Origin of the sequence: Streptomyces sp. NPDC001027 (genome assembly GCF_040299045.1) — a bacterium.
Lineage (GTDB): Bacteria > Actinomycetota > Actinomycetes > Streptomycetales > Streptomycetaceae > Streptomyces.
In genome coordinates, this window is the sequence record NZ_JBEPBI010000003.1 from 115,343 (window position 1) to 157,487 (window position 42,145).

Annotated in this window: 40 protein-coding genes (1 of these 40 only partly in view); 24 read left to right on the top strand and 16 right to left on the bottom strand. The window is 73.4% G+C overall.

Translation table 11 applies throughout. From position 1 onward, the window contains the following. On the bottom strand, nt 1-619 hold the 5' portion of the coding sequence (locus ABT300_RS02340; protein WP_351670894.1) for a GlxA family transcriptional regulator. The gene continues 398 nt to the left of window position 1, outside the view; 619 of the gene's 1,017 nt are visible here — the first part of the coding sequence; it begins with the start codon at nt 617-619; its stop codon lies off the left edge, out of view. A gap of 167 nt (nt 620-786) precedes the next feature. Here ABT300_RS02340 and ABT300_RS02345 point away from each other — a divergent pair, with 167 nt between their 5' ends. Then, a complete protein-coding gene (locus ABT300_RS02345) occupies nt 787-2,073 on the top strand; it encodes an MFS transporter (protein ID WP_351671007.1) in 1,287 nt (428 codons plus the stop codon). Nucleotides 2,074-2,274: 201 nt separating this feature from the next. Further along, a complete protein-coding gene (locus tag ABT300_RS02350) occupies nt 2,275-3,840 on the top strand; it encodes a multicopper oxidase family protein (RefSeq protein ID WP_351670897.1) in 1,566 nt (521 codons plus the stop codon). A gap of 79 nt (nt 3,841-3,919) precedes the next feature. Here ABT300_RS02350 and ABT300_RS02355 read toward each other — a convergent pair whose 3' ends face one another. From ABT300_RS02355 to ABT300_RS02375, 5 genes are all read right to left on the bottom strand, one after another. Further along, nucleotides 3,920-4,513, bottom strand: coding sequence for a flavin reductase family protein (locus ABT300_RS02355; protein ID WP_351670900.1), 594 nt, complete (start codon nt 4,511-4,513; stop codon nt 3,920-3,922). A 92-nt stretch (nt 4,514-4,605) separates the two neighbouring features. Continuing rightward, the gene (locus ABT300_RS02360) at nt 4,606-5,397 is read right to left on the bottom strand and encodes an enoyl-CoA hydratase/isomerase family protein (RefSeq protein WP_351670903.1); all 792 of its coding nucleotides are present in this window, start codon (nt 5,395-5,397) and stop codon (nt 4,606-4,608) included. A gap of 103 nt (nt 5,398-5,500) precedes the next feature. Continuing rightward, entirely contained in the window at nt 5,501-7,726 is a 2,226-nt protein-coding gene (locus ABT300_RS02365; protein ID WP_351670906.1) for an acetate--CoA ligase family protein, read from the bottom strand. A 184-nt stretch (nt 7,727-7,910) separates the two neighbouring features. Continuing rightward, a complete protein-coding gene (locus tag ABT300_RS02370) occupies nt 7,911-9,383 on the bottom strand; it encodes a flavin monoamine oxidase family protein (protein ID WP_351671010.1) in 1,473 nt (490 codons plus the stop codon). Nucleotides 9,384-9,628: 245 nt separating this feature from the next. Then, nucleotides 9,629-10,819 carry a flavin-containing monooxygenase gene (locus ABT300_RS02375; protein WP_351670909.1) on the bottom strand — a complete coding sequence of 397 codons (1,191 nt, stop codon included), beginning with the start codon at nt 10,817-10,819 and terminating at the stop codon, nt 9,629-9,631. Nucleotides 10,820-11,034: 215 nt separating this feature from the next. Here ABT300_RS02375 and ABT300_RS02380 point away from each other — a divergent pair, with 215 nt between their 5' ends. From ABT300_RS02380 to ABT300_RS02405, 6 genes are all read left to right on the top strand, one after another. Continuing rightward, the gene (locus ABT300_RS02380) at nt 11,035-11,484 is read left to right on the top strand and encodes a DoxX family membrane protein (protein ID WP_351670912.1); all 450 of its coding nucleotides are present in this window, start codon (nt 11,035-11,037) and stop codon (nt 11,482-11,484) included. Beyond that, a complete protein-coding gene (locus ABT300_RS02385) occupies nt 11,484-11,912 on the top strand; it encodes a Zn-ribbon domain-containing OB-fold protein (RefSeq protein WP_351670915.1) in 429 nt (142 codons plus the stop codon). Before ABT300_RS02380 ends, ABT300_RS02385 begins: the two co-directional genes overlap by 1 nt. Before the next feature lie 4 nt (nt 11,913-11,916). Next, nucleotides 11,917-12,573 carry a GNAT family N-acetyltransferase gene (locus tag ABT300_RS02390; RefSeq protein ID WP_351670918.1) on the top strand — a complete coding sequence of 219 codons (657 nt, stop codon included), beginning with the start codon at nt 11,917-11,919 and terminating at the stop codon, nt 12,571-12,573. 51 nt (nt 12,574-12,624) lie between these two features. After that, a complete protein-coding gene (locus ABT300_RS02395) occupies nt 12,625-13,482 on the top strand; it encodes a GNAT family N-acetyltransferase (RefSeq protein WP_351670921.1) in 858 nt (285 codons plus the stop codon). Nucleotides 13,483-13,623: 141 nt separating this feature from the next. Then, nucleotides 13,624-13,998: a type II toxin-antitoxin system RelE/ParE family toxin gene (locus ABT300_RS02400; protein WP_351670924.1), complete on the top strand. Its 375-nt coding sequence runs from the start codon at nt 13,624-13,626 to the stop codon at nt 13,996-13,998. Continuing rightward, nucleotides 13,995-14,333, top strand: a complete 339-nt coding sequence (locus tag ABT300_RS02405; protein ID WP_351670926.1) for a helix-turn-helix domain-containing protein — start codon at nt 13,995-13,997, stop codon at nt 14,331-14,333. The genes ABT300_RS02400 and ABT300_RS02405 overlap by 4 nt, the downstream gene beginning before the upstream one ends. Nucleotides 14,334-14,386: 53 nt before the next feature. Here the strand turns inward: ABT300_RS02405 and ABT300_RS02410 are convergent, their stop codons facing one another. The 3 genes from ABT300_RS02410 to ABT300_RS02420 form a co-directional block, all read right to left on the bottom strand. Next, nucleotides 14,387-15,052 (bottom strand): pyridoxine/pyridoxamine 5'-phosphate oxidase, encoded by a 666-nt coding sequence (locus tag ABT300_RS02410; protein WP_351670928.1) that lies wholly within the window; start codon nt 15,050-15,052, stop codon nt 14,387-14,389. A gap of 15 nt (nt 15,053-15,067) precedes the next feature. Further along, nucleotides 15,068-16,060, bottom strand: a complete 993-nt coding sequence (locus tag ABT300_RS02415; protein WP_351670930.1) for an expansin EXLX1 family cellulose-binding protein — start codon at nt 16,058-16,060, stop codon at nt 15,068-15,070. Between the two features lie 180 nt (nt 16,061-16,240). After that, a complete protein-coding gene (locus tag ABT300_RS02420; protein WP_351670933.1) occupies nt 16,241-17,413 on the bottom strand; it encodes a thiolase C-terminal domain-containing protein in 1,173 nt (390 codons plus the stop codon). A gap of 79 nt (nt 17,414-17,492) precedes the next feature. On the opposite strand from ABT300_RS02420, the gene ABT300_RS02425 reads away from it, so the two are divergent. Both ABT300_RS02425 and ABT300_RS02430 read left to right on the top strand, forming a co-directional pair. Continuing rightward, a complete protein-coding gene (locus ABT300_RS02425) occupies nt 17,493-18,710 on the top strand; it encodes an acyl-CoA dehydrogenase family protein (RefSeq protein ID WP_351670936.1) in 1,218 nt (405 codons plus the stop codon). Further along, nucleotides 18,707-19,186: a nitroreductase/quinone reductase family protein gene (locus tag ABT300_RS02430; RefSeq protein WP_351670939.1), complete on the top strand. Its 480-nt coding sequence runs from the start codon at nt 18,707-18,709 to the stop codon at nt 19,184-19,186. Before ABT300_RS02425 ends, ABT300_RS02430 begins: the two co-directional genes overlap by 4 nt. A 49-nt stretch (nt 19,187-19,235) precedes the next feature. On the opposite strand, the gene ABT300_RS02435 is transcribed toward ABT300_RS02430, so the two are convergent. Further along, the gene (locus ABT300_RS02435; RefSeq protein ID WP_351670942.1) at nt 19,236-19,856 is read right to left on the bottom strand and encodes a LysE family translocator; all 621 of its coding nucleotides are present in this window, start codon (nt 19,854-19,856) and stop codon (nt 19,236-19,238) included. Between the two features lie 82 nt (nt 19,857-19,938). Here ABT300_RS02435 and ABT300_RS02440 point away from each other — a divergent pair, with 82 nt between their 5' ends. Further along, the gene (locus ABT300_RS02440; RefSeq protein ID WP_351670945.1) at nt 19,939-20,391 is read left to right on the top strand and encodes an Lrp/AsnC family transcriptional regulator; all 453 of its coding nucleotides are present in this window, start codon (nt 19,939-19,941) and stop codon (nt 20,389-20,391) included. Between the two features lie 128 nt (nt 20,392-20,519). On the opposite strand, the gene ABT300_RS02445 is transcribed toward ABT300_RS02440, so the two are convergent. After that, nucleotides 20,520-21,155: a TetR family transcriptional regulator gene (locus ABT300_RS02445; protein ID WP_319276355.1), complete on the bottom strand. Its 636-nt coding sequence runs from the start codon at nt 21,153-21,155 to the stop codon at nt 20,520-20,522. Nucleotides 21,156-21,289: 134 nt separating this feature from the next. Between ABT300_RS02445 and kbpA the strand changes: the two genes are divergently transcribed. From kbpA to ABT300_RS02460, 3 genes are all read left to right on the top strand, one after another. Then, a complete protein-coding gene (gene kbpA, locus ABT300_RS02450) occupies nt 21,290-22,012 on the top strand; it encodes an AfsK-binding protein KbpA (RefSeq protein WP_351670948.1) in 723 nt (240 codons plus the stop codon). 177 nt (nt 22,013-22,189) lie between these two features. Further along, complete coding sequence (gene afsK / locus ABT300_RS02455) at nt 22,190-24,562, top strand: protein serine/threonine kinase AfsK (RefSeq protein WP_351670951.1); 2,373 nt, start codon at nt 22,190-22,192, stop codon at nt 24,560-24,562. Nucleotides 24,563-24,842: 280 nt separating this feature from the next. Then, complete coding sequence (locus ABT300_RS02460) at nt 24,843-25,376, top strand: hypothetical protein (RefSeq protein ID WP_351670954.1); 534 nt, start codon at nt 24,843-24,845, stop codon at nt 25,374-25,376. A gap of 164 nt (nt 25,377-25,540) precedes the next feature. On the opposite strand, the gene ABT300_RS02465 is transcribed toward ABT300_RS02460, so the two are convergent. Genes ABT300_RS02465 through ABT300_RS02475 form a run of 3 tightly spaced genes read right to left on the bottom strand, consistent with a single transcriptional unit; the run spans nt 25,541 to nt 27,896 of the window. Beyond that, nucleotides 25,541-26,314 carry an enoyl-CoA hydratase/isomerase family protein gene (locus ABT300_RS02465; RefSeq protein ID WP_351670957.1) on the bottom strand — a complete coding sequence of 258 codons (774 nt, stop codon included), beginning with the start codon at nt 26,312-26,314 and terminating at the stop codon, nt 25,541-25,543. Then, on the bottom strand, nt 26,311-26,727 hold the full coding sequence (locus tag ABT300_RS02470) for a Zn-ribbon domain-containing OB-fold protein (protein WP_351670960.1): 417 nt from the start codon (nt 26,725-26,727) through the stop codon (nt 26,311-26,313). Before ABT300_RS02470 ends, ABT300_RS02465 begins: the two co-directional genes overlap by 4 nt. Nucleotides 26,728-26,750: 23 nt before the next feature. Further along, on the bottom strand, nt 26,751-27,896 hold the full coding sequence (locus ABT300_RS02475; RefSeq protein WP_351670963.1) for a lipid-transfer protein: 1,146 nt from the start codon (nt 27,894-27,896) through the stop codon (nt 26,751-26,753). A 115-nt stretch (nt 27,897-28,011) separates the two neighbouring features. Between ABT300_RS02475 and ABT300_RS02480 the strand changes: the two genes are divergently transcribed. The 3 genes from ABT300_RS02480 (at nt 28,012) to ABT300_RS02490 (ending at nt 30,143) form a co-directional block, all read left to right on the top strand. Then, nucleotides 28,012-29,619: a FadD3 family acyl-CoA ligase gene (locus ABT300_RS02480; protein ID WP_351671014.1), complete on the top strand. Its 1,608-nt coding sequence runs from the start codon at nt 28,012-28,014 to the stop codon at nt 29,617-29,619. A gap of 66 nt (nt 29,620-29,685) precedes the next feature. Then, complete coding sequence (locus ABT300_RS02485; RefSeq protein WP_351670970.1) at nt 29,686-29,808, top strand: hypothetical protein; 123 nt, start codon at nt 29,686-29,688, stop codon at nt 29,806-29,808. Continuing rightward, complete coding sequence (locus tag ABT300_RS02490) at nt 29,805-30,143, top strand: XRE family transcriptional regulator (RefSeq protein WP_057578944.1); 339 nt, start codon at nt 29,805-29,807, stop codon at nt 30,141-30,143. The genes ABT300_RS02485 and ABT300_RS02490 overlap by 4 nt, the downstream gene beginning before the upstream one ends. A 95-nt stretch (nt 30,144-30,238) precedes the next feature. Here ABT300_RS02490 and ABT300_RS02495 read toward each other — a convergent pair whose 3' ends face one another. Both ABT300_RS02495 and afsR read right to left on the bottom strand, forming a co-directional pair. Then, a complete protein-coding gene (locus ABT300_RS02495; RefSeq protein WP_107443453.1) occupies nt 30,239-30,433 on the bottom strand; it encodes a hypothetical protein in 195 nt (64 codons plus the stop codon). A 396-nt stretch (nt 30,434-30,829) separates the two neighbouring features. Beyond that, nucleotides 30,830-33,814 (bottom strand): SARP-family global regulator AfsR, encoded by a 2,985-nt coding sequence (gene afsR / locus ABT300_RS02500; protein ID WP_351670975.1) that lies wholly within the window; start codon nt 33,812-33,814, stop codon nt 30,830-30,832. A 210-nt stretch (nt 33,815-34,024) separates the two neighbouring features. Between afsR and ABT300_RS02505 the strand changes: the two genes are divergently transcribed. The 7 genes from ABT300_RS02505 to ABT300_RS02535 all read left to right on the top strand — a co-directional run. Then, a complete protein-coding gene (locus ABT300_RS02505) occupies nt 34,025-35,287 on the top strand; it encodes an amidohydrolase family protein (RefSeq protein WP_351670978.1) in 1,263 nt (420 codons plus the stop codon). Nucleotides 35,288-35,331: 44 nt separating this feature from the next. Beyond that, nucleotides 35,332-36,204 (top strand): LLM class F420-dependent oxidoreductase, encoded by an 873-nt coding sequence (locus ABT300_RS02510; protein WP_351671017.1) that lies wholly within the window; start codon nt 35,332-35,334, stop codon nt 36,202-36,204. A gap of 23 nt (nt 36,205-36,227) precedes the next feature. Further along, nucleotides 36,228-36,998 carry an SDR family NAD(P)-dependent oxidoreductase gene (locus tag ABT300_RS02515; RefSeq protein WP_351670981.1) on the top strand — a complete coding sequence of 257 codons (771 nt, stop codon included), beginning with the start codon at nt 36,228-36,230 and terminating at the stop codon, nt 36,996-36,998. 113 nt (nt 36,999-37,111) lie between these two features. Continuing rightward, nucleotides 37,112-38,230, top strand: a complete 1,119-nt coding sequence (locus ABT300_RS02520; protein ID WP_351670984.1) for an LLM class flavin-dependent oxidoreductase — start codon at nt 37,112-37,114, stop codon at nt 38,228-38,230. Nucleotides 38,231-38,368: 138 nt separating this feature from the next. Beyond that, entirely contained in the window at nt 38,369-40,099 is a 1,731-nt protein-coding gene (locus tag ABT300_RS02525; RefSeq protein WP_351670987.1) for an N-acyl-D-amino-acid deacylase family protein, read from the top strand. Next, nucleotides 40,096-41,601, top strand: a complete 1,506-nt coding sequence (locus ABT300_RS02530) for an aldehyde dehydrogenase family protein (RefSeq protein WP_351670990.1) — start codon at nt 40,096-40,098, stop codon at nt 41,599-41,601. Before ABT300_RS02525 ends, ABT300_RS02530 begins: the two co-directional genes overlap by 4 nt. Nucleotides 41,602-41,816: 215 nt before the next feature. Continuing rightward, nucleotides 41,817-42,145: ALF repeat-containing protein (locus ABT300_RS02535; protein ID WP_351670993.1), on the top strand; the 329-nt coding region annotated here is incomplete at its 3' end.

The following is a 42,145-nucleotide window of genomic DNA, read 5'->3' on the forward strand; positions in this document are numbered from 1 at the left end:
CGCGGTGCGGCGGCACGACGGTGCGGCGGGCCACGTCGTTGGCGACGGCGGTGCCGTGGTCGCGGCGGACCATGTGCAGGCACAGGTCGACGCCGGCGGCGACGCCGGCCGAGGTGAGCACGTCGCCGTCGTCGACGAACAGCACGTCCGGATCGACCCTGATCTGCGGGAAGAGCCGCTGGAGGTGTTCGGCGTCGGCCCAGTGCGTGGTCGCGGGGCGCCCGTCGAGGTAGCCGGCCGCGGCCAGCACGTACACGCCCGTGCAGATGGAGGCGAGCCGGGCGCCGGGCCTGATGTGGGCGAGGGCGGCGGCGAGTTCGGGGGTGAGGACGCCCTCCTCGAAGACCGGGCCGAGCTCGTAGCTGGCCGGGACGATCACGGTGTCGGCGGTGGCCAGCGCCTCGGGACCGTGCTCGACCATGATCGCGAAGTCGGCGTCCGTCTCGACGGGGCCGGGCGGGCGCACGGAGCAGGTGACGACCTCGTACAGCAGCCGTCCGAGGGCGTCCCTGGGGCGGCCGAAGATGCGGTGCGGGATGCCCAGTTCGAAGGGCAGCAGTCCGTCCAGGGCGAGGACGACGACGCGATGGGGACGGGGGGCGTGCTCGAGGGGACCCATGGCCCGATCCTAACGAACGCTGTCCTTCGGGCCACTCGTCCGTCCCGCCCGGATGCCCGAGGCTCGGTGGCGTGCCTCAGTCGACCGAGACCCGGGAATCCGCCGGGGAACAGCAGCCCGTGTCCGACCGCGCCCCCGGCCGCAGGTCCGGCCCCGTGTTCGGCCGCATGTCCGGTCGCGTGTCCGGCCGTCGCCGCGGCCGGATCCACCGCGCCTGGTTCGTCGCCGCCGTCACCTTCGTCACGATCATCGGCGCGGCGGCCTTCCGCTCGCTGCCCGGGCTGCTCATCGACCCGCTGCACGCCGAGTTCGGCTGGTCGCGCGGCACGATCGGCGCGGCGGTCTCGATCAACCTGGCGCTGTACGGCCTCACCGCCCCGTTCGCGGCCGCCCTGATGGACCGGTTCGGCATCCGCCGGGTCGTCGCCGCGGCGCTGACCCTGATCTCGGCCGGCTCGCTGCTGACGGTGTGGATGACGGCGGCCTGGCAGCTGCTGCTGTACTGGGGCCTGCTGGTCGGGCTCGGCTCGGGGTCGATGGCGCTGGCCTTCGCCGCGACCGTCACCAACCGCTGGTTCACCGAACGCCGGGGACTGGTCACCGGCATCCTGACCGCCGCCTCCGCCTCCGGACAGCTGATCTTCCTGCCGGCGCTGTCCTGGACCGTCACCCGCTACGAGTGGCGCCCGGCGGCCGTCACGGTCGCGCTGGCCGCGCTCACCGTCGTCCCCTTCGTGTGGCTGCTGCTGCGCGACCACCCGGCCGACGTGGGCCAGAAGCCTTACGGCGCGCAGGAGTTCACGCCGAAGCCGCCGCCGGTGCGGGGCGCGGCCCGGCGCACGCTGCGGGTGCTGGCCTCGGCGGTGCGCACCGGCCCGTTCTGGCTGCTGGCCGGCACCTTCGCGATCTGCGGCGCCTCGACGAACGGCCTGGTGCAGACCCACTTCGTGCCTGCCGCGCACGACCACGGCATGCCGGTGACGGCGGCCGCCTCGCTGCTGGCCGTGATCGGCGTCTTCGACGTGGTCGGCACGATCGCCTCCGGCTGGTTCACGGACCGCTTCGAGCCGCGCCGGCTGCTGGCGGTCTACTACGCGCTGCGCGGCTTGTCGCTGCTGTTCCTCCCGATGCTGCTGGCCCCGTCCGTGCATCCGCCGATGGTGTTCTTCATCGTCTTCTACGGCCTCGACTGGGTCGCCACCGTGCCGCCCACCCTCGCCCTGTGCCGCGAGCACTACGGCGAGGACAGCGCCATCGTCTTCGGCTGGGTGCTGGCCTCCCACCAGCTGGGCGCGGCCCTGGTGGCCTTCCTGGGCGGTGCGGCGCGGGACGCCTTCGGCTCGTACGACGTCGTCTGGTACGGGTCGGGCGCGCTGTGCGCGGCGGCGGCGCTGATGGCCCTCGTGATCCGTCGCCGACCGGCCCCGGCGGCCCTCGCGCCCGCGACGGCCTGAGCGCACGGGTGACGGCCCGGGCGCACGGACGACGGCCCGGGCGTATGGGCCCCGGCCCGGGCGTACGGGCGTCCGCGTCGGGTCGCCCGCGCTGCGCAACCGCTCCCGGACGGACACTCCGCGTACTGTGTGACTACATTCAGTGATGGGTGGCGGGGCTGCTGAGCTCGTCCCGCCGTCCGCTGTCCGTGGAGGCGATTGATGACGTCGTTGGCCCGTCGTGACGTGCTGAAGTGCCTGCCGGTCGTGGCCGGCGCGGCCGTGACCGGGACGGCCCTGACCGGGACGGCGGCGGCCCGCGCGGTCCCGTCGCGCGCGGACGCGCGGCCGGCGGCCGACGCCGGGTTCCCGCAGCCGGAGTCGCGCCGGGCGGACCCGGACACGGGACGGCTGGTCACCGGGCTGACCGTCGCGTTCACCGAGCTGGCGGTCCCCGGCGCGGGCAGTGTGCTCACCCGCACCTACGAGGGGTCGGTCCCGGGGCCGACGCTGCGGGTGCGGCCCGGCGAGACCCTGGACATCACGCAGGTCAACGCGCTGCCGCCGAACGCCGAGGCGAGGCTGGCGGGGCATGAGGACATGAACGTCCCGCATCGCTTCAACACCTTCAACCTGCACACCCACGGCATGCACGTGGACCCTTCGGGCGAGGCGGACAACGTCTTCCGCGCCTTCGAACCGGCGGACGCTCCGGGGATGACGACCGCGTACCGCAGCGTCGTCGACGTCCCGCAGGACCATCCGGCGGGGACCTTCTGGTACCACCCCCACCTGCACGGATCCACCGCGAGCCAGCTGCTGAGCGGGATGGCGGGCGTGCTCGTCGTCGAGGGGGACGTGGACGAGGTCCCCGAGATCGCCGCGGCCAAGGAGGTCGTCGTCTGCGTCAGCGAGCTCAAGCTGTCCGGCGGACGGGTGCCGGATCTGACCTCGCACGGCGTCTGGGACGACATCACCTCGACGTTCCTGGTCAACGGGGCGAAGAACCCGGTCCTGACCATCGCCCCGGGCGAGATCCAGCGCTGGCGGATCGTCAACGCGGGAGCTCTCACCGCCCACTTCCTCAGCGTGGCCGGCCAGGAGGTGCACCAGATCGCCTGTGACGGCGTCACCTTCATGAAACCGGTCGCCGCCACCGGGGTGACGCTGCCCATGGGCGGACGGGTGGACCTGCTGGTCCGCGGCGGCAGGCCCGGCACCTACAAGGTGACCGGCGGGGGGCCCTCGCAGCACCTGCTGACGCTCGTCGTCACCGGCGCCCCCCGCAAGATGTCGCTGCCGGCCGCCCTGCCGGGCCGGCCCACCGAACTGCCCGAGCCGACCCGCACCCGGAGGCTGATCTTCCGCAGCTACGAGAGGGTCTTCCCAGGCGCCTTCCCGAACGCCTACCGGATCCTGGGCGACGGTGAGACGCCGCCCGCCGACGCCCGGGCCGGCCGTGACGACTCCGCCTGGGGCCGCCTCTCCGCCGACTACGTCAACCAGCGCGTCCGGCTGGGCGAGGTCGAGGAGTGGACGATCGTCAACGACTCCCACGCCCACAGCCATCACCCCTTCCACCTGCACACCAACCACTTCCTCCTCACGGCCGTCGACAACCGGAGGCTGGCCACCCCGGTCTGGCACGACACCGTCGCCGTCCCGCCGAACGGTTCGATCACCTTCCGGCTGCGGGCCGAGGACTTCACCGGACGCTCGATGCTGCACTGCCATCAGCTCCAGCACGGCGACGAGGGCATGATGCAGATCGTCGAGTACGTGCGCTGAGCGACCGCGCGCGGGCGGGCAGTGCGCCGGCCGGGCCGCACGCCAGCGGGCAGTGCATCGGTCGGCCGCACGCCCGCGGTCAGCTGAACCGGCCCCGGTGGAACAGCAGGGGCGCCTCGTCCGCGCCGTCGGCCGTGCCGAGGGCGTTCACCCGGCCGACGACGATGAGGTGGTCGCCGCCCGTGTGCACCGCGTGGATCGTGCAGTCGATCCACGCGAGGGCGCCGGCGAGGCGGGGAGCGCCCGAGACCGGCGCCGGATCGTGGTCGACGCCGGCGAACTTGTCCGTGCCGCTCGCCGCGAAGGCGCGGCACAGCGCCTGCTGTCCCGCGCCGAGGACGTTGACGCAGAAGACGCCCGCGCGGGCGATCCGCGGCCAGGTCGTGGACGTCCGGCCGACCATGAAGGCGACCAGGGGCGGGTCGAGGGAGAGCGAGGAGAACGACTGGCAGGCGAAGCCGGCGGGGGCGCCGTCCTCGTCGGCGGCCGGCGCCGTCACGATCGTCACGCCCGAGGCGAAGCTCCCGAGCACACGGCGGAACTCGCCCGCGTCCACCGGCGCCCGCTCGTCCTCCCGGACACAGCGCAGCTCGGGCCGCGGCAGCGGTTCGACCGGCCGGCCCTCCGCCCGCAGATACCGCACGGCCGCGGCCGCCATTCCCGCATGTCCCATCACATCCCCATTGAAGCTGACGATTCGTCAGATAGGAAGGGGTGTGCGAGTCCCGGGCGTGCAGGCGCCGGGGCCCCTCCCGGTCAGCGGCGTCAGCGGCCCCGGAAGGCCGCCGCGCGGCGTTCCGCGAAGCTGCGCACGCCCTCCTGGGCGTCCGCCGTCGTCATGTTGATCTCCTGGGCGGCGGCCTCCGCGGCGAAGGCGGTCGCGCGGTCGGCGTCGAGGGAGGCGTTGACGAGCTGTTTGGTCAGGGCCAGGGCGCGGGTCGGGCCGGCGGCCAGCCGGGCCGCCCACTCACGGGCCGTCTTGTCCAGCTCGCCGTCCGGGACCACCCGGTTGACCAGGCCGAGGCGTTCCGCGTCGGCCGCGGTGAGCGCGTCGCCGAAGAACATCAGCTCCTTGGCCCGTTGCGGGCCCACCAGGCGGGGGAGCAGATAGGCGCCGCCGCCGTCGGGGACCAGGCCGCGGCGGACGAACACCTCGATGAACCGGGCCGATTCGGCGGCCAGCACCAGATCGCAGGCGAGCGCGAGGTGCGCGCCGAGACCGGCCGCCGTGCCGTTCACGGCCGCGACGACCGGCTTCTCGCAGTCCAGCACCGCGGCGATCAGGCGCTGGGCGCCCACCCGGAGGGTGCGGGCCACGTCCCCGGCGACCCGCTCGCCCGCCGTCGCCCCGCCCCGCAGGTCCGCCCCCGCGCAGAACCCGCGGCCCGTGCCGGTGAGGACCACCGCCCGCACCTCCGGGTCGGCGGACGCCCCCGCGAGCAGCGCGATCAGTCGGTCGCGCTGCTCCGGGGCGAGGGCGTTGAGCGCCTCGGGGCGGTTGAGGGTGAGGCGGGCGACGTGGTCGTCCGTCGTGCTCAGGATCGAGGGGGCGGGCATGCGCGTCCTCCGTTTCGGCTGGGGCGGACCGCCGGGGGACGGCCCCGGCCCTCGTCCCGGCGCCGACCGTGACGGGCCTCGGGCCTCGGCGGCGCGACGGATCTCACCGGCACACCGCCAGCGCGTCCAGCGCCACCGCGCCCTGCCCGCACGGCAGCACCACCAGCGGGTTGATGTCGAGCTCGGCGAGGTCGCCGCCGAGCTCCAGGGCCATGCGCTGCACCCGCAGCACGACCTCGACCAGAGCGTCCACGTCCGCAGGCGGGCGGCCGCGGACGCCGTCCAGCAGCGCCCGTCCGCGCAGGTCGTCCAGCATCGCGCGGGCCTGGTCCTCGCCGAACGGCGGCACCCGCACGGCGGCGTCCCGCAGGACCTCCACCAGCACCCCGCCGAGGCCGACCGTCACCGTCGGGCCGAACAGCTCGTCGTGGGTGACGCCGACCACCGTCTCCACGCCCCGCTCGACCATCTGGCACACCAGGACCCCGTCCAGCGAGACGCCCTCGTAGCGGGCGATGTCGGTCAGCTCGCGGTAGGCGTCGCGGACCTGGCTCGCCGAGGTCAGGCCGATCTTCACCAGGCCCAGCTCGGTCTTGTGGGCGATCTGCGCGCCGGACGCCTTCATCACCACCGGGTAGCCGACCAGCCCCGCGGCCCGCACGGCCGCCGCCGCGCTCGTCACCAGCTGCTCGCGCGGGACCCGGATGCCGTACGCGCGCAGGAGCTGCTTCGCCGCGTGCTCGCTCAGCTGCTGCCCGGGTCGCATCAGCAGCTGCGCCTTGCGGTAGGACGGCGACAGGGTGCGGGGGGCCTCGTCGAAGGGCGAGCGGTAGTCGCTCACGAAACGGTGGTGCCGCAGATGGGCGCGGACGGCCGTGATGCAGTTGGCCAGGGTGCGGAAGGTCGCCACCCGGGAGGACCCGAGCAGCACGTCGCGGTAGGCCGGTTCGGTGCCCACCGGGGATCCCCAGACCACGCACACCAGCTTGTCCGTGTGCTCGGCCGCGTCCACCAGATCCCGTACGAGACGGTCGCTCAGCGGAGGGAAGGGGCCGGTGATCGGGCAGATCAGGACGCCCACCCCGGGGTCGTCGAGAATCGCGTCGATGATCTTCCGGCCGCGTTCGTCGCCGACCGGATGGCCGCCGTTGTCGACCGGGTTGGCCACGTTCAGGTACTCGGGGATCCACTGGTGCAGCTCGGCCTGCTTCGCGGCCGACAGGGCGGGCAGTTCGAGGCCGGCCGCCGTGGCCAGGTCGGCCGCGTGGGCGCCGGTGCCGCCCGAGATGGAGTAGATCGCCACGCCGGACGCCCTCGGCGGCCGGGCGCGCGCCAGCAGGGCGGCCGTGTCCTGGAGTTCGTCCAGGCCGTCGACGCGGATCACGCCGTACTGCCGCATCGCCGCGTCGACGACCTCGTCCGCGCCGGTCAGCTTCCCGGTGTGGGTGGCGGCGGTGCGGGCTCCGGCCTGGGTGCGGCCCACCTTGACCGCGACGACCGGCACCCCGCGCCGGGCGGCGCGGTCGGCGGCGAGGAGGAAGGAACGGCCGTCCTTCAGGCCCTCCACGTAGCAGGCGATCGCACCGACCTCGGGGCGTTCGGCGAAGTAGGAGACGAAGTCCGCGGTCTCCAGGTCGGCCTCGTTGCCGGTCGGCGCCCAGTGGGAGAGGCGCACGCCCAGCTCCTGCAGCGCGAAGACCGGGCGGCCCTGGTGTCCGGACTGGGTGATGAGCGCGATCGACGGTCCGGTGAGATCGTCGCGGAACCGCTCGAAGGCGTTGAGGTTGGTGTTCGGGCCGAGAAGGCGGATGCCGGAGCGCTCCACGGCCGCCGCCAGACGCTCCTGCTCGGCCGCGCCCGCCTCGCCCGTCTCCGCAAAGCCGGAGGCGAAGACGACGGCGAACTTCACCTTCGTCTCCGCGAGCCCCTCGATCACCGGCGCCGGGTCGGCGACCAGCAGGACGGCCAGATCGACCTGTTCGGGCAGCTCGGCGACGGAAGGGAAGCAGGGGATGCCGAAGACGGCGGCCCGGGTGGGGTGCACCGGATGCAGCCGGGCCCCCACCCGCTCGGCCCAGGCCACCAGTTGCCGGGTGACACCGGTGTTCGGGCGGCCTTCGGCGTCCGAGGCGCCGACGACCGCGACCGACTCCGGCCGGAAGAACCGGTCCAGGTCGGGGACGTCCGCGTACAGCGGACGGCCGCTGACGTCGAGATCGTCCGCCTGGGCCGGCCGGCCGTGGACCGCGGGCCCGGGTTGCTCGCCGCACGCGATGACCCGGGCCCGGCGGGAGTCGGTGGTGAGGGTGCCGTGGGTTGATCCAAGCATCGGTCCGCCCGCTCCTGTGTGACTGCCATGGGTGACTGTCGAGTAACTGACGCTCTGTCAGGTTACATTCCTGACGGACCGTCAGGAATGGTCGTGCACACAGTCGTCCACACCGAAACGAACGGAGACGGCCGGACCGGGCCGTCTCCGCCGTGCAGTCCGCGCCCCACGCGGGTCCTCCCGGCTACAGGGCCGCCAGCACCTCCTTGGCCACCCGCTCGCCCGACCGCACCGCACCGTCCATGAACCCCATCCAGTGGACGGAGGTCTCCGTGCCGGCCCAGTGGACGCCGCCGACGGGCCGGCGCAGGGCCGGGCCGTACTGGGTCAGCACGCCGGGCGCGCCGATGGAGACGGGGCCGCCGCGGGAGTAGGCCTCGTTGTTCCAGCGTTGCAGGACGAAGGAGGTGGGGGAGGCCGCTTTCGCGCCGAAGTACGTCACGTAGTCCTTCAGGACCGCGGCCTTGACCTCGGCCTCGCTCGCCGCGTCCAGCTTGCGGGCCTCGTCGGCCTCGATGAAGCCCATCAGCGCGCCGTACGAGGCGTCCGGCGGGGAGTTGTCGAAGGTCGAGCTGATCACGCCGGTGTCGCTGACCACCTGGCCGTTGAGGCCGTCCGCCCGCCAGAAGGGGGTGTCGTAGATCGCGATCGCCTTGCCCACCGAGGCCATCGGGAGGCGCTGGGTGAGCTGGTCGCGGTCGGCGGGCAGCAGCGGGTCGTACGTGATGCGCGCGGCGAGCGGCGGCGGCACGGCGACGATGACGCGCTTGGCGGTGACGGTGAGACCGTCGGCCGTGACGACGTACTTGCCGCCGGACCGGCTGATCGTGCGCACGGGCGCGTTCAGCGCCACCCGGTCGCCGAGCGTCGCCGCGAGCTTGACCGGCACCAGCTGGGAGCCGCCGACGAAACGCAGCTCCTGGGCGCCGTTCGCGGTCTCGGTGAGGCGCTCGAGGGTGCCGGGGGTCGACTCGTTCCCGGCGGCGGCGATGTAGAAGAGCACGAAGAGCAGCGAGAGTTCGCGGGGCTCGGCCGAGAAGATCGACGTGCAGGCCACGTCCAGCAGGAACTTGGCCGACGGGACGACGGCGTTGGCGCGCAGCCAGCTCTCGAAGGTCTGCCGGTCCCATTCCTCGGCCTTGGCCGCGGTCCAGGGCGCGTCGACCGGCACCGTCTTGGCCATGTCGTCCAGCGAGGCCTGCACGATCGCCGCGTTGGCGAGGCCCGCGACGTCGACCGGCGGGACCGAGCCGAGCGGGCCGTCCGTGGCGTACGGGGTCTTCTTGCCGTCCTTGTAGAGCAGGTTCTTGCCGGTGTTGTACGTGGGGAAGGTGGCCACGCCCAGGGAGTCGGCGAGCGCCTTGATGCGGTCCTGGGTCGGGCCGATGAACTCGCCGCCGCCCTCGGTCACCCCGCCGTTCGCCAGGGGCAGGTTGACCACCCGGCCGCCGACGCGGTCGCGGGCCTCCAGGACGACGACCGTGCGGCCCGCGGCCACCAGGTCGCGGGCCGCGGTGAGGCCGGCCAGTCCGGCGCCGACGATCGCGACGTCGACGTCGCGGGTGGCCGCTGCGGCCGGACCGCCGGCGGTCGCGGTGAGAGCGGTCGCGCCGGCGGCCACGGCGGCGGTGCGGCCGAGCAGGGAGCGGCGGGACATTCTTCGGGTCGGCTGGCTTTCACTTGCCACGTGCGGCCTCCGTCGAGCTTCGGGAGCGAGAGGGGGTGGAACCTGAAAGGTGAACAGGTCTCACATTCTGGCTCCGCGAGAGGGCGCGCGACAACGCTCTCGCCACATCTGGCACAGGTGTAACGAGCAGGCGATTCAAGGAAGTTACCGACGGTTACGGCGAGTGCGCAGAGCTACCGGCTCCGGCGGCGGAATCACTCGCTCCGGCGGAGGAGTCATCGGCTCCGGCGGCGCACCGCCTTCGCGATCCGCTCCGCGTCGAGCGCCAGTTCGCGGAGCGTGCCGCTGATGGGGGTGGTGTAGCCGGTGAAGAACAGGCCGGGGGCGTCCTTCGGGGTCCGGGGGCCGTGGGCCACGGGTCTGCCCTGGTCGTCGAGCACGCCGAGGTGGCCGACCAGGCCCTCCAGGGCGCGGACGTACCCGGTGGCCGCGACGACGGCGTCCGGGGAGATCCGGGAGCCGTCGCCGAGCAGCACCTCGCCGCCGTCCGCGAAGCCCTCCACGGCGGCCACGATCTCCACCCGCCCCTTGCGCACGGCGTCGATCAGGCCGACGTCCTGCACCGGGATCGCGCCCTGCCGGGCCCGGGTGTACAGGCCGGTGTCGGGGCGCGGCAGCCCGTGCGCGGACAGGTCGGGAATGCTCGCCTTCGCCATCGCCCGGGAGATCCGGTCGACGAGGGCGACCGGGAGCCGGCGGATCATGATGCCGCTGTACTGGGCGGCCCAGCCGGCGGTCGACCGGCGCACGATGTGCGGGACCGTGCGCACCGCCAGCCGCACCCGTCCCGCGCCGTTCTCCACCAGGTCGACGGCGATCTCCGCGCCGGTGTTGCCCACGCCGACGACGAGGACGTCCCGGCCGGCGTACTCCTTGCCGCTGCGGTAGTCGGCGGCGTGCGTCAGGTCGCCCGGGAACGCCTCGCGGCCGGGCCACTGGGGCAGGTGCGGGGTGTGGTTGTAGCCGGTGGCGACGACGACCGCCGAGCCGACGAGCTCACGCCCGCCGGTGGCGCGCAGCAGCCAGCCGTCCCCGTCGGGGGTGCGCTCGACGCGGGAGACCTCGACGCCGGTGACGATCTCCAGCTCATGGACCTCGGCGTACTTCTCGAGGTAGCGCACCAGGTCGTCGCGGGCCACCCACCGCCCGAAACGGCGGGGTATCGCCAGCCCGGGCAGGGCCGAGAGGCGCCGGGTGGTGTGCAGATGCAGCCGGTCGTAGTGGCGCCGCCAGGACGCGCCCACCCCGTCGGCCTTCTCCACGACGACGGCCCGTATGCCCTGGGCACGCAGCGCGTACGCGGTGGCGAGTCCGCCGGGGCCGCCGCCGATGACGTAGACGGGCCGGTCGGCCGGGTTCGCGGCAGTGATCGCCTGGGGAGCCGGGCGCGGTGCGGAGTCTTCCATGAGCGCGAGAGTAATCACATATGTCGTTGATGGGTCTCGGTCAAGACCGGAATTGGTTGCGGATCGATCACGGGTGAGGGAGATGTGGGTGGAGTCGGTGACGTACCCCACTCGCTTGTGCGCGAACGGAAAGGAACGCGGCATCCCTCGGCCGTCCCGCGGTCGTCGCTTCGACGGGGTTCCCGGGGCGCAGTGTCTGACGTACCGTCAGATTCATGGATGCGATCTGGCTCGACGGGGCCGAGTGGACGGCGGTGCTGCGGATCGGGCTCGGGCTGTGGTGGCTGGAGAGCTGGCGGCACAAGGACAAGAAGAGCTGGTTCGAGAGCGGCTCCGGCATCGCCTGGGCGGCGGACGTGGCGGCGAAGCACCGCTGGAGCGCCGTCCGTACCGGCTTCGCCGCGGTGGTGCAGCCGCGCCCGCGCCTCATGGCGTACGTCGTGGTCTACGCGGAACTGGCGCTCGGCCTCGGCCTGATCCTCGGCTTCCTCACCCCGGTCGCCCTGGTCGGGGGCCTGCTGCTCAACCTCCTCTACCTCGTCCTCATGATCCACGACTGGGCCGAGCAGGGGCAGAACTCGATGATGGCGCTGATCTCGGCGGTCGGGCTGGGCGCGATGGCCTGGCAGACGTGGTCCCTGGACAGCGCGCTGGGGTGGTTCTGATGGGCACGCCCGCCCGGTACGACCTGCCCGAGGCCGACGCCTTCACCCGCGTCTACTGGGACGCCGCCGCCGAGGGCCGGCTGCTGATCCGGCGGTGCGGCGCCTGCGCGCGAGCCCACCACTACCCCCGGGAGTTCTGCCCGCACTGCTGGAGCGAGGACGTCACCTGGGAGGAGGCGAGCGGCCGGGCTGCCCTCTACACCTGGTCCGTCGTCCACCGCAACGACCTGCCGCCCTTCGGGGAGCGCACGCCGTACGTCGCGGCGACGGTCGATCTCGCCGAGGGGCCGCGGATGTCGACGGAGCTGGTCGGAGGCGCCGAACCGCGCGCGGGCATGACGCTGACGGTTGCCTTCCGGGACGGGGTGCCGGTGTTCCGGGCGGCGGTTGATGCGCCGCCTGCGCAGGGCCGGGCGGGTGTTCAATGAACGGATGACCGAGATCGAGCCCTCCTCCGTGCCCGCCGCGCCTGTCACGTCACTCGACCCCGCCCCGTCGTCCGCGTCGCACGCGCTGCCCGCCGCGCCCGTCCTCGACGGCCACGGGCTCCGGCTGCGCGTCTGGGACCCGGAGTCCGCCGCCGACGTGGACGCCTGGCTGCGGGGGCTCACCGACCCGGAGTTCATGCGCTGGAACACGCCCCTGCGGGCGGTCGCGGACGTCGCCGGCGCACGGCGGTCCATGGAGGACAAGACGGCCGACGCCGCCGCCGGACGCGCGATGACGTTCTGCGTCACCGACGCGGCCGACGGCACGATCCTCGGACAGGTCGGCGTCAGCGCGATCGAACGCGTGCCGAGCCGCGGCATCGTCGGCTACTGGGTCCTGCCGGAGGCACGGGGCCGGCACGTCGCCACCCGCTCGTTGCTGCTCGCGGCCCGGTGGGCGTTCGCCGAGGTCGGTCTGCACCGGCTGGAGCTGGGCCACGCCCTCGGCCACGGCGCCTCCTGCCGGATCGCCGAGCGCTGCGGATTCCGTCACGAGGGCACCCTGCGCGGGGCGATGTGGGAGGCCGGCCGCCGGGACGCCTTCCGGGACGTCCACGCGCACGGCCGGCTGGCCACCGACCCCGAGCCCGAGTCCCCCTGACGGCGCGGTAATTGACAGGCGGGGAGCGGCCTTCGCGCGCCACGATGGGTCATGCGACCTGACGACTGGCACCTCACCCACGACCTCGACGCGTTCCTCGAGCGCGCCGGCGAATTCCTGCGCTCCCGCCCCGCGCTGCACACGGTCCCGCTGACCGTCGTCGACAGTCTCCGCCGCAGGGGCCCGCACATATACGGTCCGGAGGACCCGCTCTTCGGCACGCTGGACGTGGCCGGTGACGTGCGCGGGGTGTTCTTCCGCACGCCTCCGCACCGGCTCAACCTCACCTCCCTGACGGAGGAGGGGGCCGAAGCCCTCGCCGAGCGGCTGGCCGCCGACGGGCGCCGCTTCCCCGGGATGTCCGCGGACCGCGACACCGCCGCCCTCTTCGCGGCGGCATGGAGCCGCAGGACCGGCGTCGATTCACAGCTCGTCGAGCGGCAACGCCTGTACCGGCTGGGTGAGTTGACGTCCCCCGGAGCGGTTCCGGCGGGCCGGGCGCGGGTTGCCGACGCCGCCGACCGCGACCTGCTGATCCGCTGGCACGACGCGTTCATGGACGACACGGGCGCGCACACCGGCCAGGACGCCGGCGCCTGGGCCGACTCCCGGATCGCCTACGGCGGGATCACCCTCTGGGAGACGCCCGACGGCGCCCCCGTCGCCATGTCCGGCGTCACCCCGGAAGTGGCCGGCCAGGTGCGGGTCGCCCCCGTCTACACCCCGCCCGCCCTGCGCGGCCGTGGTTACGCGGGCGCGGCGACCGTCGAGGTGAGCCGCGCGGCGCAGGCCTCAGGCGCGGCGGAGATCCTCCTGTTCACCGACCTCGCCAACCCGACGAGCAACGGCCTCTACCAGCGCATCGGCTACCGCGAGGTGGCGGACTTCGCGGTGTACGCGTTCGGGTAGGGGGTTTGGGCGTCCGAAGCGAGCGGGGGATGGGGTGGGTGGCTGCCGTGGGGGAACCGCGTCCCGCGCGACGGGTACCCGTATGAGTGACAGGGTACCGAAAGCAGGATCTTCGGCTCTTGGGCTGCATAACTTCCCGGAGTGACCAAGCCGTACGTGATCGAACTGGAGCCGGAAGTGCGCGTCTGGCTGGCGAACCTCTCCCCGCAGCACTACCGGCAGGTGGAGGAAAAGGCCGAACTTCTTGCCCGGTCTCCGACAACTCTGGGGGAACCGCACTCTCGTAGTCTGGGAGAGGGAGTGCGAGAGCTCCGGTTCGTCCTGGGCGGCAATGCCACGAGGGTCACGTACTGGCTGGCTTCCGACCGGCGGATCGTGTTGCTTACCGTCTTCCGGAAGACCAGGATGCGTAAGGAAGCCGAGGTCAAGCGCGCCATCGTGGCGAAGGCACTGTGCGAGGCCGAGCATGGCCCCGCGCATGACGAGTTCGATCGTGAATTCCGGGAGGACCTGTGAGTCATACCCGCTGGAAGCTGTCGCGGGCACGCCGAGCGGCCGAGGGGTATGTCGAGCCGCCGGAGGTTGTCGCGGAGCGGGAGCAGATCCGGCTGGCACTCGCGCTGGGCCAGTTGGTGCACGATCGTCGGGTGGCCCTCGGACTGCCCCGACGAGTCCTGGGCGAGCGGCTCGGGATGACAGATCAGGACGTGGAGACCATCGAGCTCGGCGGACTGCTGCCTCTTACCGCGGATCTGCTGGTGAGGCTGGCCGTGGCGCTGGACGTCACCGTGGATCTGCACGTGGCCTCCGAGGGGCACAACACCGTGGTGTTCGAAGAACGCGCTGCCTGATCTTCGTGTCGCCCCGCTCTCCACGTGCCACCGACCGTTCCTGACCTGCGGACTCAGGGCCACAGTCGGTCGGTGGACCAGGCGTCGCCCGTGCGGCGGTAGCGCAGCCGGGTGTGGCGGCGGGCGGCGTCGCCCTGGAAGAACTCCGCCTCGTCCGGCCGCAGTCGGTACAGCGTCCACGTCGGGGACTTGGCCGCCGGGTGGGCGCGGGCGTGCTCCCAGGCCGCCTCCGACGCGGCCGTCAGCTCCTCCGCCGAGGCCAGGACGTCGCTCTGCCGTCCGGTCAGGGCGGCGGCCAGCGCGCCGGTGGAGCGGGCGTGCAGATCGGCCTGGGCCTCCTCGGAAGGCGCGGACGTCACCGGGCCGCGGACCCGGACCTGACGGCCCAGCACCGGCCAGTAGAAGGTGAGGGCCGCGTACGGGCGGGCGGCGAGCTGACGGCCCTTGCTGCTGGTGGCGTGGGTGGCGAAGGACCAGCCGGCCGCGTCCGCGCCGTGCAGCATGACGATCCGGGCGTCGGGCAGCCCCTCGCCGTCCGAGGTGGACAGGGTCATCGTGTGCGGTTCCCGCTCGCCCGCCGCGACCGCCTGAGCGAACCACTGCGTGAAGAGGGACACCGGGTCGTCGGTGGCCGCCGCCGCGTCGAAGGGCGGCAGCCGCGTCACCTCCGGGTCCCACACCCGCAGCGTCCTCAGCAGTTCATGAAGGTCCTTGGCCATGCACCGAGTATCCGGTCAGTGCCGGGCGAACTGGACCCGGGTCGGCTGCACCGCGTCCGGCCGGACGGCGATCCCCTCGACGGTCAGCCGCTCCCCGTAGACGTCGGTGAGCCGGATCGCGCCGCCGCAGCCGGCGCCGTTCTCGGAGAGGAAGTAGTTGTAGTCGGTGCGCGCCAGCCGGATCCAGGAGCCGCCGCTGCGGACCTCGAGGCGGGCCACCGGGTTGCGGTGGCCGATCGCCTGGATCCCGCACCAGTACTGGCTGGAGCCGATCTTGTAGCGGATCGAGACGGTGTCGGACGTGGCCGGGCTCAGCAGGCTCCACGTGATCGGGATGCGGCCCGCCGCGAGGGGGGCGAGCTTGGCGAAGGCCTGCCGGCTGAGGTCGAGCTGACCGGGTGCGCAGGGCGCCGGGCACTCGTTGGTGATCCGGACCGTGATGGACGCCCCGCCCGCCGCGCGGACGGCCACGTACGCGCCGCACGCCTTCGACGTCTCGTAGTCGGCGGTGTTCATCGCCGCGGTCATCACGTCCGAGGTCGGGCCGAAGGAGCAGGCGCCGCTGCCGTCGCCCGCGTCGTAGGAGGTGGCGACGCCGGTGTAGGAGGCGCCGGGCCGGATCCGTCCGGCGAGCGGCCCCGCCCCGGAGGCCGCCCGGGCGGCGGGCGCGGCGGCCTCCGCCGGGGGCCGCGCGGCCGGGGAGGCCGGGGCGGTCGTCGTTCCGCTCGCGGTCGGGCTCGGGCTCGGGCTCGCGGACGCCGAGGACGAAGCGGACGGCGTCGGCGACGCGGACGTCTTCGCCGTCGTCGGCGTCGCCGACCCGCTCACCCGTACGCCGGCGACGGGCGCGCCGGCCTCCCGCACGTCGTCGCTCCCACCGCCGGGGCGCAGGGCCGCGACCAGGGACACGACGAGCGCGACGGCGGCCACGGCCACCACGGCGACCACGGGGACGCGGACCTTGGGCCGGTCGGGGCGGCGGGAACGGCGGTGCGAGGAAGCTGCCACGGGAGAAGTCCTTACGCGTTTCGGCGGAGCCCGTCCGGCAGACGACCCTCCCGGACGCGAAAGCCTCCGAACACGGAGGCCTCCATCCCCTCAGTGGCCGCCGCCCCACGAAAGGTTGCCGCCCCCGGAGAGATCACCGATCCGGATCTCACCGCCCGCCTCAGTCCCGCCGGCCCCGCCTCAGTCCCGGCCCAGCACCACCGTGCCCGACGAGCAGAACCAGCCGCCGGCGCCGCAGGCCACGCCCAGGCGGGGCAGATCGCCGTCACGGGCGTGCACCTGGCGTGGGCCCGCCTCGCCCCGCAGCTGCCGTACCGCCTCCACCAGCAGGAACAGGCCCCGCATCCCCGGGTGTTGGGCCGACAGGCCGCCTCCGTCGGTGTTGACCGGCAGCGCGCCGCCCTCGACCCGCAGCCGGCCCTTCTCCACGAACGGGCCGCCCTCGCCCTTCGCGCAGAAGCCCAGGTCCTCGAGGGTCACCAGCGTCATGTAGGTGAACGCGTCGTAGATCTGGGCGAAGTCCATCTCGTCCGGACGCAACCCGGCCCGGGCGAAGGCGAGTCGGCCCGCGGTGGCCGCCGGGGAGACCGTGAAGTCCTCCCACTCGGACATCGAGGCGTGCGAGACGTGCTCTCCCGTGCCCAGGATCCACACCGGCGCCGTACGGCAGTCCCGCACGTACTCCTCGGCGGCCAGCAGCACCGCCGCGCCCCCGTCGGAGCGGACGCAGCAGTGCAGCTTGGTGAAGGGGTCCGCGATCACCGGCCCGTCGAGCACCTCGTCGACGGTGACCGGGGTGCGGAACATCGCCTCGGGGTTCAGCGCCGCGTTCGCCCTCGCCTGGACGGCGACCTCCGCCAGCTGCTCGATCGTGGTCCCGTACTGGAGCATGTGGCGGCGGGCCGCCATCGCGTACTTGGCGATCAGGGTGTGCCCGTAGGGCGCCTCGAACTGGAGGGGGCCGCGTGCGCCGAAGGCGAACGTGCCGCTGCGGCGGCCCGCCCTGATGTCGGCCCGGGGCGTCGCGCCGTACGCCAGCAGGACGGCGTTCGCGTGGCCGGCGGCGATCGCGTCGGCGGCGTGCGCCGCCATGACCTCCCAGGTCGCGCCGCCGACCGAGGTGGAGTCGACCCAGGTGGGCCGCAGGCCCAGGTAGTCGGCCAGCTCGACCGGGGCGAGCGTGCCGAGGCCGGCGGAGGCGAAGCCGTCCACCGTCTCCCGCCCGAGCCCCGCGTCCGCCAGCGCCCGGCGGGCCGCCTGTGCGTGCAGGGCGTACGGGGTCGCCTCGTCGACCCGGCCGCAGTCGGAGAGCGCGACGCCGACCACGGCCACGTTCCGGGTCCGCACGGTCATGAAAGGCCACCTTCCTCTGGGCAACTCGCTGCCGAACTCCTAATATGACGGACCGTCAGATCCGTAGGAAGGGGCGGCCATGGACCCCGGCTTCACCGCCGAGCAGGACGAGATCCGCCGCACGCTGCGCGAACTGCTCCACAAACGCTGCGGCCCCGCGGAACTGCGGGCCGCCCTCGACGCCCCGGCCGGGCACGACCTCGCCCTGTGGGCCGCGCTCGCCGAGCAGCTCGGGCTGCCCGGGCTCGCGCTCCCCGAAGCCCACGGCGGGGTCGGCTGCCCCCGCACCGACCTCGCCCTCGCCGCCGAGGAGACCGGCCGGGCCCTGGCGTCGAGCCCGCTGCTCGCGACCTCCGTGCTCGTCGCACCCCTGATCCTCGCCCTCGGCTCCGACGCCCAGCGCGGCGGCCTGCTGCCCCGGATCGCCGACGGCACGCTCACCGCCGCGCTCGCCGTGCCCGCGTCCGCCCTCGCCGAGGCCCTCGCCCTGACCGGACCGGGCGGCGGCGACTGGTCCGGCGGCGGACGGGCGGGCGGAGTGCAGGCCCGCCGCTCGGGAGACGGCTGGCGGCTGTACGGCGAGGCCGCGCAGGTGCTCGACGGACACAGCGCAGGACTGCTGCTCGTCGCCGCGCACACCGGAGGCTTCGTACGGTCGCGGACCCTGCTGTTCCTGGCGCCGGGGGACGCCGCCGGCGTCGTACGGACGCGGCAGACGGCCCTCGACGCCACCCGGCCGCAGGCGCGGGTGCAACTGCGGGACGTGGCCGCCGAGTTGCTGGGCACGGAAGAGGACGACGTGCCCGAGGCCCTTGCCGACGCGGGGGACTTCGCCGCCGCCTTCCTCGCCTGCGAGGCCGTGGGCACGGCCGGACGGGCGCTGGAGCGGACCGTCGAGTACCTCGGGCAGCGGGAGCAGTTCGGGCGGCCGATCGGTTCCTTCCAGGCGGTGCAGCACCGGCTCGCCGATGTGTACGTGCAGATCCAGGCGGCCCGCTCCGCCGCGTACTACGCCGCCTGGGCGGCAGGCGGGGACGGCCAGGGCGGCGGAGGCGGAGCCGGCCGGCGGGAGCGGGTCGGCGGGCTCGCGCTCGCCCAGGCGCTGGAGGCGCTGCGCCGGGCCGCCGCCGAGGGCGTCCAGCTGCACGGCGGCATCGGTTTCACCTGGGAGCACCAGGCGCACCTGTACTTCAAGCGGGCCGCCGGGGACGAGCTGCTGTTCGGGCCCGTGCACCGGCTGCGCGCCCACGCGGCCGAACGGGCCGGACTGTTCGCGGACACGGAGGTGACGGTGTGATCGGCGTCAGAGCGGTGCAGAAGGTGTCCTCGACACGGGCCTTCGCGAAGGTGGCCCCGCACGTCATACCGGCCCTCGACCGGGCCGTGCACCGTCTCACCCGGGGGAAGGTGCTGCTCAGCGCCCAGTTGCTGCCCGGTGTGATCCTCACGGCCACCGGCGCGCGGAGCGGACGGCCGCGGCGCACGCCGCTCGCCTGCATGCCCGAGGAGGGCGGCGGGAGCTGGATCCTCGTCGGCTCCAACTTCGGCCGCACCGGGCATCCGGCCTGGACCGCCAACCTGCTCGCCCACCCCGACGCCGAGATCAGCTGGAAGGGCACGGACATCCCCGTCACGGCCGTGCTGCTGGCGGGGGAGGAGCGGGCGGCGGTGTGGAAGACGCTGCTGACGTTCTGGCCGCCGTACGCCGCCTACCAGGAGCGGGTGGAGCGGGAGATCCGGCTGTTCCGGATCACTCCCCGGCCGCCGACCTGATCCACGCCCCGGCCGTCCTTCTGATCCAGGCGCCGCCCGCGGGCCCGGTTCACAGTGTGGCCAGGCGCTGTACCAGCAGGAACGCGCCGATGCCGAGCATGGCCGCCCCCGAGGTGCGGGTCACCGCGCGGGCCGCCGCCGGGCGGGCGCTCAGCAGCCTGCGGGCCAGGACGCCCACCGTGAGGTAGACGGCCGCGCAGCACGCCATGTGCAGCAGGCCGAGGAGGATCGTCTGCGCGGCCACCGGCAGGCGTCCGGGACCGGAGCCGAGGAACTGGGGCAGGACCGAGAGATAGAGCAGCAGCCCCTTGGGGTTCAGGCCGCTGATGGTCGCCCCGCGCAGGAACACGCGGGGTCCGGCCGCCGCGAGCTCCTCCCCGGCGCCCGGCGTCCCCGGCCGGCGCAGCACGCTCCAGCCCAGCCAGACCAGATAGCCGGCCCCCGCCGCCGTCAGCCCGGTCAGCACCGCGGGCGACCCCGCGACCAGGACCGCCAGGCCAGCCGCGGCCAGCGTCGTGTGCAGCGCGTAGCCGCTCACCAGCCCGCCCACCGCCGCGCCCACCGAGCGGCCGCGCAGCCCGGCGGAGATCACATACGCCCAGTCGGCGCCCGGCACGCACACCAGCAGCAGGTCCACGGCGAGGAAAGAGATCAGGGTTCCCGAGTCCATGGTGGGGACATTAGGCGCGATGCGGCCGAAAGTGTTCCCGATGTTTTCGCGGTCTCTCGCACAATGGGGGAAGATCTGCCACATGGACGACGTGGATCGGAAGATTCTTGCGGAGCTGCAGCAGGACGGGCGGCTGACGGTGACCGAGCTGGCCGCACGGGTGCGGCTGAGCGTCTCGCCGTGTCACCGTCGGCTGCGGGAGCTGGAGCGGTCCGGGGCGATCAGCGGCTACCGGGCGGTGGTGGAGCCGACCGCCGTGGGGCTGACCTTCGAAGCTCTGGTCTTCGTGTCCATGCGGCAGGAGGACCGGGACACGGTCGCCGAGTTCGAGCGGGCGGTGGGCGAGGTGGAGCACGTCCTGGACGCGCAGCGGCTGTTCGGGGAGCCGGACTACCTGCTGCGGGTGGCGACCGCCGACCTCGCGGCCTTCCAGCGGCTCTACGACGAGCGGCTCGCGACGCTGCCGGGCGTGCAGCGGCTGACGTCCACGCTGGTGATGAAGCATGTGGTGAAGGGCCGGGCGCTGCCCGCCTAGCGGCTCGCTCGCGCGCGGCCGGCCGCCGGCGGCCGGAAGGCGCCGCGGAGTGCGGCAGGCGGCAGCTCACCTCGGTGAACCGCCGCCCGGCAGACAGGACGTGACGTGGAGGACAACAGGTCGGCCGGCTACTTCGTCGGCTTCTTGCCGGTGATGCCGAGGTGCACCAACAGGGCCAGGTTCGGCTTGAGTTCAGCCTGCTTCACGCCCCACGACTGGAAGCCCTTCTGGTGCGAGGCGACCGCCGCGAGCATCGCGACGAGCGCGCCGGCCACCGCCGCCGGGTTCACGTCCTTGTCGACCCTGCCCTTGGACTGGAGTTCGGCGACCGCGTCCGACAGGGAGTTGTTCACCGAGTTGAGGATCTTCATCCGGAGCTTGTAGAAACGCTTGTCGCCTTCGGCCGCGCCGAGGTCGACGACCCTGAGGATCGCGTCGTTCTTGCGCCAGAACTCCAGGAAGCCGTCCACGAGTTCCTGGGCGGTCTGCCAGCCCGTCTTGCCGACCCAGGAGCGCCCCTCGACCAGCGCGGTCAACTCGGCGCCCTCGGCGGCCATTTGCTCGGCGATCTCCAGGACGGCGCCCTCGACGTCGGGGAAGTACTGGTAGAACGTCGCGGGCGAAGTGCCTGCCTTCCGGGCGACGTCGATGACCTTGACGTCCCGGTACGGAGAGGAGCTGAGCATCTCGCTGAGGCAGTCGAGCAGCTTCTGCCGCGTCGCCTGCCCGCGTCGACCGGCCACGCGGCCGTCGACGGTACGCACTTGTCCTGTCATGCCGTCAGCTTACCGAGGGGTGATCGGAGCGCGATTCGGCCGACTGCAAATGGGGTGCGAGGGGGAGCGGGGGCGGCTGTGCCTGGTCTGCGGCTTGCGTGAAGCGCCGTTAGTTTGGCTGCATGGCCGAAAACAGGGCATCGGTGTACGCAGAGGGCGTCCCCTGCTGGGTGGACGCGCAGCTCCCCGATGTGGACGCGGGCAAGCGGTTCTACGGTGAACTTTTCGGATGGGACTTCGAGGACGCCTACGGCTCCTCGGTGTGGGCCAGCCTGGACGGCGCCCGGGTCGCCGGGCTCGCCCACAAGACGGACGGGCGGATGCCCACCGTCTGGACGGTCTATTTCGCCACCCCGGACGCGGAGGCGACCGCCCGCCGCATCCAGCGGGCGGGCGGCCAGGTGGTGACGGCGCCGCTCCCGGTCGACGGGGCGGGCGCCGCCGCGCTGGCCGCCGACCCCGAGGGCGCGGTCTTCGGCCTGTGGCAGGCGGCCGGCCACCCCGGCTTCGGCGTGCGGCACCGGCCCGGCGCGTTCGCGTGGGCGCAGCTCTACGCCCGTGACACGGAGGCCGCCAACACCTTCTACGGGCACCTCTTCCACGAGGCGCTGTTCGGCCCGCAGGCCGAGCCCGACTTCGGGCGGGCGCCGGTCGGCGACGTCTTCCCGGAGATCATGCCGGCGCACTTCCTCGTCCACTTCGGCGTGCGGGACTGCGAGGCCGCTCTGGGCGCGGTGAGCCGGCTGGGCGGGCGGGTGCAGGCGGGTCCGTTCACCGCTTCGTACGGAATCGTGGCCGTCGTCACAGACAATCAAGGGGCGTCGTTCGCGCTGCTGCAGCGTTGAGCCGTGTTTTTTGCTCCGATATGAAATGAGACACCCCGATTGCACCTGGGTTCGCAACCGGCCGCCCGGCCAGGAAGAATCAGGGTGCGTGCCGCCATGGCGGTGCGGTGGTGAGACGCTGCACGGGGCCGTGCACACACGTGGGTGGCGCGGCTCGTACGGGGAGGTGGCAGGCAAGTGGTGGATCAGCTGACGCAGCACGATCCTCGGCGGATCGGGCCGTTCGAGGTGCTGGGACGGCTGGGTGCCGGCGGCATGGGGCTGGTCTATCTGGCACGTTCGGCCTCGGGCCGGCGCGTGGCGATCAAGACGGTCCGCACGGAGCTCGCCGAGGACCAGCTCTTCCGCGTGCGCTTCACGCGCGAGGTGGAGGCGGCCCGGGCGGTCTCCGGGTTCTACACGGCCGCCGTCGTCGACGCCGATCCGCGTGCCGCCGTGCCCTGGCTGGCCACCGCGTACGTGCCCGCGCCCTCCCTCGAGGAGATAGTGAACGACTGCGGCCCGATGCCCGCCCAGGCGGTGCGCTGGCTGGCGGCGGGCGTCGCCGAGGCGCTCCAGTCGATCCACGGCGCCGGGCTGGTCCACCGTGACCTGAAACCGTCCAACGTGCTCGTGGTCGAGGACGGTCCCCGGGTGATCGACTTCGGCATCGCGTCCGGTGTCTCGAACACGCGTTTGACGATGACGAACGTGGCCGTCGGCACCCCCGCCTACATGTCGCCGGAGCAGGCCAAGGACTCGCGCAGCGTGACCGGCGCGAGCGACGTCTTCTCGCTGGGCTCGATGCTCGTCTTCGCTGCCACCGGCCACCCGCCCTTCCACGGCGCCAACCCGGTCGAGACCGTCTTCATGCTGCTGCGCGAGGGCCCCGACCTGGAAGGCCTGCCCGACGAGCTGCGCCCGCTCATCGAGTCCTGTATGCAGATGGAGGCGACGGCCCGGCCCAACCCGGCCGACCTCCAGGCCCAGCTTGCCCCCCACCTCTTCGGCTCCGGCTCGGACGACAGCGGCACCGCGTCGGCGTGGCTGCCCGAGAAGGCCGTCGCCCTCATCGAGACGCGCCGCGGCGGCCGTCCCCAGGTGAAGCCCGCGCCCCCGAGCCCCCGCAGCGGCCCGGGCGTCGGAATGACCCGGCCGGCCGTCCCGCCCGTGCCGCCCCCGCCCTCCCACGACCCCGTGGTCCTGTCCCGTCCGGCGCCGGCGCCCGTCGGGGCCCCCGACACCGGCCCGGTCCGGCTGGCGGGCGCGGCGGTGCCGATCGGGCCCGGCCCGCGGGTCGCCGACGTCCGCGCCACGGCCGCCGTGAAGGCGCCGGTGGCCGAGCCCGGCCTGGTCGCCGGCTGGTCCCGCCCGCGCCCCGGGGTCAACGGCGCCGACACCACCGTCCCGGCCCCGCAGACCGCGCCCGCGGAGACCCCGGCGGGCTGGCGGCCCTGGCGGTTCCGCATGTCGAACGACGTGTGGGGCACGCCGTCCGTCGCAGGCGACCTCGTCTACGTCACCTCCTTCGAGGTGCACGCCCTGGACGTGGCGACCGGCCGCCGCCGCTTCAAGACGCGCGACGTGGCCTGGTCGATGGCGGTCGCCGACGGCCGGGTGCACGCCTCCGACGGCCCCACCCTGTTCGCGCTGGACGCCCGCGAGGGCGGCGACCTGTGGCGGCTGTCGACGGACGCCTGGGTGTACTCGCTCAAGGCCGACCGGGGGACGCTCGTCACGGGCACGCGCGGCGGCGGCGTCCAGGGCTGGGAGGCGTCCAGCGGCCACAAGCTCTGGGAGATCACCGGCTGCCAGACCGACTTCGAGTCCCCGGAGGCCGGCCCGGCGCTGCACGACGGCACGGTCTACGTGTGGCAGGACGCCCGGCTCAGAGCCCTGGACGCCCGCACCGGCGAGGAGCGCTGGTCCTACCCGATCGGCGACACGGCCTCCTGCGGCGGCGTCCCGGTCCGCGTGACCCCCGCCCCCGACGGCTACGTCTACCTCTCCGCCGGCACCCGGGTGCTCGCCGTCGACGTGGCGAGCGGCATGGTGCGCTGGCACTTCGAGGCCCCGGCGGTGTTCCTGTCCGCGCCGACCTTCGTGCCCGGGCCGGCGGTCACCGGCGGCGGCGTCTACCTCGCCGACTACCTGGGCACGGTGTACGCGATCGACGCCGTCGACGGCCGCGACCGCTGGCGCATCGCCACCGAGGCCCGGTCCTCCGTCGACCCGGTGCTGGTGGCCGCGGGCCATGTCCACGTCGGCAGCGGCAAGGGGCTCTACACCCTGGACGCGGTGACGGGCACCCCCAAGTGGCGCTTCCAGGCGGGCGGCGACATCGTGGGCGCCCCGGCCGTCGCCGAGGGCCGTATCCACTTCGGCTCCACTGACCATCTGCTGTACACCCTGAAGGCCGACGACGGGCGGCTGCGCTGGAAGCTGGCGACCGGCGGCGAGATCACCGGCTCCCCGGTCGTCCGCGACGGGGTCGTGTACGCGTGCAGCAAGGACCGCTGCGTGTACGCGCTGGACGCCGAGAAGGGCACGGGCACAGCCCGCACGGCCTGACCGCGGCGCCCCCGCCGTGACCCCGTCCGGCCGACCGGCTGAATCCGACCGGCCGGCCCGACCGCCTTGTGCGGCCCGGTCCCGGATCCGGTCCCGGATCCGGCCCCGGCTCATGCGTCCGGGACGGCCGTCGTGCCGGGGGTGCGGAAGGGGTCCGGACGGCGGCCGTCGCTGCGGGGGAGCGGCCCGCCGGTCGCTCTCACCCCGGACGCTACGCCGGAGACCGGCCGGTCGCCATGCGGTGACATGGCCGTGACAGGGTCGCCCTAGGCCGGCGGCCATGGATCGACGGGGGCGCAAACTCAGGTTCACAGCGGGCGCGGTGCTGGTGGTGCTGGCCCTGACCGGCTTCTCCACGAGCCGGGGCCACGGACACAGCAGCGGTCACGGCAGCGGCGGCGGATGCAGCAGCTCCGGCCAGGACCACGACAGCTCGTCGTCGAGCGGCGGCACGTCGGGCTCGCGCTACCGCGACTACGACGACGATGACGACTACACGGGCGGCACGTCCGGCGGCTCCGGCTCCTCGAGCTCGTCCACGACCCGGCGCGACGCCACCGTGAAACTGCTGAGCTGCGCCTCGCCGAGCCGGCCCTACGCCACGGTCGAGGTCACCAACCCGAACGCGACGGGCGGCGGCTTCACCGTGACGGTCGACTTCCTCGACGCCGGTTCCGGCCGCGTCGAGCAACGGAACGAGGACGCCTACGTCGCGGGCGACGAGACGACGACGGTGCGCGTCGACCTGTCCACCCCGTCCGCCGCGGCGAAGATCGACCACTGCAAGCCCCAGCCGACAGCCCCGTCCCGCTGACCGGACGTCCCTCGACGGCCCGACGCCGTCACGTCCGCCCGGGGCCGGCGCCTGCGCCCGACGTGGACCAGGCCCGCGCCCGCGTCGAGGGCATCGCGTACGACTACGACATGACGCCCGAGGCGCGGCCCGGGTGGGACCGGTGGGCCTGCGTGCGCCGGGGCTCAGCGGGTTCGGAATCCTCTGTTCCGGCGGCCGGTGAAGAGCTCGGCCTGCTGGTCGGAGGGCAGGTTGCCCAGGGCGATGAGGTGCGGGGCCTGCGCGAACGCCGTCGCGCGGGCCGCCTCCTTCGCCGACCACAGGGCCCGCACGGTGCCCTGGACGCCGCCCGGCGGATAGCCGGCGACGACCGCGGCGCAGGCCACGGCGGCCGTCAACGCGCCCCCGGCCTCGGTGAGTTCCGAGACGAGGCCGACCTCGTGGGCGCGCCGGGCGGACATCCGTTCCGCGGTGCCCATCAGCATCATCCGGGCGACCTCCCCGTACGGCATCCGCTGCGCGAGCAGCACCGACTCGTACGCGCTGACCATCCCGTAGGCGGTGTGCGGGTCGAAGAACGCGGCGTCGGCCCCCGCGACGACGAACTCGCACTCCCCGAGCAGGTAGTAGGCGCCCCCGCAGGTCATCCCCTCCACCGCGGCGACGACCGGTTTCCACAGGTCGTTCGCCTTGGGGCCGACGGTGAGCAGGGGGTCGTCCTGCATGAAGGGCGAGCCGGGCTGCGGCACCACGGCGTCCCGGTCGATCCCGGTGGAGAACGCCCGGCCGCCCGCACCGGTGAGGACGACGGCCCGCACCGAGTCGTCGAAGCGCAGCGCGCGCCAGATCCGCCGCAGCGCGTCGGCCGTCTCGAGGTCGACGGCGTTGAGCCGCTCCGGCCGGTCGAGGGTGACGACGGCGACCGCGGTCTTCTCGTCGACGTCCAGACGCACGCTCACGGGCGCTCCAGGACCCACTGCGGAAGCCCGTCCGCGTCGAACACGGCCTGCACCCGGGCGCCGATGCGCACCTGGTCGGCCGGGACGGAGCCGAGGGCCGCCCCGGGCTCGCTCACGAGGTTGCCGACCAGCCGGATCCGCGGCGCCTCGGCCAGCTCCACGAGGATCACGACGTAGGGGGCGTGCGCGGCGTAGTCGGGCAGCAGGGGCGGATGCGGGACGACGTAGGACCAGATCCGCCCGCGTCCGGAGGTCGCCCGCCACCGGCTCGCGAACGACCGGCAGTGCGGACAGCAGGGGCGGGGCGGGAAGCGCGGCTCGCCGCAGTCGGCGCAGGCCTGGACCCGCAGTTCGCCTCGTGCGGCGTACTCCCAGAAGGGGGCGCCGTCGGCGTCGGGGACGGGGGTGAGCATCGTGGATCGCCTCCTCGGCGCGTTCAGTTGCGGAGCAGCAGGGCGGACGTCGGGACGCCCTCGCCGGCGGTGACGAGGCAGGTGGCGGCGCCGGGGACCTGGGAGGTGCTGGTGCCGCGCAGCTGTTTGACGCCCTCGTTGATGAGGTTGAAGCCGTGCACGTAGGCCTCGCTGAGCCCGCCGCCGCCGGTGTTCAGGGGCAGCCGTCCGCCGATCTCCAGAGCGCCGCCCTCGGTGAACGCCCCGCCCTCGCCCCGGCCGCAGAAGCCGTAGCCCTCCAGGGAGAGCGGGACCAGGGGCGTGAACGCGTCGTAGATCTGGGCGACGTCGACGTCGTCAGGGGTGAAGTCGGCGTGCTTCCAAAGGTGTCGGGCGGCCGCCCAGGCGGGCCCGGTGAGCGGGTCGTCGTTCCAGTAGTTGACCATGCCGTGGTGCTGCGCGGGCAGGCCCTGGGCGGCGGAGTGGACGAAGACCGGGGGGCGGCGGCAGTCACGCGCCCGCTCGCGGCCGACGATCACACAGGCCAGCGCGCCGTCGGTCTCCAGGCAGTTGTCGTAGAGGCAGAGCGGTTCGCTGATCCACCGGGCGGTCATGTACATCTCGCGGGTGAGCGGCCGGTCGTACATGATCGCGTCCGGGTTCCCGTTGGCCCGGTTGCGGCAGGCGAGCGCGACGTTGAAGAGGTGGTCGCGGGTGGCGCCGTACTCGTGCAGGTAGCGGCGGGCCAGCATGGCTATCTCGTCGGCCGGCCGCAGCAGGCCGAAGGGGCGCGTCCACTGAGCCGGGGTGGGCAGTTGGACGGACGTATTGGTCCACGGGCGCGGCCCGCTGCCCCGCTTGCGCGAGCGCCAGGCGACGCCCACGGTGGCCTGCCCGGCGGCGATGGCGCCGGCGAGGTGCGCGACGGTGGCGCAGGAACCGCCGCCGCCGAAGCCGACCTTGCTGAAGTAGGTCAGGTCCCCGAAGCCGACGGCCTTCGCCAGCTCGACCTCGTCGGTCTCCTCCATGGTGTAGGAGGCGAGGGCGTCGACCTCGCCCGGGTCGATCCCGGCGTCGTCGAGGGCGGCGAGAACGGCCCGGCAGGCGAGGGTGCGCTCCGACTCGGGGAGGTGCTTGGCGAACGCGGTCTGGCCGATGCCGACGACGGCGGTGGCGTCCTTGAGGGTCACGCTGCACGCACCTCCGCGATGCGAAATGGCGGCTGACAGGTCGTCAGGCTACAGCTAATCTGACGGGTAGTCAGCTAATGGGCGGGAGGCCGTGATGCGCGAAGACGCGGACGTGATGCGCGCAGACGTGGAGTGGGGCAGCATCCCGGGCCTGGTGCGCGCGGCGGCCGAGCGGTACGCCGACGCCGAGGCGGTGGTGGAGGGCCGCACCAGGATCGACTACGCGGAGCTCGGCGCCCGGATCGAGCGGGCGGCGGCGGCCTGCATGGCGAACGGGGTCGAGGCGGGCGACCGGGTCGGCGTATGGGCGCCGAACTCGCTCGACTGGATCGTCGCGGCGCTGGGCGCGGTGTCGGCGGGGGCGGTGCTGGTCCCGGTCAACACCCGCTTCAAGGGCGCCGAGGCAGCGGACGTGCTGCGCAGGAGCGGCGCGCGGCTGCTGTTCGTGACGGGCGCCTTCCTCGGCACGTCGTACGTGGCGTCGCTGCGGCGGGCGGCGGGCGAGGGGGAGTCTGCCGGGCCCGGCCCGCTGCCCGGACTGCCCGCGCTGGAACAGGTCGTCGTCCTCTCCGACGACGCCCCGGCCGACTTCCGGGCCTGGAAGGACTTCCTGGCGAGCGGGGACGGAGTCGCGCGGGTGCGGGTGCGGGCGCGGGCGGACGCGGTGCGCGGGGAGGATCCGTCGGACATCGTCTTCACCTCGGGCACGACGGGCCGCCCCAAGGGCGCGGTGATCACGCACGCGCAGACCCTGCGGGCGTACGGGATCTGGGCCGACCTGGCCGGGCTGCGGCACGGCGACCGCTACCTCGTCGTCAACCCGTTCTTCCACACCTTCGGCTACAAGGCCGGCGTGATCGCCTGCCTGATGCGGGGCGCGACGATGATCCCGCAGCCGGTGTTCAACGTGGACACGGTGCTGGCGAACGTGGCCGCGGAACGGGTGTCGGTGCTTCCCGGACCGCCGACCCTGCACCAGGCGCTCCTGGACCACGCGTCCCGCGACAAGCACGACCTCTCCGCGCTGCGGCTGGTGGTGACGGGTGCGGCGGTGGTGCCGCTGCGGCTCGTGGAACGGCTGCGGGGCGAACTGGGCGTGGAGACGGTCCTCACCGCGTACGGCCTCTCGGAGGCGAGCGGCGTCGTCACGATGTGCCGCCGCAGCGACGACCCGACGGTCGTCGCGGCCACCTCGGGCCGCGCGATCCCGGGCACCGAGATACGGGTGGACGCGGAGCCGGGGGAGCCCGGCGAGGTGCTGGTCCGGGGCTTCCACGTGATGCGCGGCTACTACGAGGACCCGGCGGCGACGGCGGAGGCGCTGACCCCGGACGGCTGGCTGCGCACCGGAGACGTCGGCGTCCTGGACGCGGAGGGCAACCTGCGCATCACCGACCGGATCAAGGACATGTTCATCGTCGGCGGCTTCAACGCCTACCCGGCGGAGATCGAGCAGCTCCTCGGCCTGCACCCGGACGTGGCCGACGTCGCCGTGATCGGCGTGCCCGACGCCCGTCTGGGCGAGGTGGGCAGGGCCTATGTGGTGCGGCGGCCGGGCGCGGCGTCCACGTCGGACGACCTGATCGCCTGGTCCCGACGGGAGATGGCGAACTACAAGGTGCCGAGGTCGGTGGAGTTCGTGAGCACGCTCCCGCGCAACGCCAGCGGCAAGGTCCTGAAGGGCGAACTGCGAGGACTGCGCCGACGTCCCCCGGTGGAGTGAACACACCCACGACCCACACGGCGAGCTTAACGCTTGCGTTACGTTGGTGGCACGGCTCCATGGGAAGTGCTTCTGGTCGCCGGGGACAAGGCCGGCCGATGGAACGGTTGGTACGAGACCAACATCCCGATCGCCGAGAAGCGCTACGACGACCACATCGCCGAGCTGGAAACGAGGGAGTACGAATGAGCACCGTCGGCTGGGAGGAAGTCAAGCGTCGGGCGGACGAGAGTCGACGGGCCGCCGGACTGCCCGTGCGGTCCCCGGAAGAGAAGCGGGCCGACATGGACCGCCTGCTCGCCGAGGTCCGGGCCTACAAGCTCGCTGAGCTTCGCCGGGAGCAGGATCTCACCCAGCGTGACATCGCCGACTCCATGGGGGTGTCCGCCCCCCGGATCTCGGCGATCGAGCACGGGGAGATCGATCGCACGGAGGTCGCCACCCTGCGCTCCTACGTGCGGGCCCTGGGCGGCGAACTCAGGATCGTCGCGGACTTCGGGGACACGCACTACACCGTGGCGTGACCGGCCGCCGGCCCTGACCGGCTCCGGACACGCCTCGGCCGCGGCGGCTCCCCTCCGTGCCGCCGCGGCCGATCCCCGTGCGATGTGGCTCTGTGTCAGGCCGTCTCGTCGGTCGCGTGGAAGTCGGCCGGCTTGTTCAGCGGCTCGGTCGTGGCGTGGAAGTCCTTGGTGGTGATCTCCTCGCCCGCGGCCTGCGCCGGCTTGGAGTCGGCGACGACCGCCGGGGCCTCGGCCTTCTCGCTCGTCGCGTGGAAGTCGGCGGGCTTGACGGTGCCGGTGTTGTCGGCCATGAGGTGACTCCTAGGAACGTGAAGCGGGATGGAACGGAGTGGGGCGGGACCCGCCCGGCAGTTCCCCCGAACATTGCCGGGCGGGTCTCGCGAGGCCGTTCACCCTAGGGGGTGTCCCGTGGCCTGATTCACAGGACCCCGCCCACTGGCACGGCCGTCGTACCGAGCCGTCTGCCCCCCGACGCGACGGTCCGGCCCAACTGACAGTGCCGGACGGCGATAAACAAACGATGAACGCGTTTCGGGACCGCCGGACGGACGCCTCGCGGGACCGCCGGACGGACGCTTCTCGGGACCGTCGGCCGGGCGCCGCGTCCGGCCGACGGCCGAGCACTGAACGGGCCGCCGGACAACGCCTCCGCGTCGGCCGGAACCCATCCTGCCGGACCCCGCCGCTCATCCCACCGGCGCCGAGGCCAGCAGCGTGCGGACGTCTGCCGCCTCCGGGGACCCCAGTGTCTCGAACACGGACAGCGCCTCCTGCCAGCACACCCTCGCCCGGTCGAGCTGGCCGACGCCGTGCAGCCCGCGGCCGAGGGCGGTGAGCACGTTGGCGCGCCGCCAGTCGCCGCCGATGCCGTGCAGGACGGCGAGGGCCTGTTCGGCGCAGGCCGCGGCGCGCGCCGGGCCGTGATCGGCGAGATGCAGCTCGGCGAGCCGGAACAGGGTCATGCCGTGCCACAGCTGCTGTCGGGCGTCCTGGAACATGCCGAGCGCGTCGGTGAGCGTGCGCAGCGCCAGCGTGATCTCGCCGGCGCTGGTCAGGGCCAGCCCCAGCGCGTACTTCCCGTTGGCCAGCCGCAGCGCCATGCCGGTGTCGTCGCGCTCGTAGATGGTGACGCCCTGCCGGGCCAGGGACACGGCGCTCTCGGTGCGGCCGGTCGCCAGGTGGACCCGGGACAGGTTGCACAGGGCGCTGGCCTCGCCCGGGGTGTTCCGGTCGGCGCGGAAGGCGGCCAGCGCCTTCGTGAGGTGCTGCTCGGCCTCCTCGTGCCGGCCGTTGTAGAGGGCGATGATGCCCTGCTGGTTGGGGGCCTGGGCGCAGACCACGGGGTCCTCGGCGGCGAGGCCCAGCGTCAGCGCCGCGCCCGCCTCACGGTCCGACTCCGTGAACTGGCCGGACACGCCGAGGATATGACTGTGCATCAGGCGCGCGCGGCCCTCCGCGTAGGGGTCCCGGGCCCGCTGGGCGGCCGCGACCACCGCGGTGGCGGCCAGCACGTACTGGCGTGAGCTGATCCCCGACTCGCCGAGGTCGACGGCCGCGAGGAGCAGATCGGCCGCCCGCCGCAGCGCGCCCGCCGTTCCCGTCTGCTGCACCGCCGCGAGCAGTCCGCTCGCCTCGGTGAACAGCCAGTCCAGCGCCTGGCCCCGGTCGGCGAAGGCCAGCCCCGGGTAGTCGCCGCGGCTCAGGTGGTCCAGCACCCGCTCCCCGGGCCGCTCGATCGCGTAGACGCCCGTCGCGGTGGCCAGATAGAAGTCCAGCAACCGCGACATCGCCACCTCCCGCTCGCCGGCCGCCTGCTCGTCCCGTTCCGCGCACGCCCGGGCGTACAGGCGGACCAGATCGTGGTATCGGTAGCGGCCGGGCGCCGCCGACTCCAGCAGAGAGGTGTCCACCAGGGACTCCAGCAGGTCCTCGGCGTCCTCCGGCGGCAGGTCCAGGACCGCCGCGGCCGCCCGCAGGGAGACGTCCGGGCCGTCCGCGAGGCCGAGCAGGCGGAACGCGCGGGCCTGGGCCGCGTCCAGCGCCCCGTAGCCCAGCTCGAACGTCGCCTTCACCGCGAGGTCGCCCGCCTGGAGCTCGTCCAGCCGCCGCCGCTCGTCGGCCAGCTTGGCGGCGAGCACCGAGACCGTCCAGGTGCGGCGGGACGCCAGCCGGGACGCGGCGATGCGGATCGCCAGCGGCAGGAAGCCGCAGGCCGCGACCACGTCCAGGGCGGCCTCCCGTTCCGACGCCACCCGCTCCTCGCCCACGATCCGGGTGAACAGGGCCAGCGCCTCGTCCGGGGACATCACGTCCAGGTCGACCAGGTGGGCCCCGGCCAGGTCCACCATCCGCACCCGTGAGGTGACCAGCGCCGCGCAGCCCTCCGTGCCCGGCAGCAGAGGACGCACCTGGGCGGCGTCGCGCGCGTTGTCCAGCAGCACCAGGATCCGGCGCCCGTCCAGCAGCGAGCGGTACAGCGCCGCCCGTTCCTCCAGGGAGTCCGGGATCGCCGACTCCGCCGCGCCGAGGGCGCGCAGGAACGCGCCGAGGACGGTCTCCGGCTCGGCCGCCCGTGCCCCGGCGCCCTGCAGGTCGACGTACAGCTGCCCGTCGGGGAAGACCGGGCGGGCCTGGTGCGCCACGTGCACCGCGAGGGTCGTCTTGCCCACGCCTCCGATGCCCGCCAGCGCCGACACGGCCATCACCCCGCCGGAGCCGCCGCCGCCTGCCGCCGCCAGCACCTCGCTGAGCTCCGCCACGAAGGCCGCCCGGCCGGTGAAGTCCGGGACGGTCGCCGGGAGTTGTGCGGGACGCACCCGTACCACCGCAGGTTCCGCCGCGGGCGCCGAAGGCTCGGCCAGCTCCGGGTCGGCCTGCAGGATGCGGCGCTGCAACTCCCGCAGTCCCGCCCGGGGATCCACCCCCAGCTCCTCGGCCAGCAGCCGCCGGGTGTCCGCGTACACGGCCAGCGCCTCCGCCTGCCGGCCGCTGCGGTACAGCGCCAGCATGAGCAGTTCGCGCAGCCGCTCGCGCAACGGGTAGGCCGCCGTCAGCGCGGTCAGCTCCGACACGGCGTCCGCGTGGCAGCCCTGCTCCAGGTCCATGTCCAGGCGGGATTCCAGCAGTCCCAGCCGCCACTCCTCCAGCCGGACGCGCTGCGCCTCCGCATAGGGTCCGGGGACGCCGGCCAGCGCCTCGCCGTCCCACAGGGCGAGCGCCCGGTTCAGCGTCTCCCGGGCCCGCCCCAGGTCGCCGGCCGCCCTCGCCTTGTCGGCCTCCGAGGCGAACTCCTGCGCCACCGCCAGGTCCAGGGCGCCCTCGCCCAGACCGCGCACGGCGTATCCGCCGGACTCGGTCACCAGGACGCCCGGGTCCAGCGCCTTGCGCAGCCGGGACGCGTACGTCCGCACCGCCGCCAGCGCCTGCGAGGGCGGCTCCTCGCCCCACAGCGCGTCGATCAGCTCGCCGGCCGTCGCGGTACGGCCCTCGCGCAGCAACAGGGCCGCCAGCAAAGCGCGTTGCTGGGGGCTGCCGGTGGGCAGCTGCTCCTCGCCGCGCCGGGCGCGCACCGGGCCGAGCACATCGAAGCGCAGCGCGGCCGGCTCCCCGGCCGAGCCGGAGCGCCTCTGCTGCGGCACACGCGGCTCGTCGTGCTCTGCGCGGTCGTCCATCAGGGCTCCCCTTAGGCATTCGAAGTACCGAGGCCCAGTTTGCCCTGTCCATGCCGGAACCGTCAGTCGCGCGAGACGCCGATCACAGACAGGCGCACGGGAGTCCACAGAGCCCACACAGTCTCCGCGCACACATCCGGCCACCGCGGGCCCGCAGCGGCGGCCGCAGGCTAGCTGACGCACCGTCAGATCAGCGCTACCGTGCCTTCCATGGACACCTCACCCGCCGCACCGCCCGCCGCACCGCCCGCCGCCTCCCCGCTCCCGCCGATCATCTCCGTCGACGACCACACCGTGGAGCCGAGTACCGTCTGGCAGGACCGCCTGCCGAGGAAGTACCTCGACACCGGACCCCGCGTCGTCCGGGCCCCGCTGAAGGAGATGACCTTTCTCGGCGGCCGCTTCAAGCCCGTCATGGGCGAGCCCGGCGACGACGGACCGATCGGCGACTGGTGGGTCTACGAGGACCTGCACCGCCCGCTCACCCGCCTCGACACCGCCGTCGGCTTCAGCCGCGACGAGATCAAGCTGGAGGTCATCACCTACGAGCAGATGCGCCCGGGCTCCTACGACGTCCCCTCCCGGCTCGCCGACATGGACGTCAACCACGTCCAGTCCGCCCTCTGCTTCCCCACCTTCCCGCGGTTTTGCGGACAGACCTTCACCGAGGCCGCCGACCGTGAGCTGGGCCTGCTGTGCGTGCGCGCCTACAACGACTGGACGGTGGAGGAGTGGTGCGGCCCGCAGGCCGCGGGGCGGCTGATCCCGCTCACCCTCGTCCCGCTGTGGGACGCCGAGCTGGCGGCCGCGGAGGTCCGGCGCAACGCGGCCCGCGGGGTGCGCGCGGTCGCCTTCTCCGAGATACCCCCGCACCTCGGCCTGCCCTCCGTGCACACCGACTACTGGGACCCCTTTCTCGCCGCCTGCGACGAGACCGGCACGGTCGTCGCCATGCACATCGGCTCCAGCAGCCGTATGCCGTCCACCTCGCAGGACGCCCCGCCCGCCGTCGGATCCACCATCACCTTCGCCAACTGCTGCTTCTCGATGGTCGACTGGCTGATGAGCGGCAAGTTCGAGCGCTTCCCGAGCCTGAAGGTGATGTACGCGGAGGGCCAGATCGGCTGGATCCCCTACATCCTGGAGCGCGCCGACGTGGTGTGGGAGGAGAACCGCGGCTGGGGCGGGGTCGCCGACAAGGTCCACCGGCCGCCGTCCGAGCTGTTCGCCGACCATGTCTTCGGCTGCTTCTTCGACGACGCCTTCGGGCTGCGCAACCTCGACTCCGTCGGCGCCGGAAACGTCCTCTACGAGACCGACTACCCGCACTCCGACTCCACCTGGCCCAAGTCGCGGGAGGTCGGCGAGGCGCAGATGGGCCACCTGGCCCCGGACGTGGTGGAGCGGATCGTGCGGGGCAACGCGATCAAGCTGCTGGGGCTGACCGAGGACGGCCTGTGGAGCCCCCGGTGAGCCTCGCGTACGGCATCCAGCTGCCGGTCCAGTCCCAGTCGACGATGTTCGCCGAACCGTGGGAGGCCGACGCCGGACCCGCCGACCTCGTCGAGATCGCCCGGGCCGCCGACCGGGCCGGCTTCGCCTACGTCGCCGCCTGCGACCACGTGGCGATCCCGCGCCGGCTGGCCGAGGCCATGAGCACGGTCTGGTACGACCCCGTGGCGACCCTCGCCCACCTCGCGGCCGTGACGACGCGCGTCCGGCTGCTCAGCCACGTCGCCGTCGTCGGCCTGCGCCACCCCCTCGTCACGGCCAAGCAGTACGCGACCCTCGACCACCTCAGCGGCGGCCGGCTGATCCTCGGGGTCGGCGCGGGGCACGTGCGCGAGGAGTTCGAGGCGCTGGGCGCGGACTTCGAACGGCGCGGCACGCTCCTGGACGAGACGATCGACGCCCTGCGCGCCGCCCTCGGCCCGGACGAGTTCCCCTCCCACCACGGGAAGGCGTACGACTTCGAGGGGCTCGGACAACGGCCCCGCCCGGCCCAGGCCCGCGTGCCCGTGTGGGTCGGCGGCTCCTCCCCGGCCGCCGTGCGCCGAGCCGCGCTCAAGGGCGACGGCTGGCTGCCCCAGGGCGATCCGAGGGAGCGGCTCCCCGCGCAGATCGAGCGGATCGCGCGGCTGCGCGCCGAGGCCGGCGTCGAGCAGCCGTTCACCGTCGGCGCCATCACGGAGCCCCTGTACGTCGGCACGCCCTCCTGGAACGTCGGCCGCCGCACCCTCACCGGGCCGCCGCAGGCCCTCGCCGCCTCGCTGCGCGCCTACCCGGCGATGGGCGTCGGCCAGATCCAGGTCCGGTTCCGCTGCCGGAGCCGCTCCGAACTCATCGACCAGATCACCGCGTTCGGGGCCGAGGTCGCCCCGCACCTGTGAACCCCACGTCAGGGAGGACAGTCATGGGCAAGCTGGACGGTCGTGTCGTCATCGTGACCGGAGCCGCACGCGGCCAGGGCGAGCAGGAGGCGCGGCTCTTCACCGAGGAGGGCGCCCGGGTGGTCGTCGCCGACGTCCTCCAGGAGCAGGGCCGGGCGCTGGCCGAGGAGCTCGGCGCGCTGTTCGTCGAGCTCGACGTCGCCAGCGAGGAGGCCTGGCAGTCGGCGGTGCGCGCCGCGCAGCAGGAGTACGGCCGCGTCGACGGCCTCGTCAACAACGCCGGCATCCTGCGCTTCAACGCGCTCACCGACACGCCTCTCGACGAGTTCATGCAGGTCGTCAAGGTGAACCAGGTCGGCTGCTTCCTCGGCGTCAAGACGGTCGCGCCGGTGATGGCCGACGGGGGCACGATCGTCAACACGGCCTCGTACACCGCGATGACCGGGATGGCGGCGGTGGGCGCGTACGCGGCGTCCAAGCACGCGATCCTCGGGCTCACCCGGGTCGCCGCGCTGGAGCTCGCGCCGCGCGGCATCCGGGTCAACGCCGTGTGCCCGGGCGCGGTCGACACCGCGATGTCCAACCCCTCGCTGCTGGATCCGGACACCGACCGGGAGGAGACCGCGAAGGCCGTCGACGGGCTGTACCGCAAGCTCGTGCCGCTGGGCCGGATCGGCCGCCCGGAGGAGGTGGCCCGCCTCGCGCTGTTCCTCACCTCGCAGGACTCCTCCTACATCACCGGGCAGCCGTTCGTGATCGACGGGGGATGGCTCGCGGGAGTCGCCCTCATCTGACTGTACGTCAGCTATTGACCCTCCTTGCGGGTGGTGCGACAGTCGGGCCAGCTGACCTGACGGTCCGTCAGAATCAGATCCGTGGACATCAGAACCGGGGACGGTGAACCGCCTTGGAATTCGGGCTCTTCGTACAGGGATACGTGGGCAAGCGCGCCGAGACCGATCCGCTCGCCGAGCACAAGGCGCTGATGGAGGAGACCGAGTACGTCATCCAGGCGGACAGGTCCGGTTTCAAGTACGCCTGGGCGTCCGAGCACCACTTCCTGGAGGAGTACTCGCACCTCTCCGCCAACGACGTCTTCCTCGGCTACCTCGCCCACGCGACCGACCGCATCCACCTCGGCTCGGGCATCTTCAACCCGCTGGCGCAGGTCAACCACCCGGTGAAGGTCGCCGAGAAGGTCGCCATGCTCGACCACCTCACCGAGGGCCGCTTCGAGTTCGGCAGCGGACGCGGCGCCGGCTCCCACGAGATCCTCGGCTTCCTCCCCGGCATCACCGACATGAACCACACGAAGGAGATCTGGGAGGAGACCATCGCCGAGTTCCCCAAGATGTGGCTCCAGGACGAGTACGCCGGCTTCCAGGGCAAGCACTGGCAGCTGCCGCCGCGCAAGATCCTGCCCAAGCCGTACGGGAAGTCGCACCCGGCGATGTGGTACGCGGCCGGGTCGCCGCCCTCGTACGCGATGGCCGCCCGCAAGGGACTCGGCGTGCTGGGCTTCAGCATCCAGAAGGTCTCCGACATGGAGTGGGTGCTCGAGCAGTACAAGACGGCCGTCGTGAACGCCGAGCCGATCGGGGACTTCGTCAACGACAACGTGATGGTGACGACGACCGCGATCTGCGCGCCCACGCACGACGAGGCGATCCGCATCGCCGTCGAGGGCGAACTGCACTACCTGCCCTCGCTGGTGTTCCGCTACCACGACACCTTCCCGCGGCCTGAGGGCTTCCCGGTCTGGCCGGAGACCCTGCCCGAGTACAACGCCGAGTTCGTCGAACTGCTCATCGAGGAGGAGCTGCTGATCTGCGGCGACCCCGACGAGGTGACGCGGCAGTGCAAGCGGTGGGAGCAGGCGGGCGCGGACCAGCTGTCCTTCGGGCTCCCGGTCGGGGTGCCGAAGGAGGAGACGCTGCAGACGATCCGGCTGATCGGGGAGCACGTCATCCCGAAGATCGACACGGACCCCGTGCACCGCACCACGCGGTTCCGGCAGGGCGCGTGACGCTGTCGTCGACCGGCCTGGCGCGTACGCGCCGTAGGCGTGCGGGCCGTTCGGCGGCCGCGGATCCTCGTGGCTGGTGGCGCAGTTCCCCGCGCCCCTGAGCGGTGCTGCCCGCAACGGAGTTGAGGAGAAGCTCTCATGCTCGATCACGTCATCAAGGGCGCGACCGTCGTCGACGGGTCCGGTGGGCCCGCCTTCACGGCCGACGTCGGCATCCGGGACGGGCGGATCGCCGTCGTCGGCACGGTCACCGAGGAGACCCGTACGTCCGAGGACGCGGCCGGCCTCGTCCTCGCCCCCGGGTTCGTCGATCCGCACACGCACTACGACGCCCAGCTGTTCTGGGATCCGTACGCCACCCCGTCCCTGAACCACGGGGTGACCACGGTCGCGGCCGGCAACTGCGGCTTCACCCTCGCGCCGCTGCACCCGGACCGTCCCGAGGACGCCGACTACACCCGCCGCATGATGTCCAAGGTGGAGGGCATGTCGCTGGTCGCCCTCGAGGAGGGCGCGCCCTGGAACTGGAGCGGCTTCGGGGAGTACCTGGACGCCCTGGAGGGGCGGATCGCCGTCAACGCCGGCTTCATGGTGGGGCACTGCGCGCTGCGGCGGCACGTGATGGGCCCGGACGCGGTGGGCGGGCAGCCCGACGAGGCGCAGCTGGCGGAGATCGTCCGGCTGCTGCACGACGCGATGGACGCCGGCGCCTGGGGATTCTCCACCACGCAGTCCTCGACCCACTCCGACGGGGACGGACAGCCGGTCGCCTCCCGGCACGCCCGGCCCGCGGAGCTGCTGGCGATGTCCCGGGCGGTGGGCGAGCACGAGGGCACGCAGATCGAGGCGATCGTGGCGGGCTGCCTCGACCAGTTCAGCGACGCCGAGATCGATCTGCTCGCGGAGATGAGCGCAGCCGCCGGACGCCCCCTGAACTGGAACGTCCTCACCGTCGACGCGGCCGTGCCGGAACGGGTGCCCCGCCAGCTCATGGCGAGCGAACGCGCGCGCAAGGCGGGCGGCAGGGTGGTGGCGCTGACCATGCCGATCCTCACGCCGATGAACATGTCGCTGGGCGCCTTCTGCGCGCTGAACCTGATCCCGGGGTGGGGGCCGGTCCTCGCCCTCCCGGTCCCGCAGCGCATCGAACGGCTGCGCGACCCGGCCGTCCGGGCGGAGATGCTGCGGCGGGCGGACTCGAAGGAGGCGGGCGTCTTCCGTCGGCTGACCGACTTCGGGCGGTACGTCATCGGCGACACCTACAGCGCGGCCAACGCGGGCCTCACGGGCCGGGTGGTACGGGACATCGCCGCCGAACGCGGCCTGGACCCCTTCGCCTGCCTGGTCGAGATCTGCGCCGCCGACGCGCTGCGCACCGTGCTGTGGCCGATGCCCACGGACAACGACCCCGACTCGTGGGCGCTGCGGGCGGAGGTCTGGAACCACGAGGACGTCCTGCTCGGCGGGTCCGACGCGGGCGCGCACCTGGACCGCATGTGCGGGGCGCCCTACACCACCCGCTTCCTCGGCGACTGTCTGCGCGGCCGCAGGCTGGCCGGTCTGGAGCAGGCGGTGAAGATGCTGACGGACGACCCGGCGAGGCTGTTCGGGCTGCGGGAGCGGGGCCGGATCCAGGAGGGCTTCCATGCCGACCTCGTCCTGTTCGACCCGGAGCGGATCGACGCGGGCAAGGCCACCCTGGTGCACGACCTGCCGGGTGACAGTCCGCGGCTGGACTCCAAGGCCGTCGGGGTGCGCGCGGTGTGGGTGAACGGCGTCGCCGCCATCCGCGACGACATGGTGACGGGCGCCGTGCCGGGACGGGTGCTGCGCTCGGGGCGGGACACCAGGACGGTGAGCACCGGATGAGCGAGGTGGGGCGACCGGCCGCCGACGACGCCCAGCGGCTGTTCGTCGGCGGGGACTGGGTGGAGCCCGACGGCGGACACTACGACGTCGTCGACCCGGCGACCGAGAGGACCGTCGGCCGGGCGCCGGAGGCCTCGCCGGATCAGGTGCGCGAGGCCTGCGCGGCGGCCCGCGAGGCGCTCGGCCCGTGGTCGCGGACCCCGCCGGGGGAGCGGGCGGCCGTGCTGGCCAGGGCGGCCGACCTCATCCGGGACCGGCTCGTGCCGTACGCCGAGCTCGCGCAGGCGGAGACCGGCGCCACCACCGCGACCGCGCGCGCGATGCAGGTCGGGGTGGCCGCGGCCCGCTTCCGCCGGTACGCGCGCGTGGAGCCCGCCGAGTGGCCGATCGCACCGCAGGTCAACGAGGCCGGTGGGGGCACCTCCCACGCCCTTCAGGCAGTGGGGGCGGGGAAGGCCGGCGTCATGGGCGCGCTGGCCGTGCGTCAGCCGGTCGGCGTCGTCGCCTGCGTCACCTCGTACAACAACCCGTGGGCGAACCCGGCGGGCAAGGTCGCGCCCGCCCTCGCCATGGGCAACACGGTGGTGGTGAAACCGGCCCCGCAGGACCCGCTGTCCGTCTACCGGATGGCGGAGGCGCTGCAGGAGGCGGGCGTCCCGCGCGGCGTCGTCAACGTCCTGTCCGGGCGCGCGGTCGCGGTCGGCGAGACGGCGGTGTCCTCGCCGGACGTCGACATGGTGAGCTTCACCGGCTCGACGGCCGTCGGACAGCGCATCGGCGAGACGTGCGGCCGGGACATGCGGCGTCAGCTGATGGAACTGGGCGGGAAGGGCGCCGCGGTCGTCCTCGACGACGCGGACCTCGCCTCGGCGGTGGCCGGCATCGGCACCACCTTCTCCTTCTACAGCGGCCAGATCTGCACGGCCCCGACACGGGTGCTGGCGCAGCGCGGGGTGTACGACCGGCTGGTGGAGCAACTGGCCGTGTACGCAAGCCGTTTGAAGGTCGGCGATCCGAGGGAGCCGGACACGGTCGTCGGCCCGGTGATCTCGGCAGCGCACCGGGACCGGGTGGAGTCGTACGTCGAACTGGCGCGCAAGGAGGGCGCGACGGTCGTCACCGGCGGCGAACGCCCGCCGCCGGAACGCGGGTTCTACGTCGCGCCGACCGTCCTCGCCGACTGCACCAACGACATGCGGGCGGTGCGGGAGGAGATCTTCGGCCCTGTCGTGACGGTCGTGCCCTTCGACGACGAGGAGGAGGGCGTCGCCCTCGCCAACGACAGCGACTACGGCCTCATCGACTACGTCTGGTCGGCGGACGTGGCCCGCGCCTTCCGCGTGGCCCGCAGGCTGCGGGCGGGCGGCGTCGGCGTCAACACCGTCGGCCGCAACATGGAGGCCCCGTTCGGCGGGTTCAAGAAGAGCGGGGTGGGCCGCGACGTCGGCTCGTACGCGCTGCACGCCTACAGCGAGGTGCAGGCCATCGTCTGGCCGGGCTGAGCCCCCGGCCTGCCGGACGAGGGCCGGCCGGTGCGCGTCGGTGCGCGTAACCGGGGCGGTTCCAAAGGGAGTTGAGATTACCTCCGGGCGGTTCGATGATGTACGAACAAGGCATCGAATGCCGACGGGGACTGCCGGTTTCCGGCAGTGCATCAGGCGGCGCACGAGGGTGAGAATCCCTCGCAGCGACCGCCACATCACGGAGGAACACACTCATGCGACAGCATCGCGTTGCCCTGCTCGTCACGGCCACCGCACTGGGCCCGGCCCTGCTCTTCGCCTCCCCGGCGTTCGCCGCCGGCGCACCGGCGGCCGCGACGGCGACGGCCGCGACGGCGACCGCCGCGGCGGCGACCGACACGCCCGTGGACGAGATGTCGCTGGACGACCTGCGCGTCGCGGTCGCGCGCATCCTCGGCGACAAGGCCTCCGGCAAGGCCGTCGTGCGGGAGGCCAACAGGGCGCTGGACGCCGGCACGGCGGACGCCCTGCGCGCGTTCCTGGAGACCGGTTTCCGTCTCGCGCGGGCCGAGGACGACCGGGT

What these genes read in the sequence shown, in the direction of transcription:
- ABT300_RS02345 (WP_351671007.1), top strand. Translation starts at nt 787, where the DNA reads ATGTCCGGTCGCGTGTCCGGCCGTCGCCGCGGCCGGATCCACCGCGCC.
- ABT300_RS02350 (WP_351670897.1), top strand. Translation starts at nt 2,275, where the DNA reads ATGACGTCGTTGGCCCGTCGTGACGTGCTGAAGTGCCTGCCGGTCGTG.
- ABT300_RS02355 (WP_351670900.1), bottom strand. Translation starts at nt 4,513, where the DNA reads ATGGGACATGCGGGAATGGCGGCCGCGGCCGTGCGGTATCTGCGGGCG.
- ABT300_RS02360 (WP_351670903.1), bottom strand. Translation starts at nt 5,397, where the DNA reads ATGCCCGCCCCCTCGATCCTGAGCACGACGGACGACCACGTCGCCCGC.
- ABT300_RS02365 (WP_351670906.1), bottom strand. Translation starts at nt 7,726, where the DNA reads ATGCTTGGATCAACCCACGGCACCCTCACCACCGACTCCCGCCGGGCC.
- ABT300_RS02370 (WP_351671010.1), bottom strand. Translation starts at nt 9,383, where the DNA reads ATGTCCCGCCGCTCCCTGCTCGGCCGCACCGCCGCCGTGGCCGCCGGC.
- ABT300_RS02375 (WP_351670909.1), bottom strand. Translation starts at nt 10,819, where the DNA reads ATGGAAGACTCCGCACCGCGCCCGGCTCCCCAGGCGATCACTGCCGCG.
- ABT300_RS02380 (WP_351670912.1), top strand. Translation starts at nt 11,035, where the DNA reads ATGGATGCGATCTGGCTCGACGGGGCCGAGTGGACGGCGGTGCTGCGG.
- ABT300_RS02385 (WP_351670915.1), top strand. Translation starts at nt 11,484, where the DNA reads ATGGGCACGCCCGCCCGGTACGACCTGCCCGAGGCCGACGCCTTCACC.
- ABT300_RS02390 (WP_351670918.1), top strand. Translation starts at nt 11,917, where the DNA reads ATGACCGAGATCGAGCCCTCCTCCGTGCCCGCCGCGCCTGTCACGTCA.
- ABT300_RS02395 (WP_351670921.1), top strand. Translation starts at nt 12,625, where the DNA reads ATGCGACCTGACGACTGGCACCTCACCCACGACCTCGACGCGTTCCTC.
- ABT300_RS02410 (WP_351670928.1), bottom strand. Translation starts at nt 15,052, where the DNA reads ATGGCCAAGGACCTTCATGAACTGCTGAGGACGCTGCGGGTGTGGGAC.
- ABT300_RS02420 (WP_351670933.1), bottom strand. Translation starts at nt 17,413, where the DNA reads ATGACCGTGCGGACCCGGAACGTGGCCGTGGTCGGCGTCGCGCTCTCC.
- ABT300_RS02425 (WP_351670936.1), top strand. Translation starts at nt 17,493, where the DNA reads ATGGACCCCGGCTTCACCGCCGAGCAGGACGAGATCCGCCGCACGCTG.
- ABT300_RS02435 (WP_351670942.1), bottom strand. Translation starts at nt 19,856, where the DNA reads ATGGACTCGGGAACCCTGATCTCTTTCCTCGCCGTGGACCTGCTGCTG.
- ABT300_RS02440 (WP_351670945.1), top strand. Translation starts at nt 19,939, where the DNA reads ATGGACGACGTGGATCGGAAGATTCTTGCGGAGCTGCAGCAGGACGGG.
- kbpA (WP_351670948.1), top strand. Translation starts at nt 21,290, where the DNA reads ATGGCCGAAAACAGGGCATCGGTGTACGCAGAGGGCGTCCCCTGCTGG.
- ABT300_RS02460 (WP_351670954.1), top strand. Translation starts at nt 24,843, where the DNA reads ATGGATCGACGGGGGCGCAAACTCAGGTTCACAGCGGGCGCGGTGCTG.
- ABT300_RS02470 (WP_351670960.1), bottom strand. Translation starts at nt 26,727, where the DNA reads ATGCTCACCCCCGTCCCCGACGCCGACGGCGCCCCCTTCTGGGAGTAC.
- ABT300_RS02480 (WP_351671014.1), top strand. Translation starts at nt 28,012, where the DNA reads ATGCGCGCAGACGTGGAGTGGGGCAGCATCCCGGGCCTGGTGCGCGCG.
- ABT300_RS02490 (WP_057578944.1), top strand. Translation starts at nt 29,805, where the DNA reads ATGAGCACCGTCGGCTGGGAGGAAGTCAAGCGTCGGGCGGACGAGAGT.
- ABT300_RS02495 (WP_107443453.1), bottom strand. Translation starts at nt 30,433, where the DNA reads ATGGCCGACAACACCGGCACCGTCAAGCCCGCCGACTTCCACGCGACG.
- afsR (WP_351670975.1), bottom strand. Translation starts at nt 33,814, where the DNA reads ATGGACGACCGCGCAGAGCACGACGAGCCGCGTGTGCCGCAGCAGAGG.
- ABT300_RS02505 (WP_351670978.1), top strand. Translation starts at nt 34,025, where the DNA reads ATGGACACCTCACCCGCCGCACCGCCCGCCGCACCGCCCGCCGCCTCC.
- ABT300_RS02510 (WP_351671017.1), top strand. Translation starts at nt 35,332, where the DNA reads ATGTTCGCCGAACCGTGGGAGGCCGACGCCGGACCCGCCGACCTCGTC.
- ABT300_RS02515 (WP_351670981.1), top strand. Translation starts at nt 36,228, where the DNA reads ATGGGCAAGCTGGACGGTCGTGTCGTCATCGTGACCGGAGCCGCACGC.
- ABT300_RS02525 (WP_351670987.1), top strand. Translation starts at nt 38,369, where the DNA reads ATGCTCGATCACGTCATCAAGGGCGCGACCGTCGTCGACGGGTCCGGT.
- ABT300_RS02530 (WP_351670990.1), top strand. Translation starts at nt 40,096, where the DNA reads ATGAGCGAGGTGGGGCGACCGGCCGCCGACGACGCCCAGCGGCTGTTC.